General features: G+C 61.3%; 47 protein-coding genes, 1 tRNA gene and 3 pseudogenes (1 of these 51 running past the window's edge). 15 read left to right on the top strand and 36 right to left on the bottom strand.

The window, feature by feature from the left end:
• From rnk to rsfS, 8 genes are all read right to left on the bottom strand, one after another.
• On the bottom strand, positions 1-383 hold the 5' portion of the coding sequence (rnk, locus tag NP945_RS19810) for a nucleoside diphosphate kinase regulator (RefSeq protein WP_127267089.1). It extends 40 nt beyond the left edge of the window; only the first 383 of its 423 coding nucleotides appear in the window; it begins with the start codon at positions 381-383; the stop codon falls past the left edge of the window.
• 274 nt (positions 384-657) lie between these two features.
• Entirely contained in the window at positions 658-1,797 is a 1,140-nt protein-coding gene (gene alr, locus NP945_RS19805) for an alanine racemase (RefSeq protein WP_256747312.1), read from the bottom strand.
• Between the two features lie 77 nt (positions 1,798-1,874).
• A complete protein-coding gene (locus NP945_RS19800) occupies positions 1,875-2,396 on the bottom strand; it encodes an RNA pyrophosphohydrolase (protein WP_127267091.1) in 522 nt (173 codons plus the stop codon).
• Between the two features lie 30 nt (positions 2,397-2,426).
• Positions 2,427-3,596, bottom strand: coding sequence for a divergent polysaccharide deacetylase family protein (locus tag NP945_RS19795; RefSeq protein WP_256747311.1), 1,170 nt, complete (start codon positions 3,594-3,596; stop codon positions 2,427-2,429).
• 212 nt (positions 3,597-3,808) lie between these two features.
• The gene (locus tag NP945_RS19790; protein ID WP_024502881.1) at positions 3,809-5,140 is read right to left on the bottom strand and encodes a S41 family peptidase; all 1,332 of its coding nucleotides are present in this window, start codon (positions 5,138-5,140) and stop codon (positions 3,809-3,811) included.
• Positions 5,141-6,478 (bottom strand): murein hydrolase activator EnvC, encoded by a 1,338-nt coding sequence (locus NP945_RS19785; RefSeq protein ID WP_256747310.1) that lies wholly within the window; start codon positions 6,476-6,478, stop codon positions 5,141-5,143.
• A gap of 124 nt (positions 6,479-6,602) precedes the next feature.
• Positions 6,603-7,085, bottom strand: a complete 483-nt coding sequence (gene rlmH / locus NP945_RS19780) for a 23S rRNA (pseudouridine(1915)-N(3))-methyltransferase RlmH (protein ID WP_127327587.1) — start codon at positions 7,083-7,085, stop codon at positions 6,603-6,605.
• 27 nt (positions 7,086-7,112) lie between these two features.
• On the bottom strand, positions 7,113-7,490 hold the full coding sequence (rsfS, locus tag NP945_RS19775) for a ribosome silencing factor (protein ID WP_013529073.1): 378 nt from the start codon (positions 7,488-7,490) through the stop codon (positions 7,113-7,115).
• 242 nt (positions 7,491-7,732) lie between these two features.
• Here rsfS and NP945_RS19770 point away from each other — a divergent pair, with 242 nt between their 5' ends.
• Positions 7,733-8,584: a mechanosensitive ion channel family protein gene (locus NP945_RS19770; RefSeq protein ID WP_256747309.1), complete on the top strand. Its 852-nt coding sequence runs from the start codon at positions 7,733-7,735 to the stop codon at positions 8,582-8,584.
• Between the two features lie 9 nt (positions 8,585-8,593).
• On the opposite strand, the gene NP945_RS19765 is transcribed toward NP945_RS19770, so the two are convergent.
• The 5 genes from NP945_RS19765 to obgE form a co-directional block, all read right to left on the bottom strand.
• A complete protein-coding gene (locus NP945_RS19765) occupies positions 8,594-9,877 on the bottom strand; it encodes an MFS transporter (RefSeq protein WP_256747308.1) in 1,284 nt (427 codons plus the stop codon).
• A gap of 68 nt (positions 9,878-9,945) precedes the next feature.
• Positions 9,946-10,533, bottom strand: a complete 588-nt coding sequence (locus NP945_RS19760) for a nicotinate-nucleotide adenylyltransferase (protein WP_127327663.1) — start codon at positions 10,531-10,533, stop codon at positions 9,946-9,948.
• 72 nt (positions 10,534-10,605) lie between these two features.
• A complete protein-coding gene (locus NP945_RS19755) occupies positions 10,606-11,892 on the bottom strand; it encodes a glutamate-5-semialdehyde dehydrogenase (protein WP_127396618.1) in 1,287 nt (428 codons plus the stop codon).
• Positions 11,893-11,895: 3 nt separating this feature from the next.
• Positions 11,896-13,071 (bottom strand): glutamate 5-kinase, encoded by a 1,176-nt coding sequence (proB, locus tag NP945_RS19750; RefSeq protein WP_256747307.1) that lies wholly within the window; start codon positions 13,069-13,071, stop codon positions 11,896-11,898.
• 4 nt (positions 13,072-13,075) lie between these two features.
• Complete coding sequence (gene obgE / locus NP945_RS19745; protein ID WP_256747306.1) at positions 13,076-14,107, bottom strand: GTPase ObgE; 1,032 nt, start codon at positions 14,105-14,107, stop codon at positions 13,076-13,078.
• Between the two features lie 134 nt (positions 14,108-14,241).
• Between obgE and NP945_RS19740 the strand changes: the two genes are divergently transcribed.
• Positions 14,242-15,111, top strand: a complete 870-nt coding sequence (locus NP945_RS19740) for an endonuclease/exonuclease/phosphatase family protein (protein ID WP_256747305.1) — start codon at positions 14,242-14,244, stop codon at positions 15,109-15,111.
• Between the two features lie 178 nt (positions 15,112-15,289).
• On the opposite strand, the gene NP945_RS19735 is transcribed toward NP945_RS19740, so the two are convergent.
• From NP945_RS19735 to NP945_RS19725, 3 genes are all read right to left on the bottom strand, one after another.
• Positions 15,290-15,877: a GNAT family N-acetyltransferase gene (locus tag NP945_RS19735; RefSeq protein WP_256747304.1), complete on the bottom strand. Its 588-nt coding sequence runs from the start codon at positions 15,875-15,877 to the stop codon at positions 15,290-15,292.
• A gap of 119 nt (positions 15,878-15,996) precedes the next feature.
• On the bottom strand, positions 15,997-16,266 hold the full coding sequence (rpmA, locus tag NP945_RS19730; RefSeq protein ID WP_013529063.1) for a 50S ribosomal protein L27: 270 nt from the start codon (positions 16,264-16,266) through the stop codon (positions 15,997-15,999).
• 97 nt (positions 16,267-16,363) lie between these two features.
• Positions 16,364-17,044: a 50S ribosomal protein L21 gene (locus NP945_RS19725; protein ID WP_256747303.1), complete on the bottom strand. Its 681-nt coding sequence runs from the start codon at positions 17,042-17,044 to the stop codon at positions 16,364-16,366.
• A 408-nt stretch (positions 17,045-17,452) separates the two neighbouring features.
• On the opposite strand from NP945_RS19725, the gene NP945_RS19720 reads away from it, so the two are divergent.
• Together NP945_RS19720 and NP945_RS19715 are read left to right on the top strand one after the other, a co-directional pair.
• Positions 17,453-17,542 (top strand) — tRNA-Ser (locus NP945_RS19720).
• Positions 17,543-17,656: 114 nt separating this feature from the next.
• Entirely contained in the window at positions 17,657-18,979 is a 1,323-nt protein-coding gene (locus NP945_RS19715) for an integrase (protein WP_256747302.1), read from the top strand.
• 1,453 nt (positions 18,980-20,432) lie between these two features.
• Here the strand turns inward: NP945_RS19715 and NP945_RS19710 are convergent.
• The 12 genes and pseudogenes from NP945_RS19710 to NP945_RS19655 all read right to left on the bottom strand — a co-directional run.
• A complete protein-coding gene (locus tag NP945_RS19710) occupies positions 20,433-22,334 on the bottom strand; it encodes a bifunctional diguanylate cyclase/phosphodiesterase (RefSeq protein ID WP_256747301.1) in 1,902 nt (633 codons plus the stop codon).
• A gap of 175 nt (positions 22,335-22,509) precedes the next feature.
• On the bottom strand, positions 22,510-23,688 hold the full coding sequence (gene ubiM, locus NP945_RS19705) for a 5-demethoxyubiquinol-8 5-hydroxylase UbiM (RefSeq protein ID WP_032899078.1): 1,179 nt from the start codon (positions 23,686-23,688) through the stop codon (positions 22,510-22,512).
• 283 nt (positions 23,689-23,971) lie between these two features.
• A complete protein-coding gene (locus NP945_RS19700; protein WP_127247245.1) occupies positions 23,972-24,589 on the bottom strand; it encodes a hypothetical protein in 618 nt (205 codons plus the stop codon).
• A gap of 721 nt (positions 24,590-25,310) precedes the next feature.
• The gene (gene ccoS, locus NP945_RS19695; RefSeq protein WP_081714250.1) at positions 25,311-25,466 is read right to left on the bottom strand and encodes a cbb3-type cytochrome oxidase assembly protein CcoS; all 156 of its coding nucleotides are present in this window, start codon (positions 25,464-25,466) and stop codon (positions 25,311-25,313) included.
• Positions 25,467-25,471: 5 nt separating this feature from the next.
• Positions 25,472-27,751, bottom strand: a complete 2,280-nt coding sequence (locus tag NP945_RS19690) for a cation-translocating P-type ATPase (protein ID WP_256747300.1) — start codon at positions 27,749-27,751, stop codon at positions 25,472-25,474.
• A complete protein-coding gene (locus NP945_RS19685) occupies positions 27,748-28,245 on the bottom strand; it encodes a FixH family protein (RefSeq protein WP_256747299.1) in 498 nt (165 codons plus the stop codon). Before NP945_RS19685 ends, NP945_RS19690 begins: the two co-directional genes overlap by 4 nt.
• Positions 28,242-29,801, bottom strand: a complete 1,560-nt coding sequence (gene ccoG / locus NP945_RS19680) for a cytochrome c oxidase accessory protein CcoG (RefSeq protein WP_256747298.1) — start codon at positions 29,799-29,801, stop codon at positions 28,242-28,244. The genes NP945_RS19685 and ccoG overlap by 4 nt, the downstream gene beginning before the upstream one ends.
• A 166-nt stretch (positions 29,802-29,967) precedes the next feature.
• The gene (ccoP, locus tag NP945_RS19675; protein ID WP_063169223.1) at positions 29,968-30,831 is read right to left on the bottom strand and encodes a cytochrome-c oxidase, cbb3-type subunit III; all 864 of its coding nucleotides are present in this window, start codon (positions 30,829-30,831) and stop codon (positions 29,968-29,970) included.
• A 2-nt stretch (positions 30,832-30,833) separates the two neighbouring features.
• Entirely contained in the window at positions 30,834-30,983 is a 150-nt protein-coding gene (locus NP945_RS19670) for a cbb3-type cytochrome c oxidase subunit 3 (protein WP_024502864.1), read from the bottom strand.
• An 11-nt stretch (positions 30,984-30,994) separates the two neighbouring features.
• Positions 30,995-31,726, bottom strand: a complete 732-nt coding sequence (gene ccoO / locus NP945_RS19665; protein WP_256747297.1) for a cytochrome-c oxidase, cbb3-type subunit II — start codon at positions 31,724-31,726, stop codon at positions 30,995-30,997.
• Positions 31,726-32,691: pseudogene (locus NP945_RS19660) on the bottom strand (cbb3-type cytochrome c oxidase subunit I); the annotation flags it as partial. The pseudogene NP945_RS19660 and the gene ccoO, both read right to left, overlap by 1 nt.
• A 39-nt stretch (positions 32,692-32,730) precedes the next feature.
• Positions 32,731-33,236 (bottom strand): annotated as a pseudogene (locus NP945_RS19655) (3-methyl-2-oxobutanoate hydroxymethyltransferase); the annotation flags it as partial.
• A 195-nt stretch (positions 33,237-33,431) separates the two neighbouring features.
• Between NP945_RS19655 and NP945_RS19650 the strand changes: the two are divergent.
• From NP945_RS19650 to NP945_RS19605, 10 genes are all read left to right on the top strand, one after another.
• Entirely contained in the window at positions 33,432-34,394 is a 963-nt protein-coding gene (locus NP945_RS19650; protein WP_024505567.1) for a membrane protein, read from the top strand.
• Between the two features lie 62 nt (positions 34,395-34,456).
• Complete coding sequence (nadA, locus tag NP945_RS19645; protein ID WP_095486074.1) at positions 34,457-35,431, top strand: quinolinate synthase NadA; 975 nt, start codon at positions 34,457-34,459, stop codon at positions 35,429-35,431.
• Complete coding sequence (locus tag NP945_RS19640; protein ID WP_024505569.1) at positions 35,428-36,969, top strand: L-aspartate oxidase; 1,542 nt, start codon at positions 35,428-35,430, stop codon at positions 36,967-36,969. Before nadA ends, NP945_RS19640 begins: the two co-directional genes overlap by 4 nt.
• A gap of 1 nt (position 36,970) precedes the next feature.
• A complete protein-coding gene (gene nadC / locus NP945_RS19635; RefSeq protein WP_127269492.1) occupies positions 36,971-37,852 on the top strand; it encodes a carboxylating nicotinate-nucleotide diphosphorylase in 882 nt (293 codons plus the stop codon).
• A 174-nt stretch (positions 37,853-38,026) separates the two neighbouring features.
• Positions 38,027-38,995, top strand: a complete 969-nt coding sequence (gene bioB, locus NP945_RS19630) for a biotin synthase BioB (RefSeq protein WP_236383478.1) — start codon at positions 38,027-38,029, stop codon at positions 38,993-38,995.
• Positions 38,992-40,131: an 8-amino-7-oxononanoate synthase gene (locus NP945_RS19625; protein WP_024505572.1), complete on the top strand. Its 1,140-nt coding sequence runs from the start codon at positions 38,992-38,994 to the stop codon at positions 40,129-40,131. Before bioB ends, NP945_RS19625 begins: the two co-directional genes overlap by 4 nt.
• Positions 40,128-40,763: a dethiobiotin synthase gene (bioD, locus tag NP945_RS19620; protein WP_024505573.1), complete on the top strand. Its 636-nt coding sequence runs from the start codon at positions 40,128-40,130 to the stop codon at positions 40,761-40,763. Before NP945_RS19625 ends, bioD begins: the two co-directional genes overlap by 4 nt.
• Complete coding sequence (locus NP945_RS19615; RefSeq protein WP_024505574.1) at positions 40,763-42,028, top strand: adenosylmethionine--8-amino-7-oxononanoate transaminase; 1,266 nt, start codon at positions 40,763-40,765, stop codon at positions 42,026-42,028. Before bioD ends, NP945_RS19615 begins: the two co-directional genes overlap by 1 nt.
• Entirely contained in the window at positions 42,025-43,008 is a 984-nt protein-coding gene (locus NP945_RS19610) for a beta-ketoacyl-ACP synthase III (protein WP_126063924.1), read from the top strand. The genes NP945_RS19615 and NP945_RS19610 overlap by 4 nt, the downstream gene beginning before the upstream one ends.
• A 173-nt stretch (positions 43,009-43,181) precedes the next feature.
• A complete protein-coding gene (locus tag NP945_RS19605; protein ID WP_256747296.1) occupies positions 43,182-44,825 on the top strand; it encodes an MFS transporter in 1,644 nt (547 codons plus the stop codon).
• Between the two features lie 234 nt (positions 44,826-45,059).
• Here NP945_RS19605 and hemN read toward each other — a convergent pair.
• Positions 45,060-46,386 (bottom strand): annotated as a pseudogene (gene hemN, locus NP945_RS19600) (oxygen-independent coproporphyrinogen III oxidase).
• A 467-nt stretch (positions 46,387-46,853) separates the two neighbouring features.
• Positions 46,854-47,267 (bottom strand): hypothetical protein, encoded by a 414-nt coding sequence (locus tag NP945_RS19595; RefSeq protein WP_372337984.1) that lies wholly within the window; start codon positions 47,265-47,267, stop codon positions 46,854-46,856.
• A 625-nt stretch (positions 47,268-47,892) separates the two neighbouring features.
• Between NP945_RS19595 and NP945_RS19590 the strand changes: the two genes are divergently transcribed.
• Complete coding sequence (locus tag NP945_RS19590; protein ID WP_256747295.1) at positions 47,893-49,032, top strand: porin; 1,140 nt, start codon at positions 47,893-47,895, stop codon at positions 49,030-49,032.
• 482 nt (positions 49,033-49,514) lie between these two features.
• On the opposite strand, the gene NP945_RS32015 is transcribed toward NP945_RS19590, so the two are convergent.
• The 6 genes from NP945_RS32015 to NP945_RS19560 form a co-directional block, all read right to left on the bottom strand.
• A complete protein-coding gene (locus NP945_RS32015; protein ID WP_126080682.1) occupies positions 49,515-51,386 on the bottom strand; it encodes an acyltransferase family protein in 1,872 nt (623 codons plus the stop codon).
• Positions 51,387-51,468: 82 nt separating this feature from the next.
• Positions 51,469-52,029, bottom strand: a complete 561-nt coding sequence (locus tag NP945_RS19580) for a CpaD family pilus assembly lipoprotein (RefSeq protein ID WP_127248566.1) — start codon at positions 52,027-52,029, stop codon at positions 51,469-51,471.
• 12 nt (positions 52,030-52,041) lie between these two features.
• Positions 52,042-53,508 carry a type II and III secretion system protein family protein gene (locus tag NP945_RS19575; RefSeq protein WP_372337983.1) on the bottom strand — a complete coding sequence of 489 codons (1,467 nt, stop codon included), beginning with the start codon at positions 53,506-53,508 and terminating at the stop codon, positions 52,042-52,044.
• Between the two features lie 26 nt (positions 53,509-53,534).
• On the bottom strand, positions 53,535-54,221 hold the full coding sequence (locus NP945_RS19570) for a response regulator transcription factor (protein WP_024505585.1): 687 nt from the start codon (positions 54,219-54,221) through the stop codon (positions 53,535-53,537).
• 1,683 nt (positions 54,222-55,904) lie between these two features.
• The gene (gene tdh / locus NP945_RS19565; RefSeq protein ID WP_063169264.1) at positions 55,905-56,939 is read right to left on the bottom strand and encodes an L-threonine 3-dehydrogenase; all 1,035 of its coding nucleotides are present in this window, start codon (positions 56,937-56,939) and stop codon (positions 55,905-55,907) included.
• Positions 56,940-57,004: 65 nt separating this feature from the next.
• A partial coding sequence (locus NP945_RS19560; RefSeq protein WP_256747294.1) for an adenosine kinase occupies positions 57,005-57,671 on the bottom strand: 667 nt, incomplete at its 5' end.

Here is a 57,671-nt window from a genome sequence, read left to right as displayed (position 1 = left end):
TCGATGGTCGCCGACAGTTCCCGGCCGCCACGGCTGCTCCAGCACACTGTCTGCCCGATCGACGCGCCGATAAGCGCCGTCCCCATCGGCGTCAGCACCGAGATCCTGTTTTCACTGATGTCTGCTTCGCCGGGATAGACCAGCGTGATGCGCTGGGTGTGGCCGCCATCGTTGCGGATTGTCACCGTCGAACCCATCCGCACCACGTTGGCCGGCATGGAAGCCGCTGCCGTCACGAAGGCACGGTCCATCTCCGAAAGCAGTTCTTCGGCCGTCTCGGGCACGCGGTCGAGCGACGCCCGCGCTAGGCCCGTCAGCCGGTGGTGGTCGGCATCGCTGACCAGAAGCCGGCTCGGTGGACGCAATCCTGTTGCATGTTGCATGGCAAACCTCATGACTTGGCGCATCCAACAGACGCGCGCCTGCCCCCGCACAAGCGGTGGCTTGATGAAAAGCCGGCAGCCGCGAAGCTGTCTGGCTCGGGAATGATGATGTCAGGTAGAAATGCCCCGGTTCGGACGAACGCCAAAAGGCGACCGCGCCGGGGCTACGATCCCGCGATCGGGCAGACCCTGAACAAGGTTCTGATATAAGCTAGGTTGCTCATGCAAGGAGCCTTGCCGACAGGCGTCCGCTTGTCAAGCGCGGCCAAACCGCTCAACTGCCGACATAGCGCCGATGGAAGCGCGGGCCGAGGCTGGTCAGGATCTCGTAGCCGATGGTGCCGGCATGGCCGGCAGCGTCATCGACACTTTGCGAGGGACCGAGCAGTTCGACGAGATCACCCTCGCGCAACCTGCCGGCCGGCAGGGCGGAAATGTCGAGAATGATCGAATCCATCGACACCCGCCCGAGGAAAGGCAGGCGCGTGCCCTCGAACCACGCAGCCGACACGGCCCGGCGCTGCCAGCCATCCGCGTAGCCGAACGAAATTGTCGCCAGCCTGAGCGGGCCTTGCGCTTGATAGGTGTGGCCATAGCCGACGCCGGCGCCTTTTTCGATGCTGCGCGTCTGTGCCACCTTTGCCTGCAACCGCACCACCGGCAGCATCGGATTGGGCTTTGCCGGCGTCGGATTGATGCCGTAGAGCGCGGCACCGGGGCGGGCGAGATCGTAGTGAAAGCGCTCCCCAAGAAAGATGCCGGAGGAATTGGTCAGCGAGGCCGGTGCCGCCGGCAGCATCTTGCGCAGCTGCTCGAATGCCAATCGCTGCCGCTCATTGGCCGGGTGCTCCGGCTCGTCGGCGCAGGCCAGATGACTCATCACGAACCGGATGTCGATGCCGTCGAAGGCCTGCGGATCGGCGGCAACGCGCTCTACATCCCGGGGCGCCATGCCGAGCCGCGACATGCCGCTGTCGACCTGGATGGCGGCCGGCAGTTTTCGGCCGGCGCGGCGAGCCGACACACGCCAAGCCGCCAGTTGCTCGGGGCTGTTGATGACAGCGCAAACGTCCGCTGCCACGGCGTCCGTCTCGGCACCGGACGGAATGCCGTTCAACACGAAAATGGCAGGGCCCGCACCAAGCGAGCGGCGCAGGGCGACGCCTTCGCCCAGAAGCGCAACGAAGAAGACATCGCAGCCTTCGCGCAGCAGCGCCGCCCCGACCTGGCCGGCGCCAACGCCGTAGCCGTCCGCCTTGAGCACACCAGCGCAGGCAACATCGCCCAACCGCGCCTTCAGCCGCCGGTAGTTTTCACGGATTGCACCGAGATCGATGGTGAGGATGGCCCCAGCCGCCACTTCGCTTGTGGCGGTGACCTCTTCTGGCGGCGACTTTTGGGGGGCGTCGTTCATGGCGACCCTTCGCGTGCTAGTGGATACATCAATAGGACCGCCGGGCCGGCGCGGCAACCGCGGTTGTTGTATAGCGGCTATTGCACCAGATGCCGGAATGCCGTCACCACATCCTCATAGACATGGCGCTTGAACGGCACGATCAGGTCGGGAAGGTCCTGCATAGGCCGCCATGCCCATTTGTCGAACTCTGCGGTGTGGCCACCCGGCGGCGGGTTGATCTGGATCTCGCTGACATCGCCGTGGAAGCGAAAGGCGAACCATTTCTGCGTCTGGCCGCGATACCGGCCCTTGAAGGCGATGCCGACGAGATGGTCCGGCAAATCATAGTTGATCCAGTCCGGCGCCTCGGCCAGCAGCGAGACGCCTCGCATGCCGGTCTCCTCATAGAGCTCACGCTCGGCCGCCTGCAATGGCTCCTCGCCCTCGTCGATGCCGCCCTGCGGCATCTGCCAGAGCTGCGTCGTGCCGGCAAATTCGCTGTCCGGTTCGGCAATCCGGTGCCCGACCCAGACAAGGCCCTCGGCATTGAGGATCATCAGCCCGACACATGGACGGTAAGGCAGCGTTTCGCGGTCGATCTTGTTCGTCTTTGGCATCAGTCAGTCTTTCCAGCCGTCTTACGATGGCTAGCCTTTTTGCGGATCTATAGCCACCGCTGAAATCGGCACGATCTCTATGCCGCGCTTCTTGGCCTCGACCACCCAGGACGACACGGTATCGACCGTCAAGTCGAAGGCCGAACCGATGCCGACGGCAGTGCCTTTGGCCCGCGCGGTCGCCTCCAGGCTGTCGAGCTTCTTCAGGATTTCGCCGCGATCCTGCACGGCATCGATCGCCATGTCGCCGGCGACGAAGGGCACGCCGTCCTTCAGCGCCAGGTCCGGCGCCAGGCTGCGAGCCGACGAGCCGTCATCGATATAGGCAAGGCCGCGTTTGCCGAGTTCGGCCATGAACGGCTCCATCGCCGCCGCGTCGGCGGAAAAGCGGGCGCCCATATAGTTCATGACGCCGGTATAGTTGGTCGTCCGCGACAGTGCCCAGTGCAGGCTTTTCAGATTCTCATCCGCGCTCGCCGCCACCGTCAGCGTGTTGCGGCCCGGATTTACCTTCGGATAATCGAACGGTTCGAGCGGCACCTGCATGACGATCTCGTGGCCACTCTGCCTGGCTGCCTGCATCCACCGGCCGATGCTGTTGCCTTGCGGCGCGAAAGCCAGCGTCACCTCCGCCGGCAGCTTGGCGATGGCCGCCTGGGTGCCGGTCTGCGAAACCGAAAGCCCGCCGATGACGATCGCCACCCGTGCGCCGCGCCCGCCCGACCAGGGCCGCGCATAGACGTCGAACGGCCGCCTGCCATCCGTGGCGCGCACCGGCAACGGCCCGGTCTCGCTGGTCTCGATCAGCGCCTTGTCTGGAATATGCGCGATCTTCAGGTTCTGGCCGATAGTCGACGGATCGCGAATGACGATCGCTGCCTTGGGCGGCCCATCGCCCTCCTCCGTCTGCACATGGATGATCTGCGGCCCGCCTGATTTGACCGGCGCCTCCGGCTTCGGGGTCGATGCGGGCGGCGCAGGGGCAGGCTCGGCCGCCGCGGTCACTTTCGGCGTTGAAACGGCAACCTCTTGCGGCTTTCTAAACGGCTTTTCCCTGAGCGCGATCGCGCCGGAGACGCCGGCCACCGCCAGCACGGCCACTGTCGCCATGATCGCACCGCCGCTGAGCTTGCCGGCGGCGCGCGGCGACCGGACTGCCTGTCCGAGCGGGCGTTCGATGTCCTTGCCGATATCAGCCAAGCCTAATCCCCGGGCGCATGGCTCCGAAGACGAAGCCGCTTCGAAAAGACATGCGCGAATTCATCAATCCCGGCGCACCCCGCGCCATGTCTCGGGAGCTTTGCCTCGCCCCCCGAATCAAACTGCCGGAACCTCTCGGTCCCGGCAGCATCGCATTGCTTCCATCTGGCTCAAACAGAAAGATGGGGCGGCGCGTGCGCCACTCCAGATCCTTACTGGTTGAGAACCGCCTTTTGCGGATTGGGCGGGAAGGACGGATCGGTCTTCTGGCCACGCAGCAGCTGCTCGGCATAGATGAGCTGCAGATCGTCTTTCGGATCCGGCGGCACATAGGCCGCCGAGCCCGAACCCGTCGTGCTCTCGTCGGCGCCCTTGATGTGGCCCTTGAGATCGGATTCGCCACGTGTCAGATCCCTGCCCTGCAGTTCCGGCGGCAGTGGCTGTTCGACCTTGATGTCCGGCGTGATGCCCTTGCCCTGGATCGACTTGCCGGACGGCGTGTAATAGAGCGCCGTCGTCAGCCGCAGCGCACCATTCTCGCCGAGCGGAATGATGGTCTGCACCGAACCCTTGCCGAAGGACTGCGTGCCGACCACCGTGACACGGCGCAGGTCCTGCAGCGCGCCGGCGACGATTTCCGACGCACTGGCCGAACCGCCATTGACCAGGACGATCATCGGCTTGCCGTTGATGTCGTCGACCTGCTTGGGCTTGGCGTCGAAGCGGGTGACGTCCTTGGGGTCGCGGCCGCGCGTCGAGACGATCTCGCCGCGGTTGAGGAAGGCATCGGACACGCTCACCGCCTGGTCGAGCAGGCCACCTGGATTGAGGCGGAGATCCAGAACGTAGCCCTTCAGCTTGTCGTCGGGAATCTGCTTCTTGATGGTGTCGATGGCGTTCTCGAGGTCGTCATAGGTCTTTTCGGTGAAGGAGGTGATCTTCATGTAGCCGATGTCGTTCTCGACCCGGAACTTGACCGCCTTGACCTTGATGATGTCGCGCACGACCGTCAGTTCGATCGGCTTGTCGGCGCCCTGGCGCAGGATGGTCAGCTTGATCGGCGTGTTGACCAGGCCGCGCATCTTGTCGACCGCATCGTTGAGGGTCAGGCCGCGAACCTCTTCGCCGTCGATCTTGGCGATGTAGTCGCCGGCCAGCACGCCTGCCTTGGCGGCCGGCGTGTCGTCGATCGGCGTGATCACCTTGACCAGATCGTTCTCCATGGTGACCTCGATGCCGAGGCCGCCGAACTCGCCCTTGGTCTGGACGCGCATATCCTGCGCCTGCTCGGCATTCATGTAGGAGGAGTGCGGGTCAAGCGAGGCCAGCATGCCGTTGATGGCATTCTCGACCAGCGACTTGTCGTCGGGCGGTGTCACATACTGTGCCCGCACCCGCTCGAAGATATCGCCGAAGATCGCCAGTTGCTTGTAGGTCTCCGACCCTGCAGCGTTCGCCGCCGAGCCGGGCGCGCCATAGACCAGGCTCATGGCGGACGCGCCCATCAGCGCACCGGCAAACAGAAGCGACAGTTTCCGCATTATTCACGTCCTTCCAGAAAAACGGTCCGCCCACCATGGGGCCGGATCGACGGGTTTTCCATCCTTGCGGAACTCGACATAGAGTTCCGGCGTGGCATTTCCATTCTTCGAAACCGAGGTGCTCGCCACCCGGGCCTCTCCCATCGCACCGATCGGCTCTCCTGCAAGCACTGATTGACCGGTCGCAACGCTGATTCTGCTCATCCCCGCCAAAACGACATGATAGCCGTCGCCTGCGTTCAGGATCAAGAGTTGACCATAAGAGCGAAACGGCCCCGCATAAAGCACATTTCCATCCGCCGGCGCGGTAACGATGGCTCCCGATTGTGTCGCAACCATGTCGCCAAGCATCACCGCGCCGTTACCGTCATCGGCGCCGAATCGCCGCTTGATACGGCCGGTCACCGGCAGCGCGATCTGTCCCTGAAGGGCCGAAAAGGGCACCGCGGCGGCAAGTTGGTTGCTTTCCGGAACGGGCAGCGACGCCAGTTCCGTCGGCGCCGATGTGTTGTCGCCATCCGGTGTCTTCGGCTCCGCGGCCTTGGCAGCATCGGCAGCCTTGCGGCTCTTGTCGGCCTGCGCTTCGAGCGACGCGATCAACTCCTTCAGGCTGCCGGCCTTGGCCGCCAGCGCTTCGGATCGCTGCTTTTCGGCGGCCATTTGCGTCTGCGTGTCGGCTTCGAGCTTCTGCTTGGCCTCCAGCAGCATGCCGAGCCGCTTCTTTTCCGCCGTCTGGTCGCCGACCGCCGCCGTCAGCCGCGCCCGTTCGGCCTCGATCGACGCCGTGAGCCTGGTCTGTTCCTTGAGATCGGCAAGCAGGCTATCGGTCTGCTGGCGCAGTTCCGGCACCACCGCGCCGAGCAGGATGGCGCTGCGCACCGACGACAGCGCGTCCTCGGGCTTGACCAGGATCGCCGGCGGCGGGTTGAGGCCCATGCGCTGCAACGCGCCCAGCACTTCGGCCAGAACGTCGCGCCGCGCCATCAGCGAGGCGCGGATCTTCTGTTCCTGGCCCTTCAGTCCTTCCAGCCGGGCGCCGATGTCCTCGATGTCCTGGCCGAGCTTCTGCTCGGTCATCGCCGACTGGATCAATGCGGCGGTGATCGAGGCGTGATCCTTCTTGATCGTCGCGATATCGGCGGAGAGTTTGGCCAATCGTTCCGACGACAGCGTGATCTCCTTCGAGACCCGTTCGTATTCGGCCCGGCTCTGATCCGGATCGGGAGCCATGTCGAGCGTGTTTTCCGCCCGCCCCGCATGCAGCGACAGCACAAGCACCGCCACCGCGATGCCGCAGCGCGCGCGCCATGAGCCCGTTCTTGATTTTCTGTCTTCAGACATTGAAGCCCGACTCTATGCGTGGCTTCGTTAACGAACAATCAACCATGTTCGAAACCGCCCACTCGATGCAATCTTGCCTCGGCATTGGGGCGGAAATCCGGGTGTACTGCACCAATTCACCGGTTTACGAGCGATGATAAGGATGTCCCGAAAGGATGGTGGCCGCCCGATAAAGCTGCTCTCCCAGCATCACGCGCACCAGCTGATGCGGCCATGTCAACAATCCGAACGACATCACCAGTTCGGCCTGGTCGCGCAGCGACTGGTCGTGACCGTCGGCGCCGCCGATGGCGATGACCAGTCCCTTGCGGCCACCGTCACGCAACAGGCCGAGGCGCCCGGCGAAATCTTCCGAAGAAAAGCTTTTGCCGCGTTCGTCCAGCAGGATCAAAGCGGTGCCGGGCTGCAACTGCGTCTGCAGTTTCTGGCCTTCCTCACGCCGGCGCTCGTTGGCGGTCTGGCTGCGCCCCTCGGCAATCTCGGCAATGCCGCCAAATTCAAGCCCCACGGCCGGGCCGCTCTTGGCGAAGCGCTCGAAATAGCGGTCGGCAAGCAGCTTTTCGGGGCCGGCTTTCATCCGGCCCACGGCATGAACTGATATCTTCATCCTCGCCTTGTAAGCCGCGCGAACGACTTAGTGGAGCGTTTCTTCCTCGAGGTCCGGCGCCTGCCACATCTTTTCGAGATTGTAGAATTCGCGGACTTCGGGGCGGAAGACATGGACGATGATGTCGCCAGAATCGATCAGGACCCAGTCGGCGCCGGACAGCCCCTCAACGCGCGCGGTGCCGAGACCGGCATCCTTGATCGCTTTGAGAAGATGATCGGCGACAGCCGCGACATGACGGTGCGATCGGCCCGAAGCGACGACCATGTAGTCGCCGAGGCTCGATTTCCCCTGGATGTCGATGGAGACAATGTTTTCGGCCTTGGAGTCTTCCAGACTGGCAAGGACTGTCTTGATGGCGCGGGACACGGCGTCGTCTACGCTGATCCTGGCCGGCGAAGGCATGATATCGGCCTTCTTCCGCAGTGCTGTTCTCAGTGTATTTCCTTTCGCAGCAAGAACAACCAAATCACCCCTTGAAGCAGGTGACACCACTTAGATAGGCAGAGTTCCCTGACAGTTTCAAGACGGGACCCTGCCTCGCACGAACGTATTGTCGCTCTTGTGGTTCCGCTGCACGCCGGAAAAGATCGGAACCCTCACCGCCCGCATGGGTTATCGGCTCACCGACCAACCGGATTCCCCCCATGCCGATCGACCCGCAAAACGCCTTTCTCAGCGTCCAGGCTGGCCTTGCCCAACTGAGCACGCTGATTGTTTCGTACTCCTTCTCGGCCATCGGTGCCGTCATCCTCTTGATTGTCGGCTATATCGTCGCCGGTCTTGCCGAACGTTCGATCTTCGCCGGTCTCGGCCATATCCATGGTTTCGATGCCACGTTGCGGCATTTCTTCTCCAAGATCGTCCGCTACGCCATCCTGATCCTCGTCACCATCATGGTGCTCGGCCAGTTCGGCGTGCAGACGGCCTCGATCATTGCCGCGATCGGTGCCATTGGCCTCGCCATCGGCCTGGCGTTGCAAGGCACGCTGCAGAACATCGCCGCCGGCATCATGCTTCTGGCGCTGCGGCCGTTCCGCATCGGCGAATCCGTCGAGGTCGGTTCGATCGCCGGCACGATCGAGGAAATCGGTCTGTTCGCGACCAAGCTCAGGACCGCCGACGGCGTCTACATCCTGGCGCCCAACTCGACGTTGTGGAACCAGCCGGTGCGCAACTTCTCGCGCAACGGCGTGCGCCGCAGCGATATCACGCTCAGCATCGGCTCCTGGAACGACATCGACAGGGCGCAGAAAACCTTGCTTGCCATTGCCGCGGCCGAGCGGAGGATCAAGCGTGAGCCGGCACCGATCGCTTTCGTCTCGACATTGGGCGACAGCACTGTTTCGATTGCCTTGCGCTATTGGACGTCGGCGTCGGACTTCTTCGCCACCCAGACCGATCTCACCAAGCGCGCCAAACAGGAATTCGATAGCGAAGGCATATCGATCCCGCTGCCGCCGCCGGAAGCGCCCCAACCGCAAGCCCGCCGGCAATAATCGGTTGGCTCAGTGCCGGCCCTCATCGTCCGGTGCGAAGGCAAGTTCGACCGGCAAAGGCGCCTGCGCCGTCATCGGTGCGAAACTGCCGGTTTCACCGACCGGGACCGCACGCGTCGTGAACACGCGCAAAAGCACGAACAGGCAGAAGGCTGCGGCGATGAGAACAGCCACATAGATGAAAGCCTGCGTGCCGAAGACGGCCGACAGCGCCGTCACAATGCCGGGCACGACGAAACCCGACAGCGACCAGGCAAACAGAAGCGAACTGGACAGCGCCACCATGTCGTCCTTGCCGGCGCGGTCGGCGGCATGTGCGCTGGCCAGCGAATAGATCGATTCCGAGGCGCCGTCCCACACGATATAGATCACAACCAACGCGGCCAACGCGCCGCCATCGAACCCGAGCGCAAACAGGCCGGCGACCATGGCGAGCGCGGATGCGGCGATCAGCACATAGCGGCGGTCGGTTCGGTCGGAAATCCAGCCAAGCGGGATCTGCAGGATCAGAGTGCCGAGAGGCATCGCCGAAAGCAGCAGCGCCACATCGGCCTGGCTGTAGCCCTTGGCCGTGGCGTGGATCGGCGCGAAGCCCGCAATCGACATTGACAGGCCGCCGACCGCAAGCATGCCGGCGACGCCGACCGGTGAAACCCGCCAGGCGCGGCGCAGCGCCACCGAGGCCGCCTGCGGTGCCGGCGGCTGGGCAAGTCGGGTCATCCCGACGGGAAGGATCGATAGCGCCGTGAAGGCGATGCCGATCAGCGGCGCATCCGCTGTCCTGATATCCACCAGCGCCAGCGTCGCGTAGCCGACGCCAAGCCCGGCGACATAGGCAACGTAGAAGAAAGCCATGACCCGGCCACGGATGGCGTTGGCAACGGCGTCGTTCAGCCAGCTCTGCGCGACGATGAACAGGCCGCAGATGGCAAAGCCGTAGAGCGCGCGGGCGGCTATCCACAGCAGCGGATGGACCCCGGCGCCGACGGCGGCGTTGGCCAGTGCGATCAGCGCCGACAACACCATGAAGGCACGGGCATGGCCGACCCTTCGCACCAGCGGTCCGGTCAGGATGCAGCCCGCCAGCCCACCGGCCGAAAGTCCGGTGATGATAAGTCCGGCCCAGGTCGGATCGAAACCCTCGGCGCCGAGCCGAACCGGGATATAGGCAAACATCAGCCCGTTGCCGACGGCTATCAGTGCCATCGACACGATGACGCTGGCAATCGCGATCAGCGGTGTGGGCTCAGCGCCCTGCTCGGCTTCGCTACGGGTTTTCCTGGGAATCGACATGCCAGCTCAGGATTGCCCATGAAACGGGCAAAGGGAGCGATAAAAGCGACATGGGCGGGCGGTCGGGCTCACCCCTTCGCCAGCTTGCGGATCGCGCTCGATGACAGCGACGAGCGCGGGCCGTGGATGAAAGTCCAGGCCGGTGCCTTCATGCGGGCAAGCCGCGGCGCATCGCCCTCGTCGATGCGGGCATAGTCGAAGGTCTTGGCGACGACGGAGGACAGGAACGACAGCGTCGCGCCCGGACGGTCGATGACGGCGATCGGGAAGGTCATGACGATCTCGCGCCAGCGCTGCCAGCGGTGGAAATCGCGCAAACTATCCGCCCCCATGATCCAGACGTAGTCGACCCCGGGATTGCGCGCCTTGACCAGCGCCAGCGTGTCGGCGGTGTAGCGGACGTGATGGGCGGCTTCGAACGCGGTGACCTTGATCTTCGGGTTCTTGGCGATCTGCTCCGACAGCTGCAGCCGTTCGCCGAGCGGCGCCAATTCCCTGGTGTTCTTCAGCGGATTGCCCGGCGTGACCATCCACCACAATTGGTCGAGCGCCAGGCGTCTGAGCGCGATCTCGGCGACCAGCGCATGGCCGGCATGCGGCGGATTGAACGAGCCGCCGAACAGGCCGACGGCGAGGCCTTTCTCGGCATGCGGCATCTTCAGGTAACGGGAGGGTACCGCCGGTTCGGAAGATGCCAGCATTGCCTCAGGCTCTGACAACGAAAAGATTCAAGGCCTCACCTGTCCCGACCCGCGCACGCGGTATTTGAATGAGGTCAGTTGCTCGACGCCGACCGGTCCGCGCGCATGCATCTTGCCGGTGGCTATGCCGATCTCGGCGCCCATGCCGAACTCACCGCCATCGGCGAACTGCGTCGATGCGTTGTGCAGCAGGATCGCCGAATCGATCTCGTTGAAGAATCTTTCGACGGCTTGCGCGTCCTCGGCGACGATCGCCTCGGTGTGATGCGAGGAAAACGTCTCGATATGCTCGATGGCACCGGCAACGCCGTCGACCAGCTTCACCGCGATGATGGCGTCGAGATATTCGGTCACCCAGTCGGCATCGATCGCCGGCTTGGCATCGAAAAACACTTTCAGCACGTCGGCATCGGCATGGATTTCGCAACCCGCCGCGCGCAGTGCGTCGAGGATCGGCACCAGATGGGTGGAGGCGACCGCCTGGTCGACCAGCAGCGTCTCGGCGGCACCGCAGACGCCGGTGCGCCGCATCTTGGCGTTGACGGCTATCCGCACCGCCATGTCGAGATCGGCCGAGCGGTCGATGTAGAGATGGCAGATGCCTTCGAGATGCGCGAAAACCGGCACCCGTGCCTCAGCCTGCACGCGCCCGACGAGGCTTTTGCCGCCGCGCGGGATGATGACATCCAGCGTGCCGCCGAGGCCCTTCAGCATCTCGCCAACGGCGGCGCGATCGGTGGTCGGCACCAGCTGGATGGCGTCTTCCGGCAGGCCGGCTTCCTTCAGCCCTTCGACCAGGCAGGCATGGATGGCGGCTGATGAATTGAGCGAATCCGAGCCGCCACGCAGGATCACCGGATTGCCGGCCTTGAGGCACAGCGCACCGGCATCGGCGGTGACGTTCGGGCGGCTCTCATAGATGACGCCGACGACGCCGAGCGGCGTGCGCACACGCTCGATATGCAGGTCGTTCGGCCTGTCCCATTGCGCCATCACATCGCCGACCGGATCGCGCAGCGCGGCGATTTCCCTGATGCCGTCGGCCATGGCGCGAATGCGCGCCGGATCGAGCTTCAGCCGATCCATGAAGGAGGCGGAAAGCCCGGATTCCTGGCCGTTCGAGACATCGATGGCGTTGGCGTCGAGAATGTCCTGCTCACGAGCGACGATCGCCTCTGCCATGGCGAGGAGTGCGGCGTTCTTGGCGGCGGTCGTGGCAATGGCCAGCGGTCGGGCGGCAGCGCGGGCACGACGGCCGATATCGGCCATCGTTGCTACGGTGTCATCCCCGGATTTTTCATGCAGTTTCAGCATGGCTCATCCTCCGCTGGTTACCTGGTCACTGGCCAGTACTTGGTCGCCGGCCCGTACTTGGTCACCCGAATGGCTCACCACAAGGTCGTCGCGGTGGATCATCGCCGAACGCGCCTCGTAGCCGAGCACGGTTTCGATCTCGGTCGTCTTCAGGCCCGCGATCCTGACGGCATCGGCTGCATCGTAGGCAACCAGCCCGCGCGCGATCTCGCGGCCCTCGGGCGACAGGATCGCCACCGTGTCGCCGCGCGAGAAATTGCCGCTGACCAGCTTGACGCCGGCCGGCAGCAACGACTTGCCCGACAGCAGCGCACCGATGGCGCCGGCATCGACCGTAAGCCGGCCGGCCGGTTCGAGCTGACCGGCGATCCAGGTCTTGTAGCCCTTGACCGGGTTGCTGCTCGGCCGAAAGAAAGTAGCGCGCTCGCCGCGTTCGATCGCCATCAGCGGCGACAACCGCGTGCCCGACGTGATGATCATCGCGGTGCCGGCGGCGGTGGCGATCTTGCCGGCATCGAGCTTCGTGCGCATGCCGCCGCGCGACAGCTCGGAAGCGGCCGCACCCGCCATCGCCTCGATATCGGGCGTGATGCGGTCGACCACCGGAATGAATTTGGCCTGAGGGTCACGCGCCGGCGGCGCCGTATAGAGGCCATCGATGTCGGAGAGCAGCACCAAAAGATCAGCACCCATCATGGTGGCGACACGGGCCGCCAGCCGGTCATTGTCGCCATAGCGGATTTCGGAAGTCGCCACCGTGTCGTTCTCGTTGATGACCGGCACCGCCTTCATCTTGAGCAGCGTCGAGATCGTTGCCCGTGCGTTGAGATAGCGGCGGCGCTCCTCGGTGTCGCCGAGCGTCAGCAGGATCTGGCCCGATTTCAAGCTGCCCTTGCCGAGCGCATCCGACCACGCGCCGGCCAGCGCGATCTGCCCGACGGCTGCCGCGGCTTGGCTCTCTTCGAGCTTCAAGGCGCGCTTGCCGAGGTCAAGGATCGTGCGGCCAAGCGCGATGGCGCCGGACGAGACGACGAGGATTTCAGCGCCGCCCTGGGCCAGCACGGCAATGTCGTCGGCGAGCGAAGCCAGCCAGTCACGCTTCAGGCCCGTCGTGCGGTCGACGAGCAGCGCCGAGCCGATCTTGACGGTGATGCGCCGATATTTTCCCAGCGACTGCATCGTCCTACTTTTCCCAGCGCGTCTCGACTGGCGCAGCGATCTGCGCACGCGCCTCGGCCACCACCGACATCAACGCCCGCAGCACCGCCTCGACGCCTTCGCCGGTGACGGCCGACAACAGCATCGGCGCGCGGCCGGCGGCACGCTTCAGCGAGGCGGCTTTCTTCTTGCGCGCATCGGCGTCGAGCGTGTCGACCTGGGACAGTGCCACGATCTCGACCTTGTCGGTCAGGCCGTTGCCATAGGCCTCGAGCTCCGCGCGCACGGTCTTGTAGGCTTTGCCCGGATTTTCCTCCTGCGCCGAAACCAGATGCAACAGCACACGCGTGCGCTCGACATGGCCAAGGAAGCGGTCCCCGATGCCGACACCCTCGTGCGCGCCTTCGATGAGGCCCGGAATATCGGCGATGACGAATTCGCGCGCGTCGATGCGGGCAACGCCGAGGCCGGGATGCAGCGTCGTAAACGGATAGTCGGCGATCTTCGGCTTGGCCGCGGTGACGGCGGCCAGGAATGTCGACTTGCCGGCATTCGGCAGCCCGACCAGCCCGGCATCGGCGATCAGCTTCAGCCGCAGCCAGATGTTGAGCTCCTGCCCCGGCAGGCCGGGGTTGGCGCGGCGCGGCGCCTGGTTGGTCGAGGTCTTGAAATGCTGGTTGCCGAAGCCGCCATTGCCGCCCTTGGCGAGCAGAAAGCGCTGGCCGACCACGGTCAGGTCGCAGATCAGCGTCTCGTTGTCTTCTTCGAACACCTGCGTTCCCGCCGGCACCTTCAGCGTGACATCGGCGCCCTTGGCGCCGGTCATGTTGCGGCCCATGCCGTGGACGCCGGTCTTGGCCTTGAAATGCTGCTGGTAGCGGTAGTCTATCAGCGTGTTCAGCCCGTCGACCGCCTCCAGCCAGACATCGCCGCCACGGCCGCCATCACCGCCATCCGGCCCGCCGAACTCGATGAACTTTTCGCGCCGGAACGACACGGAACCGGCGCCACCGTCACCGGAGCGGATGTAGACCTTGGCTTGATCGAGAAATTTCATGGGATTGTACAGTTTCTACTAGTGGCCTTGCGGCATTGCTCTAAACCTTGGCCCTTGCTCTAAACCAAGGCGCGGCGAAGGGCGAGGCCGTTTTGTGACAATGGCCGCGCGGGATCGGCCGGAGAGATGCCGGAATGAAGCTTGTAACCTACAACATCCAGTACGGCATCGGCCTCGACGGGCAATACGATGTCGGGCGCATCGCCGATGCCGTGCGCAGCGCCGACGTGATCGCTTTGCAGGAGGTGACCCGCAACAATCCCCGGAATGGCGGCCGCGACATGGTCGCCGAGATCGGCGAGGCGCTGCCCGACTATTTCGCTGTCTATGGCAGCAATTTCGAGGCCAATATCGGTTCGCACATCGACAACGGCCGTGCCGTCACGAAAACCTTCCAGCTCGGCAACATGGTGCTGTCTAAGACCCCCATTCATCTGTCGCGCAACCTGCTTTTGCCGCGCAGCCGCAGCTTCGAGATGATGAACTTCCAGCGTGGCGCGCTGGAAGCGCTGATCGAGACGCCGCTTGGTTTCATCCGCTTCTATTCCATCCATCTCGATCACCGCAGCCCCGTCGAACGCGCCAGCCAGATCCAGTTCCTGCGCCAACGCATGCTGAACTACGCGCTCGAAGGCGGCGCGCTGTCCGGCGTCGCCGAGATCGGCCTGCCGGAATTGCCGCATCCCGAAGCCTTTGTCGGCATGGGTGATTTCAACATGTTGGCCGGCTCACCCGAATATATCGAACTCGCCGGCCGGCCGGATCATGAATTCGGCATGCCGCTGACCGCCGACTTCGCCGTTGATGCCGCCTTGCGCCTGAACGCCACCGGCGACGATCTCATCAGCTGGGTCGATCCCAAGCAACCCACCGATCCTAGCCGCCACAAGCGCATCGACTACATCTTCACCAGCGCGTCGCTCGCCAAATCCCTGCAGCGCCTGTGGGTCGACCGAAAGGCCGTCGGCTCGGACCACCTGCCGGTCTGGGTCGAACTGGGCTGATCCAGGTTTGCCTCCCATTGGTTTCGCGCCGTACCCGATGTGTGTCGAGATTCAGGTCAGGCCGAGCCGAGAATAGTGGCTTCCGAGAACCGGAGCGGAGCGTACTTTTCGTACGCGAGCACCGGAAGCGCAGGAAACCGCCATTCGCAGGCCGGCCTCACCTGAATATCGGCACACATCAAAAGTGGACCCAGTTCCGCAAGCTGGTCCAGGTCTTGCGATCGAGCCGGTAGCGCTCGACGGGAACCTGGCCGGCGACAATCGAATTCAGCATGCCCTGGCCGGCATACTGGAACCCGCATTTGTGGATGACGCGGCGCGAGGCCGGATTGATGACCCGCGTCGAGGCATGCAGCACCTGGATCGACGTCCTCTGGAAGGCGAGATCGACCAGCGCATGTGCCGCCTCGGTCGCATAGCCCTTCTTCCAGTACGGCTCGCCGATCCAGTAACCGAGCTCCAGCCCGCGATCGGTGGTGTTGAGACCGGCGCAGCCGACGAACGTATCGGTGCCCGCCAGCGTCAGGGCATAGGCGATGCCGGCCCGGCGCGACTTGGCCATGGCGAGGAAGGCGCGCGCCTCGGCCTCGCCATAGGGGTGCGGCATGCGGGCCAGCATTTCGGCGACATGGCGGTTGTCGGCAAGCTCGACCAGTTGCGCGACATCGCCCTCGTGTGGCGCCCGCATCACCAGCCGCTCGGTGACCAGCACCGGACAATCTATCGCGTAACTTTCGTCTTCTGAGTCTTCCGCTTCGGCAACCATTTGAAAGTCCTCCAGGCACAAGAAAAAGGGGAGATGGAAACCCATCTCCCCTGATCCTTTTCCTGGCTTTGCCAGACACCGGTCCCGAGATGGGCGCCGGTGTTCTAGTGCGGAACCGGCTACTCCGCGGCTTTGGCAATCGGGTTGACCGATACGTAGGTTCGGCCGTTGGCTTTTTTGTTGAACGTCACGGCGCCGGTCTCGAGCGCAAAAAGCGTATGGTCCGTGCCCATGCCGACATTGACGCCGGGATGCCACGTGGTGCCGCGTTGACGAATGATGATGTTGCCCGGGATGACGGCTTCGCCGCCGAACTTCTTCACGCCCAGACGCTTGGAATGCGAGTCGCGACCGTTGCGCGACGAGCCGCCAGCTTTCTTGTGTGCCATCTAACTAACTCCGTTGCGCCGCAAGGCGCCTAAAAGGCCTTATGAACGCGTTCGCGTTCCGTTTCAAGTCCGATCCGGCGACCAGGTCGCCAGAAAATTACTTCGCAGCCAATTCCTTGGCCTGCTCGCGCCAGTCCTTGATCTGGTCGGCGCTGAAGGACATGTGCTCGTCGATCTTGGCGACATCCTTGTCGGTCAGCTTGGCGAGCTGCGCGAAGGTGATGATGCCCTGCTCGTTGAGATCCTTGGCTGCGACCGGGCCGATGCCCTTGATCACGGTCAGATCGTCCGGCTCACCCTTCGGCGCCTTGAACAGCGGCGCTGCCGCGGTCTCGGCTGCCTTTGTCTCGGCTGCCTTGGCCTTGGGCTCCTTCTTCGGCGCAGCTTCCGCCTGCACCTCGGTGGCGGCCTCGGCCTTCACCTTCTTCGGCGCCTTGACCGATGCCGTCTTCGTCGGCTTGGCGCCACCCAGCAGGATCTCGGAGATCCGCACGGTGGTCAAAAGCTGGCGATGGCCGATCTTGCGGCGCGAATTCTGCCGGCGGCGCTTCTTGAAGGCGATGACGGTGCGGTTCTTGCCCTGTTCGACGACTTCGGCGGTGACCACCGCGCCGTCGACGAACGGCGCGCCGAACGTGACATTCTCGCCCTCGCCATGTGCGAGGACGTGGCCGATCTCGACCATATCGCCGACATTGGCTTCGAGTTTTTCGATCTTCAGGAGATCGTTGGCGGCAACGCGATACTGCTTGCCACCCGTTTTAATGACTGCGAACATTTTTTGCCTTTCGCTGTTCGGTCGGCCTTGATGAACCGCCTGAGGCAGTTCAGCCGTCTTTTTGTCAGTCTGCGGGTTCAAAAAACAAGCGGCGCGGAAGAACCCTCCACGCCGATTGCGCGCTGTCCCTAACCGAAGGTTGGGGGCGAGTCAAGGCAAACCAGCCGCGCCGTTTCGAGACCGTCATTGGCGGGCACGGACCGGCTGTGCCGACATGCCCACGGCGTTGCCCCCGCCTGGGCTGAGGATGGGTGACTGGTCGGCAATCTGCCTCGGGCCTCGCTGTACCCACCAGCCCGTGAATCCGCCGCTTGCCAAGCAAGCCAAATAACTGACGGATTGGCCTTGTAACCTGCCCGTTCAGCCGTTATCTAGTGCGCCGCGCCGGCAACGGCCGACCATGACCGCGGAGAGGTGGCAGAGTGGTCGAATGCACCGCACTCGAAATGCGGCATGGGTGCAAGCCCATCGGGGGTTCGAATCCCTCCCTCTCCGCCATATAGCTTCCATAAAAATCCTTTCCTTTCAAAAGCTTCCTTGTTGCGCTTGACCAGCACGAAGCGAAACATATCTTAGACTGTGTAACAAACTGTGTAACATTAGAGAAAGATAATGCGACGTTCCGCAGCGCCAAAGCCGCATAAACGTGAAGGCATCTGGTATCTCGTCCGCAGGGTGCCGAAGGAATTCGCGGCGTTTGATCGCCGCTGCCTAGTACGCATTTCCACGGGCGTCGCCGTGGCTGACGATCCCCGCGGTGTACGGGCGCGAGATGCAGTGCAAAGCCTCGGCGCGGGGCTGGAGGCGTATTGGCGTAGACTGCGGGAAGGCCAATCCGCCGAGGCGGGGCTGCGTTTCGAAGCCGCGAGGAAGCGCGCGCGGTCATTTGGATTGGCCTATCGCACTAACGAGGAACTAGCAGCGGGGCCGCTCGACGAACTCATGGCCCGTATCAAGCTGCTCCTCGACAAAAAATCGATCGAGGACGCGCAGGACGTCTCGGCCGTCATGGGTGGGGAGAAGCGGCCAGCGGTCCGCCTGAGCGGTCTTATCAAGGAATTCGAGACGATCGAGCAACAGAACTTGCTGACCATGTCGCCCAACCAAATCAAGAAATGGCGTAACCCCAAAAAGCGCGCAGTTGCCAATCTGGTTGGAGTCATTGGCGACAAGGAGATCGCAAGCCTCACTCGGGACGACGCAATCGCGTTCCGCGAGTGGTGGCAAAAGCGGATCGTTGAGGATGGACTTGATATCGGTACGGCCAACAAGGACATCGGCCATGTTTCGAAAATGCTGCGCGTCGTCGATCTGACTCACCAGCTCAAGCTGGAGCCGGTTTTTCGAAACCTGCGTCTTTCCGGCGCCGTCCCCGGGCAACGCGCTGCGTTCACAGCGGAGTTCATTCAGGAGAAGATACTCGCTGAAGGCGCGCTCGACGGACTCAATGACGAAGCCCGCCATCTAATCTATGTGATTGCCGATACCGGACTCAGGCTTTCTGAAGCGGCAAACCTCACCACCGAAACAATCCACCTCGATCGAGAAATCCCGCATGTGCGGGTGCGCCCCAATGGCCGTCGCTTGAAGACCGGTCATTCAGCCCGTGACATTCCCTTGGTTGGCGGCGCACTTGCAGCCATCAAGCTCCATCCGGACGGCTTTCCTCGTTATCGCGACAAGGCCGCGTCACTTTCAGCGCTCGTCAACAAGGTGCTCGCCAGCAAGGAACTTCTGCCGACTTCCGAGCATAGTCTTTATAGCCTGCGACACACTTTCGAGGACCGGCTGACGGCAGTTGAGGCGCCGGAGAAGGTAACTGCTTCTCTGATGGGCCACAAATGGATCCGGCCCAAATACGGCGCGGGACCTTCGTTAGCGCAAAAGCGCGAGTGGCTCCAAAAAATCGCTTTTACCCCGCCCGGGCGAATGTGATTGCGGCGCCATCCAGGCCTTGAGAACCAACCTCACGGCTCCAGCTGTCCGAGCCATTTAGGTTGAGCGTGGCCAGCACGCGCTGCGCTCGCTCGCGATTTCCGAGCTTCCGCCGCATTTGTTCGACCTCGTATTCCAGCCTTTCGAAGGTCGGTATATAGGCATCTCCATGCCGGATGACCAAGTAGGCGGCAACAGCTAGACACCATTCTAGCTCCGTGGCCGATGGATCGGAAAAAGGGGCGACGCCATACCAAGACGAGCAACGCCTCTCGAGGGCTTCCGAACTAGGCAAACGGCCAGCATGTGGCATGGGAAAGAAACCTATGCCTGATCGACGAACCTAAAGTGCTCACGAAGCTTGACCGGTACGCGGGCCATCGGAGGGTTCTGCCTAAAACCGCCAAAACTTTTGAAACACCCATTCATCCGGCTCGAATTCAAAGGGATCGGCGATTTTTGGGTTATGGCTTGCAAGCATAGTTCAGCCCAGACAAGAACGCCTGATATCTTGTCGTGCACTGTCACCCTGCCAAATATGGTGCCGGCGACAACGGCAGTTTGGCGAGCAGAAGAATTCCCGAGACTGAGACGTTCTACGGCTTGGCCCATGTTCGCGCTCCTCCTCGATTGGAGACAGGATGGGCCATATGGAAGCGAATAAAAGGAGGTTGGTGACGAGTCTCGGTAGTGGAGTAGAAACGGGTGGAAAAGCTTGCGCTATTCGCCATCGGCGCCGCTAAGCGCATTTGAGAGAAGGGGCAGCTATCGCCAAGAGATGACGTCCGATCGCAAGCCGGCTAGAAATGCGACAGTGACGCGCCTTTTTTGGCACGACCTTAGCACCCGATCGGGCCTCAGCTGGTCGTCGTTGCGCAGCCGATCGGGTGCGATTTTTATAAAGCTCTCTTGGCTTTAGCTTTGAGAGCCCGTCATCGAGACAAATGCAAGGGAACGGTCCGCCCCCTGGGGACATTCGACATGCCGTGGCAGCTTCCTATGGTGAGCCAGCGCATTCCGATACACGTTTTCCGCGCTCTACCGTTGCTCCAGCACCTGTGCTGAGGCTGAGCGCTTGATCAGGACCCGACCGCTGCTGTTGCGGGATGGTGACTGGGTTGAGGTCGCGAAGACCTTGACCGCGGGTACGTTGTTCATCCCGATGAGCGCTGAGCCGAGAAGCAGCCAAGAACGCTTCCCGTAATCGAATCCTACGGGAACCGCGAAACCAGCGTCCAAAGGACGCAATTCTCCGACGTCGTTCACTCAAGCTCATCTCGCAACTTGAACGCTTGTATGAAGCCGCTGCATGTGCGCCGGTGGACCGGATTGCTGCTATCCAAACCACGTGCTCAGTTTCGCCCCCGTAATAACTCTACCGTCCGAAACGGCTTTCGCGCGTCAGGTCCACCCCACATGAAAGTTCCGCGAGCAGCACGGACGGAGAGGCTGGTCACAACTCCTTCGCGTGCTCTTTTACTACCGAATCAAGTGCCAAATGGAGAGGCACTGCCTTAGAGAACAGGAAGCCCTGGGCGGTTCTGCAGCCAAGCTTGTACAGAGTTTGCCGATCTGCCTCTGTTTCAACGCCCTCGGCCATGACCTCGATCCCGAGCGTCCTACCAAGATCAATCACCGCTTTGACAAGCAGCCGATTCTCCCGGGACTTGGCTAAGCCGCGAACGAAGCCCTGATCTATTTTCACCTTCCTGATCCGACTGTCCTTGAGCGATGTCAGCGTCGAAAAACCGGTGCCGAAGTCATCGAGCGCGATAGAAATGCCAGCATGTGAAAGCCGGGCGAGCTTTTCATCCACTCTGTCCGGATCCACTGGGGCTTCTTCGGTAATCTCGATGTCGAACATCGTTGCAGGGAGGTCTTTTGCCGCCAGACCATTAAGAATCATCTCGTCAATATCGCCAGCTTCCAACTCGCACGGTGAAACATTCATCGCCACACGAACATCACGACGGTCAGCTTTGACCAAGCCCTCGATAAGAGCGCAACAGTCGGCGAATACCGTTTGAGTTAGCAGCTGAAGCATTCCAGTTTCGCGTGCCGCTGTCATGATCTCGGGCGGAGAAATGGGACCGTGAAGCGGGTGAGACCATCTTAGCAAGGCTTCAAAACTGACGACGGCTTCAGTTTCGAGTCTTACGATTGGCTGAAACCAAGCGACCAAGCTTCTCATCGTTATCGCCGAATGAAGATCGCGTTCGATTGACTGGCGGCGTTGCAACTCCCGGGCTAGCTCGGCATCGAACAGACAAAATTCATTCCTGCCGCGGCGCTTAGCTGTGTAAAGGGCGATGTCGGCCCGCAACAACATTTCCGTTAGTCCGGGGTTTTCAGCCAAGTAGATTCCTATAGACGCTCCAATGCGGACTGATGCGATCCCAGGATAGGGGCGAGCAAGCTTGGCTATGAGATTGGACGCGAGATTGGTGGGAGAAGGAGAATTCTTTCGCGAAGAAAAAACCAGCACGAATTCATCCCCACCGATGCGGGCGAGCGTTGAGCCCTCCGGTGCTTCTTCCTCTATTCGGCGGGCGATCCTGGCAAGCAGCTCGTCACCCGTTCTGTGACCGTAGGTATCGTTGACAGATTTGAACCCGTCCAGATCAATCAGCATGGCCACAAAGGGTCCATCGGTGTTCTCAAACTGATCGATTGCATGTTCGAGGCCCCGCCTGTTGAGGAGCGCGGTAAGATGGTCCTCCCTGGAATTGCGCTCCATTTCCGCGGCAAGCCGCTCGGCTTGATGTCTCAGGCGGCTCGCGTCACGGAAGCGCGCTTGTCCAACGAACGAGGATCGAACCAGGCCGCCCTCGAAAAGCAGGACGGCAAAAGCCAGAATGTAGTTTTCCGGGGCTCCCTTCGTCAGCAAACATGCGGCGGCAATGAGGAGTGGCGGTGTGATGAAGCATATCGCTGCCGCAGCATATGAGCTGCCGTACGTGACCGCGCCAGCTGAAATGCCCGCCAGAATTATTAGATGCAGCGATGCTTGAGACGTCGTGTATCCAGCCGTTAGGACGGCAAGGAATGACCAGGTGAATCCCGCCAGAAGAGCAAGCCTGCCAAACCAGCGAAGCCGCAGCCAAACCCGTGTCAGATCATCCTGGACTCCGGGTTCCTTCAGCTGATGACGGGCGAGTGCAAGGCGGGCGGCATTTATCGCATTAACGACCGAAAACCAGGCCGCGCCAGCAAGACCGTTCCCGGAAAGGGCCTGCACGGTCAAAATCAGCCCGGACAGCACAATGCTTATCGGCATTGAGACGAAAAGGCCTGCCCTCAGATCAGCGAGCTGGTCCTGAAGGATTCTCGCCTCCAGCGGATCTTCTTTTTCCAAGGCTGGACGGGTCAGCTTGCTTACTCCTGCTTGTCCGCAGCCTATGCAGCCCCCCTGAAGGACGGGTTAATTCTTCAATCGGAGATCAGCGTCGGGGAGCAGGATTACTCCGGCGCATCATGCACTCTCTCATCGCTCGCCCAGCACGCGCAAAAATGCGACTGCTGGTGCAGTATCACCGCTGGAGCTCCGCCGAAATCCCATGCCGGACAAGGGGAACATGTTGGGCAAAGCGAAGCCCCAGATGCCTTGCAAGCCGTGCCGCCAGGTGGTCTCTGGAGTAGAGTCCAACCAATATGTTCGTTGCATGGTAGAGCGGCGCCGCCGACAGGCGCAGCCGCCTTTCGTATATATGCAGCATGTCGGGGTCGCCAACATTGCGGCCGTCGCGGCACGCAGTCATGATTCCACGGGCGAGTTGCTTCTGGCTGCTGAGACCGATGTTGAATCCGTGAGCGGTCACCGGGTGCATGCCGATGGCAGCGTCGCCGATGAGTGCGGCGCTCGGCGCCCGGAATTTGTGCGCCCAGGTCGTGACCAGCGGATAGGTGTGGCGCTTGCTTGCCAAGGTCATTTTTCCAAGGCGCCCTCGACACCGTTTCGTCAACTCCGACAGGAACAAATCATCATCGAAGGCAAGCAGTCTATAGGCCTCGTTTGAGCGCAATGTGAGCAGCAGCGACGACATGCCCTCCGCGAGGGGCAATATCGCTATCGTCTGATGGTGATCGAACCATTCGATGGCGATCTGGTGGTGGGCGCGCTCGTGCCTCACTCGGCAAATCAGCATCGAGTGGCCAAGCCGGTTGATATCGGCGCCGATGCCTAGCAGATCACGCGTGGCGGACAAACGCGAATCCGCGGCAACAACCAGCCGAGCAGTTAAACGCGCGCCATTAGAGAGCGTTACGACTGCTCCTTCTTGGCTGTTTGTTGCATCGACGACCGAGTGGCCGCACAACAGCCGGGCGCGATCCTGCAAGCGGACGATTTTGAACAGCGCCTCGCGGATCCGGCAATTTGGAACCAAAACCCCCAGCGGTTCTCCAGAGTTGCTGGGAGGATCGAAACGAAGAGCGAATGCGCTCGAGCCGTTGAGCACGCGCGCGCCTTGAAGTGCTGATTTGTCCGAAGCCGGGATGACATCCCAGGCGCCGAGCTCGCGAAGGGTTCTGATCGAAGCGTTGGTCAGCGCGATTTCGCGACCATCGAAAGCCGGATTCGCCAGACTATCGAATGTGTTCTGTTCAACAACTGCCACCTTGAGTTCGCTTTGGGCAAGCGACGCAGCGAACGAAAGGCCGACCGGGCCGGCTCCAACGACAACGATGTCAAAATTATCGTCAGAGCCCATCAGCGTGCCGCCATCCGGTCGCCTATCCTCGTGTAACGGTGGAACTGAGCCGAGTGACATGAGCTCCGTGCCCGCCGCATTGCCTAAAGGCGCTGGGCCGGGAGATTCGCATCGATCGGCAACGAAGCACTCAAAGCGCTCAGAGGTGGATGCGGCTAACCGATCCCGCCCTTTCGCCGCGCAGCCGCGCAGATCGCCGCCAGCAAGCGAGACACTCGCGACGCTGGTCAGCGACGGCCGCGCCGCATCGATCGCCACATTCCACCTGGAACCCTTGCGCATACTACTCACGCTCCACGACGTCGAAGCGGGCTCTCTTGCGAGGGTGAGGGTATCGAACGTAGCGCTCTCTCTCGTCATCCCAGCCAAGGTAGCGGAAACTTTTATCCACGACCGCGCATATCTCATCAAGAACCTGCTGCATGGCTTCGATGTCGATGTCCTTGCAATTCAGTCGCCGATAGAGCAAAGCCCACGCGGCGACATAGTCGTCGAAATAGCGCGCGTCACTCGAACCAATGATCAACTTCGGACGGTTGATCGATTTCGAAAACGCACGTCCCAACCCCGATGATGCTCCGCAGCACGTTGACATCACGAGGATCTTCGGCGCTGGATGCGAGCCCTGGAACATTTTTACGAAGTCAGCCCAAAGAAGGCCACTTCGCCCACTGGACGAAGCGATCCCGTCACCATTGCCGTGCCCGGCGATGTGAAGCACGTCGCACTCCGCCTCCATCGCTCGTACTACAGCCTCACCAAATTTCGTTCGGTTCAACGCCATGTGGAGCTCCGCGCGGATGTTGACAGCCTTTAACAAGTGCTGCACGATCGGTCCCTCTTGCCTGTCGGCGAAGTAGTCATTTGCATTGTGGCAGTCGATGATGTGTACGGTGTTCATGGTACTCCAGCCGCTTGTTCGTTCATCGTCGTGACGAGCGGACACCACGCGCGCGGAACCGCGTGGCGTGCGCTGGGTTCCGGTACCGTCGCATAGCCTCAAGGCGCGGGCCGGGAATCGGGATGGATCGGCAACGACGCACACAACCCATCAAAGGCGAAAGCTGTTGATCGGCCCCCCTGTCCGCGCAGCCACGCGGATGGTCAGCCAGCAAGCGAGATACACACGACGCCGGTCAGCTAATGGCTGCGCCGTAAGCACAAGGCATGGCCGACCACACGACAGAAAACCCAGAACCGTGAAGGTGCTGATAATGACGACCAATCTTTCCGTAAGTCATGGATTTCTCCGTCGAAGACTGGTCAATAGACCACACCGATGAGTATGACCCTGATCTGGATCAGCCAGACATGACCAATCGGCACTGGCGGTTCACGGTCAGGTGATCGACCGTGACGTTCCACTTTGGAACCCGTGCGCACATTGCCAAGCTCTCGTCCGGCCACGCGAGGTACTCTCGTGGCATCAGCCGCCTCATACTGGGTGCAATGGGAGGCAGTCCTTCGCACGACAGAGGCTTTTCACAAATGTAGTGTGCAGCTTAGGTCAAGATGGTCATGGAGCATGGAGCATGGAGCATGGAGCATGGACAGCTTGTTCCCGACCGAGCCGGCTCGACTGACGAGCGCGATCCGCGCATCTTATGCACAGCGGATTGAAATCAGCGTTCCGGTTTGTCGTCCCGATCAATTAGTATCCGCTCGGCGGCTCCGTCGAGATCTTCGTATTGACCGCTTCGCAATGCCCAGACGAAGCCGGACACACCCAGTGCACCCAGAAAAAGGGCCACTGGTATGAGATAGAGCAACGTCGTCACGAGGATTATGCCGAATAGCTGACTGCGGAGCGTCCGACTTTTTGAATAACTTGCAGCGTCGCATTCGCCCCGAAGCCGTGCAAGCGCAATGCGTTTCCAATAACAAGCACCGATGAGGCAGACATGGCAATCGCCGCTAACAAAGGCGTGGCGTGGCCCAGGATGGCGATCGGCACGGCGACGGCATTGTAGACGATCGCGATCGCGATGTTCTGGCGGATCAGGTGTCCAGCCTTGCGCGAGACGTCCAGCGCGAGAGGCACGGCCAGAAGGCTTTCGCGCAGGAATACGAAGTCGGCCGCATTGCGGCCAATGTCGGCGGCGGTAGCCGGTGCGATCGAGACATGCGCCGCGCTCAGCGCTGGCGTATCGTTGAGGCCGTCGCCAACCATCAGAACCTTGTATCCGTCTTTCGCCATGGTCTCGATGCGCTCGACTTTGCCGGACGGCAGCAGGCACGGAACGAAGTCGTCGACACCCAGCATTTTCGAGACTTCGGCGCAGGCACCCGCAGTATCGCCCGACAGCATTTGCACCGACACCCCGACATCGTTCAATCGCTTAATCGCCGCGCTGGCGTCGGCGCGCAGCGCATCCTCGAAATCGAAGGTCGCGACAATGATCCCGTCTTTCGTCAGAACCGTTCCGCCATGGCCATGTTTGCCTTCGCCGCCGGTCCGGGCCTTCCATCCAGCCCATCCGCGTCGACCCAGCCGCCAGGTGCTTCCGGCGTCAGTGGCTTCGATGCCGAACCCTGGATGCTCGGTGACGGCATCGAATTTGTGCTGCCCGTCAAGAGCGGCAAAGCCGGCTATGGCCTTTGAAAACGGGTGACGCGAGTGCGCGGCCATGTCTGCCGCGATTGCCAGCATGGCCGGATCGATCGAGCCCGCATTGACCAGCCGGGGTTGTCCGAGCGTGAGCGTTCCGGTCTTGTCGAACACTGCGTTATCAATCGTCGCCAGGCGCTCCATGGCCGAACCATCCTTGACCATGATGCCGCTCTCGAACAGGCGCCGCGCAGCGACCACTTGAACGATCGGTACGGCGAGGCCGAGCGCGCATGGGCAGGTGATGATGAGAACCGCAATGGCGATGGTTATCGCCCGGTGCCAGTCGCCGCTTGCCGCCATCCAGCCAAGGAACGTCACGAAGGCGGTCAGATGAACCACCGGGGCATAGAGCGCCGAAACGCGGTCGGCGAGCCGGCGATAATGTGCCCGACCGCCCTCGGCGGCCTCCATCAGGCGGACCATTTCCGCCAGGAATGAATCCTTCGCGGCGGCTGTCGCCTCAATCGTCAGCGGGCCGGTTAGGTTGAGGACACCAGCCTGCACGGCTTCGCCTGCCGCAACGCTTCGGGGCGTGCTCTCGCCCGAGACAAGCGAACAGTCCAGATCGGATGCCCCTTGAAAGATTTTGCCGTCGACGGGTATCCTTTCGCCGGCGGCAATCAGCAGCTGCATCCCTGGTTCGATCTCGCCAACCGGCAGATAGTCGCGTGCGCCGTCGCCGCGCAGCACCATGGCGCCGCGTGCGGCCAACTGGGACAGGCCTTTCACGGCGGTCCGGGCACGTTCGCGCATCACGTGATCCAACGTGCGGCCGATCAACAGGAAGAACAGCAGCGACACCGATGCATCGAAATAAGCGTGGTCGCCATGGTTGATCGTCTCATAGAGGCTCATGGCGTAGGCAAGCGACACCCCGACCGCGATCGGCACGTCCATGTTCATGCGGCCGTGGCGCAACGCATTCCAGGCCGAGCGGAAGAAGATGCCGCCGGCGAAGGCGAGTGCAGGGATCGCGATCAGCGCCGAGACCCAGTGGAACAGGTCGCGGGTAGCGCCTTCGGCACCGGACCAGACAGAGACCGAAAGCAGCATGATATTGCCCGCCGCGAACCCGGCAACCGCGACGGCGCGGATCAACTCCGAAAGCGCCTTGTCCTTGTTGTCGACCTCGGGGTCGAACAGATGCGCCTCGTAACCCAGCCGTCCAAGTGCGGCGACAAACGGTGGAACCTCATCCCCATGCCATCGGACCGAGACCCGTTTCGTCGACAGGTTGACGCGGGCGCTCTCGACGCGATCAAGCTTTCCCAGCGCCGCCTCGATCGTCTGGATGCAAGCCGCGCAATGGACCGTCGGTACTGAAAGATCGGTCTGGCGGAGATCATCGCCAAGCGATCGGCTCGCCAGCCTGATCTCCTGACTAGACGGCAGGACCGACGTGGTGCTGCCCAGATCAAGCGCCATTTCGGCGCCCGGTGCACAACAACTCATTGCAGCGCTCCATGGGAAATCATGATCCTGCGGACGTCGCGATACGGTTTATCCAGACCGGCGTCGGCGTCGACTTCGACAATCCAGACGCCGTCCTTCGGCATGTGCTGGGCTGCGAATTCCTGGCCCGAGGCGGGTGCGAGGGTGACCGACTTGTCCTCCTTCTCGTACGCGGGATGGCGAAACAGCACCTTGACGCCGTGCAAGGGAACCGGCTTGCCGGCGGCGTCGGTGAGGCCGTAGCGAACTTCGCCCCATGCAATGGTCAGCTTGCCGGTCCAGCCAAGGGCTGCCTGCGCGCGCCCCTCCTCGGCCTGCTTGTTGAATTGCTGGCTCGCCACATAGGTGTTTTCGACGACGAGGCCAGTCCAGCTTGTGCTGGCGAGCGTTGCCATGGTCAGATTGACCGCGATGACCACGCCGAAAAAGGCCAGGATGATGACCAGCATGTGCCTGCCGGTGAATTCACGAGGCTTTTGTACATTGGCAGTCATCTGGGGGCCTCCGGCGCGTTGAAGGTGGCGGTGTACTCGTTCGACTCGAAGCTGGCTCTGTCCTCGACGCGGAACTTGAAGGTCTGTGCCGGAGCGCGGATCTGGTCCGCCGGCTGGCGCACGAAGACCTTCAGCATTTTCAGGCGATCGGGCTCGACCGGGATGGCGAAGGAGCGGCCTGCCTTAATGTCGTCCCCGACCACGCTCATTTCGCCGCCTTGCAAGCCCTGCATAGTGACAACAATGGTCCGCGGTTCGGGGATCATGTTGAGCAGCTTGACGGTGTAGCCGTTGCGGATCGAACCGTCGGTCAGCGTGACGAACTGGGGATTGCGGTCATGCAATACGTTGACTTCGAGCCGGTCGCGCGTCAGCAGCGAACAGAGCAGGCCGAGGCCGATCAGCGACCACAAGCCCATGTAGACGTAGGTGCGTGGCCGAAAGATCTTGCTGACATGGAAATGCGCCACCTTGTCGGAGAACAGGCCATCAGCGGTCCTGACCAGCGACGGATTGATTGAACTGAAGCCGCCCGCGGTCGCCAGCGTCATGTTGGCGTTGTAGTCGGAGAGCGTCGCGTAGGCGATCAGCCCGCGCTCCTTGCCGAGCTTGTCCATGACACCGTCGCAGGCGTCTATGCAAAGCGCGCAGGTGATGCATTCGAGCTGCTGGCCGTCGCGAATGTCGATCCCCATCGGGCAGACCGCGACACAGGCATTGCAGTCGACGCAGTCGCCGACGGACTGCCCTGCAGCTTGCACCTTCTTCGCATGACGCGAACGCGGTTCGCCGCGCCAGTCATTATAGGTGACGGTGAGCGAACTTTCGTCGAGCATCGCTGCCTGGATGCGCGGCCATGGGCACATGTAGGTGCAGACCTGCTCGCGCATCAGACCGCCGAACGTATAGGTCGTCGCCGTCAGCACGGCGACAGTGATGTAGGCGACGGGTGGCGCGGTGCCGGTGAAGAGTTCGCCAACCAGCGTCGGCGCATCGGCAAAATAGAAAATCCAGGCGCCGCCGGTTGCCGCCCCTATGACCAGCCAGACGGCGTGCTTCGATAAGCGCAGCATCAGCTTGCGGGCGGTCCAGGGGCCGGCATCGAGTTTCATGCGAGCGTTACGGTCCCCCTCGATCGCACGTTCGACGACGAGGAACAGATCGACCCACACCGTCTGAGGGCATGCATAGCCGCACCAGGCACGGCCGACAGTCGAGGTGATCAGGAAAAGACCGACGCCCGCCATGACCAGGAGGCCGGCCACATAGAAGAATTCCTGGGGCCATATCTCGATGAAGAAGAAGTAGAAGCGCCGATTCGCGAGATCGAGCAGGACTGCCTGGTCCGGGGCAAATGGACCGCGAGCCCAAGGCAGCCACGCAGCCAGGTAATAGATGCCAAGTGTGATCGTCATCACCAGCCATTTGAAGCGACGAAAGTTGCCCGAGGCGCGCTTCGGAAAGATCTTTTGACGCGCGGCATAAAGCGGCTTGCGGGTTTTGGCGGAATTGACAGTTTCTGTTTCGAGCCCTGTCAACTGCGTCTTGTCACGCATGTGCAACTCCACTTTCCCAGCCAATGTCAGGGGCACCTGTCGTAAAGCCTCGCCGTAGGATAGCCTTGCCGGGTTGTGCAGATCGCATTAGGGATGGTGTCGAGGCCCGGCTCACGCCGGGCCTCGTCCGCTTGGCAGGGGGGACCGAAGAATAGGGCTTCCATTCCTATTCTCCGCCGCCAAGCGAATGGACATAAACTGCAAGTTCCTTGACCTTGATCTCGCCGAGACGGCCAACCCAGGCCGGCATGACGCCCTGTTTTGGCGCACGGACCTGTGCGGCGATGGCTGTCTCACCGGATCCATAGAGCCAGATCGCATCGGTCAGGTCGGGGGCGCCGAATTCCCTGTTGCCTTTTGCATTGTCGCCGTGACAGGCCACGCAATTCTCGGCAAAGACCTTGGCGCCGGGTTGGATCAGACTTGCATCGCGGACCTTGCCGGAAAGGCTGGCCACGTAGGCGCTGACTTGTGCGATCTGGTCGGCGGTAATGATGTCGCCGAAGGCCGGCATTTCCGACAGGCGCGTGTCCGGATCGGATGCGAAGCGGATGCCGTGCGTAATCGTCTGCTGGATCTGCTCGGCCTTGCCGCCCCATAGCCAGTCGTCGTCGTTGAGATTGGGAAAGCCCTTGGAACCCTGGGCGCCGGAGCCGTGACATTGTACGCAATTGACCTTGAAAGCGGCGCCACCGGCGGCGATTGCGAATTCGCGCAGGCCGTCGTCCGCGGCGATTTCCGAGACGCTCTTGGACTCCACCGCCGAGATATATTTGCCCTTGGCGGCCTCAGCCGCGGTCAGCTCGTTCCTAACCTCGTTGCGGCTGGAATAGCCGAGCACACCCGTTGTCGCCGAGTGCAACAGAGGCCATGCTGGATAGGCAATGGTGTAGCCTATCGCCCAGACAATGGTGACGTAAAAAGTGATAACCCACCATCTGGGAAGCGGGTTGTTCAGCTCCCGGATACCATCCCATTCGTGGCCGGTGGTCGAGACGCCAGAGATTTCATCGATATGCTCGTCGCTCATGATCACTCGTCCTCGAGCGGAATGCGGGCCGCTTCGTCGGCCAGCCTTCGGCTGCCGGGGCGTAGGGCAAAGGCGATGCACCCCACGAAGAACAGCGCCATCGCAACCAGGCCCCAGCTGTCGGCAAACGCCCGCATCAAATTGTAGGTCATCAGCGTTCTCCTCAGCGGTAGCCGGCGGCTTCGTCGTAATTTTTGAAGTCGACCAGTGTGCCAAGCATCTGCAGGTAGGCGAGCAGGGCATCCATTTCGGTGACCTGTTGCGGGTTGCCGTCGAAGTCGCCGATCTTGGCTTTTGGGTAACGCGCCTCAAGGCCTGATGTGTCGGCATTGGGATCGGCCTGCGCCGCCAGATCCGCATTGGCGTGGGCGATCATGTCATCGGTGTAAGGGACGGCTACAAGCCTGTTGGCGACCAGATGCGTCGAGAAATCCTTCACGTCGATCGGCGTGTCTTTCAGGAACCCATAGCTCGGCATGATCGATTCCGGCACCACCGAGCGCGGGTCGGTAAGATGCGCGACATGCCATGCATTCGAGTAGCGGTCGCCAACTCTGGCGAGATCCGGCCCGGTGCGCTTCGATCCCCACTGGAAGGGGTGATCGTACATGGACTCGGCAGCCAGGCTGTAGTGGCCATAGCGCTCAACTTCGTCGCGGAACGGCCTGATCATCTGGCTATGACAGAGGTAGCAGCCCTCGCGCATATAGATGTTGCGCCCGACAAGTTCGAGCGGCGAATAGGGGCGCATGCCTTCCACCTTCTCGATCGTATTGTCGAGATAGAAGAGAGGCGCGATCTCGACGATGCCGCCGACCGTCACCACGAGCAGCGAGCCAACGAGAAGAAACGTGGCGTTCTTCTCGATGATTGCGTGTTTGTCCATCAAGCCCATTACCTGGCTCCTGATCGCGCAGGTCGGATGGCGACGGGGCTCGGCATCGGCTCCTCCTCGCGCTGGTGGCCGAGGATGGTCCTGGTGATGTTCCAGGCCATGATCAGGGCGCCGGAGAGGTACATGGCGCCGCCGATGGCGCGCATGACATAGTAGGGGTGCATGGCGGCGACGGTTTCGGCGAAGGAGTAGACCAGGAAGCCCTGCTCGCCATATTCGCGCCACATCAGGCCCTGCATGATGCCGGACACCCACATCACCGCGGCGTAGACGACGATCCCGAGTGTCGCCAGCCAGAAGTGCCAGGTGACGAGCCTCAGCGAGTAGAGCCGTTGCCGGTTCCAGAGCTTCGGGACCATGTAGTAGATCGCGCCGAACGAGATCATGCCGACCCAGCCGAGCGCACCCGAATGGACGTGCCCGATGGTCCAGTCGGTATAATGCGACAGCGAATTGACCGCCCGGATCGCCATGATGGGGCCTTCGAAGGTCGACATGCCATAGAAGGCGACGGCCATCACCATCATGCGTATGATCGGATCGGTGCGCAGCTTGTCCCAGGCGCCGGACAGCGTCATCAGGCCGTTGATCATGCCGCCCCAGGACGGCATCCACAGCATGATCGAGAACACCATGCCGAGCGTCTGCGCCCAATCGGGCAAGGCGGTGTAGTGCAGGTGATGCGGCCCGGCCCAGATGTAGAGAAAGATGATAGCCCAGAAATGGACGATCGACAGCCGATAGGAATAGACTGGCCGGTTCGCCTGCTTGGGCACGAAATAATACATCATGCCGAGGAAGCCGGCGGTGAGAAAGAAGCCGACCGCGTTGTGGCCGTACCACCATTGCGTCAAGGCGTCCTGGACCCCTGAAAAGGCGGAGTAGCTCTTGGAGCCCAGGAACGAGACTGGTATGGACAGGTTGTTGACCACATGCAGCATCGCGATGGTCACGATGAACGCAAGCTGCTCCGGTATCTTTTCCAGCACCAAGGAGAAGGCGCCCGCTTCGGTTACCGCCCTGGCGTCGCGCCTGATCCGCTCTGCATCGGCTCCCCGGCCCTGCACACGATAGCCTCCAAACGTGTTTACCGCCTGCGGCGTCAGGCCCACATGGGCCATGACAGGTACGCCGCGCGCGGTAAGGAAGCTGATGGTTTCCGCGATGGTCTCGCCGCCCTCAATCTTTACCGCTGAACAACCGGTCTCACCCATCACGCGCGCAGCGTTGCCGAAAGCGTGCTCTGGGCTTTCCTCGTAGGAACCGAAGGGCAGGTCGACGACCATCAGCGCGTGTTCAAGGCCGCGGCGAACGGCCTGTCCGTGCATGATCATCATGTCGAGCGTGACCCCAGCGTCGACGACAGGCCGTGCAGCACCATGCCGACGCTGTCGCCGACAAGAACGATGTCGCAGTGGCGATCGAGCAGCCTCGCGACCGGCGTGGTGTAGGCCGTCAAGCATACAAGTGGCGTCTGGCCTTTTCGCGATCGAATATCTGGAGGAGTCATCCCTTTTATCTCACCCGCGCTCAACCGAGGCCCCTTCCCTTACGTTACCAACAGCGGGTGTCGCGTTTGGCATATTTTTGTGCGACTGCGAAGAGCTAAAAACAGCGCTTGAGTACTCCGGTGTTGACGTGCTGGCTGCCAAGGTTACATTCAATCGATTAAGGCGCTCCGTTGGGCCAACCCGCTTTCGCAAACATGGATCCTCAGACAAGAAGAACCAAGAAAGGCAAAGCCGCCGTCAAAGCTGACGAAGCCAAAGTGGACCTGACTGCCGTCGTGGTCGCCGTAAACGACAGTGAGCCCTGTGTCCTCACAGTCGGTCATGCGGACACCCTCCCTTCTGGACCTTTTGCCCTTGAGCATCGATCACTGCAGTCGGGTTTGAGGGGGTGGGTGGAGCAGCAGACCGGCCATGCACTTGGATACATCGAGCAACTCTACACCTTCGCCGATCGCGATCGCATCGGCACTGAGCGCCACCAGCGCGTCATCTCAATCAGCTATCTCGCATTGACCAGGAAGGAACAGGCAACGAACTCGGCCGCGTGCGGCTGGCAAAGTTGGTACGAATATTTTCCCTGGGAGGACCACCGCTTCGGCACGCCGCCTGTGCTGCTCGATAGATTGCGGCCCCGCCTGATTGAGTGGGCCGGCGGCGCCAGCGAGCCGACCACTCAACGCGAGCGCCGGCAGCGCGCTGCGATAGCCTTCGGCTTCGACGACCGCCATTGGAACGAGGAACTCACGCTCCAACGCTACGAGTTGCTCTATGAAGCTGCTCTGATTGAGGAGGCCGGTGGCGGCAGGGACGCGATTGCGGCCGCGGCTGGCAAACCAATGGTCGCTGACCACCGTCGTATTCTGGCAACCGGTATCGCGCGGCTGCGTTCGAAGATCAAATACCGGCCGGTCGTGTTCGAGCTTATGCGGCCTTCCTTCACGCTGCTGCAACTGCAGCGAACCGTGGAAGCTTTGGCTGGCAGGCTGATCAACAAGCCGAACTTCCGGAGATTGGTCGAGCAGCAGGAACTTGTTGAGGAGACCGGGGAGACCTCCCTCGACACGGGCGGCCGACCGGCGAAGCTTTATCGCTTCCGGCATGCCGTCCTCGACGACAGGGCTATCGCCGGGACAAAATTACCGCTGGCGCGGGCTTGACATACTTATAGTCAAGGTAGATATATTCCCTTATTGTCAAACCGAATATAATCGAGGCGCCAATGACTGGGGCGTTACCTATGGCTGCGTCCCTGTATGAGCGTGTCCGGCGGGTGATCCCACCCGTTGAATGGCCCGCGTTCGCCGGCGATATTGAAGCCATCTTAGCGCTGAAGCGTGAGCGCAATGCGGTGGTGCTGGCGCACAATTACCAGACGCCCGAAATTTTTCATTGCGTGGCAGACATCGTCGGCGACAGCCTGGCGTTGGCCCACAAGGCGGTGACGGTCGACGCCGACATCATCGTGGTTGCCGGCGTTCATTTCATGGCCGAGACGGCAAAACTGCTCAATCCGAACAAGACCGTGCTCATCCCGGATCTCCGCGCCGGCTGCTCGCTGGCCGAATCGATCACGGCAAACGACGTGCGGCTAATGCGGCTGCGGTATCCGGGGGTCCCCGTTGTTACTTACGTCAACACTTCCGCCGCCGTAAAAGCGGAGTCCGACATCTGCTGCACGTCCGGCAACGCCAAGGCGGTGGTGGAATCGCTTGGCGTGGCGCGTGTGCTGATGCTCCCGGACGAATATCTGGCGAGGAACGTGGCAGCCGATACAGACGTCGAGATCATCGCCTGGAAAGGCCATTGCGAGGTGCATGAGCGCTTCACCGCAGCAGACATCCGGGAACTGCGCGATGCCCATCCAGGCGTCATCGTGCTGGCCCATCCAGAATGCCCACCAGACGTTGTCGCGGAGGCGGAGTTCTCCGGCTCGACCGCGGCGATGTCGGATTATGTCGAGCGTGAGAAACCGACGCGTGTCGTCCTTCTGACCGAATGTTCGATGAGCGACAACGTCGCGGTCGCGCATCCCGACGTCGAGTTCGTTCGCCCATGCAATCTGTGCCCGCACATGAAGCGCATCAACCTGGCCAACATTCGCGCCGCACTCGAGCAGAACCGGCATGAGGTCCGGATTGATCCCGAAATTGCCGGCCCCGCCCGCCGCGCGGTCGAGCGCATGCTTTCCCTATGAGTCTGGAGGTTCGCGACATCGCCGGGGCACCGGTCGTCATCGGCGGCGGCATTGCCGGCCTGATGACGGCGCTTCATCTGGCGCCGGAACCGGTCGTGCTTTTGACCAACGCGCCGCTTGGAACCGGAGCCTGCAGTGAACTTGCCCAGGGCGGTCTTGCGGCAAGTCTCGGGGGCGACGACGGCCCAGATTTTCACCTTTGCGACACGATAGCTGCCGGCGACGGACTCTGCGATGAGGCCACGGTGCGGCGAGTGGTACGAGCTGCACCCGAAGCGATTAGGACGATCCAAAGGTTCGGCGTCGACTTCGACCAGCACCCTGACCGCGCGTTGCGACTTGGGCTCGAGGCGGCACACTCGCGACGGCGGATTGTGCATGCAGCCGGCGACGCCACCGGTCGCGAGTTGGTGCGCGCGCTCGTCGCCGCGGTTCGGCGTACAGCCTCGATCACCATTATCGAAAATGTGGAGGTCCGCCGGCTGGTCGTGCAGGACGGGTCGGTCATCGCCGTGGTCGCAGCAGGACGAGCCGGCGCGCTCGCTCTGCCCACGCGTCGCGCGGTGCTGGCGACCGGCGGCGTCGGCGGGCTGTTTTGCGACACGACAAACCCCGCTGGCTCATGGGGTCACGGGCTGGCGCTCGCCGCATGGGCGGGGGCGGAACTCGCCGACTTGGAATTCATACAGTTCCATCCAACTGCGCTCGACGGTCCGCGCCGGCCGATGCCGCTGGTGAGCGAAGCCGTGCGTGGCGAAGGCGCGGTGCTCATCGATGAGCGAGGAGAGCGCTTCCTCGCCGACACACCTGGCGGTGAACTTGCGCCTCGCGACGTCGTAGCGCGCGCCATTTGGCACCAGCTTGCCGTTGGACGCCGCGTATTCCTGGACGCACGGCAAAGTCTCGGCCCGAGATTTGGCAAGCGTTTTCCAGGCATCGCCGAATTGTGCCGGAGCGCAGGAATCGACCCCGCGACCGACCTGATCCCGGTGCGCCCGGCGGCACATTATCACATGGGCGGCGTCGCCGTAGACAGCGCCGGCCGCAGCTCCATCGAGGGATTGTGGGCCTGCGGTGAGGTGGCCTGTACCGGCCTGCACGGCGCCAACCGCCTGGCCAGCAACTCGCTCACCGAAGCGGCGGTCACCGCGAGCTGGGTTGCCGAAAGCGTTGCCGGCACGTCGTATACCCGGCGACCGCGCAGATGCTCCACATTCGTCCCTCCACGACCAGACGCTTCCGTGGTCCGCCCGATTGTCTCCGCCGCCCTGGGTATCATCCGCGACGGCGAGGCAATGCGCGAAGCGGTGGCGACCCTGCTGCCGATCGCAGCCAATAGTGTCGCTGCCTCTGGTCCGGCTTTGGTCTCACTGATGATCGCCGCGGCGGCCCTGAGGCGGGAAGAGAGTCGAGGCGCGCACTGTCGGTCCGATTTCCCGCTCCACGATGCCAACGTGCGCCCATCACGGCTGACACTGCACAGCGCAATGCGGGCCGCGGCCGCACTCGATTGCCGGGCTACCATACGGAGCACTTGATATGACTTCATTCTCCCCCCTCCCCGCGACCCTGATCGAACCGATTGTGCGCATTGCGCTCCTCGAAGACCTGGGCAGATCCGGCGACCTGACCACCGATGCGGTTATCCCGTATGATTGCACTGCCACGTTGGTGCTCAAAGCGAGGCAGGCGGGCGTCGTTGCCGGGCTCGATCTGGTCTCGTATGCCTTCCTTCTCGTGGAACCGGCGATCAACATCCAGATCTGGCGCCCTGATGGCAGCGAGGTTGGGGCCGGGGAAACCATTGCAAGATTGTCCGGACCCGCACGAGGCCTGCTCACGGCCGAACGCACGGCCCTCAATTTCTTATGCCGGCTGAGCGGCATTGCCACTGCCACAGCGGCCATGGTTGAGGCCGTGCGCGGTCACAAGGCGAGGATTGTATCGACGCGAAAGACGACGCCCGGGCTGCGGGCATTGGAGAAATACGCCGTGCGCGTCGGCGGCGGTGCCAATCACCGGTTCGGCCTCGATGACGGCGTGCTCATAAAGGACAACCACATCGCGATCGCCGGCGATATCCGCACAGCAATAGAGCGGGCGCGCGCCGCAGCAGGGCATATGGTGAAGGTCGAGGTCGAGGTCGACACGCTGAAGCAGCTCGATGCAGCGCTCGCGATTGGTGTTGACGCGGTGCTGCTCGACAATATGTCGGTCGAGGATCTTGCCCGCGCGGTTTCTATAGTGGATGGCCGTACGATCACCGAGGCGTCCGGTCGGGTGATGCCGAAAACGGCGGCGGCGATTGCGGCGACCGGTGTCGATCTCATCTCCATGGGTTGGCTGACGCACAGCGCCCCGATCCTCGACATCGGCCTGGACATGCCGGACCACCAGAACATCTGCAAGCACTTGAACTGAGGATTACGGCGTGAGGAGCAACATCAGCTCGGCAGGCGTAGGAGGTGCTGGAAAGACGTGCCGCAGCTCGCCTTTAGCGAGTGCGCCCCAAAGCCAAGAAGGCGTACCGGACTAGCAAACAAAGGTTTGACGATGACGATTGGAATGAACTCGGAGTTCGACGTGAACCAGACCATGCAATTGGTCGATGGAACGCCTCCGCGATGGAACCGCAAAGAGGCCGAGGCCATCTACGGCATGCCATTCAACGATCTGCTGTTCCTAGCTCAGACGATCCACCGCCAGAACTTCGATCGAAACCGAGTGCAGCTGTCGCGGCTCCTTAGCATCAAGACCGGCGGGTGCCCTGAAGATTGCGGCTATTGCAGCCAGTCTGCGCATTACGAAACCGGTGTGAAGGCGTCGAAGCTGGTGGACGTCAAGCATGTCATCGACGAAGCGGCCAAGGCGCGTGATGGCGGCGCAACGCGCTATTGCATGGGCGCGGCGTGGCGAATTCCCAAGGAGCGCGACATGGACGTTGTGGTCGCCATGATTGAGGGCGTCAAGGCCCTCGGCATGGAGACCTGCATGACGCTCGGCATGCTCGATCTTGAGCAAGCTGCTCGCCTGAAGCAGGCCGGTCTCGACTACTATAACCACAACATCGATACCTCTGAGCGCTACTATGGCGAGGTTATTTCAACCAGGACTTTTGCCGACCGGCTGGAAACGCTTGGGCACGTGCGCGCGGTTGGGATGAAAGTCTGCTGCGGCGGCATTGTCGGGATGGGAGAAGAAAAGACCGATCGCATCGACATGCTGGTCACGCTCGCGAACCTGCCCGAGCCGCCGGAAAGCGTGCCGATCAACATGCTTATTCCCATCGAAGGCACGCCGCTTGCCGCGGCCGACGCCATCGATCCGATCGATTTCGTCCGCATCGTTGCGCTCGCGCGGGTGATGATGCCGAAATCCTATGTAAGGCTGTCCGCCGGCAGGACGGCGATGAGCGACGAAACGCAGGCGCTGTGCTTCTTTGCCGGCGCCAATTCGATCTTTGTCGGCGACACGCTGCTGACGGCGGGAAATCCCGGCGAGGACAAGGATACCCTTCTGTTCCGGCGCCTCGGCATTGAGCCTATGGAACTCGCCACGCAATGAAGGAGGCAATTCTTGCCCGCTATGACGCAACCTTGCGGGGACTGGGGCGCAAGGACCGGTTACGGACGCTCGCACCGCGCGCCGGGCTCGACTTCTCGTCGAACGACTATATCGGACTTGCCGCCTCCAAAAGACTCGGCGATGCGGTTTCGACGGCGATTGCGCGGGGCACGCCAGTGGGCGCCACCGGATCGCGGCTGTTGCGCGGCAATGCACCGGAACATGAGCAACTGGAGGCGGACGCAGCGGCATTTTTCGGAGCCGAGCGTGCACTGTTCTTCGGCAGCGGCTATATCGCCAACTTCGCTCTGCTGACGGCCCTGCCGCAGAAAGGCGACCTGCTGGTCCTCGACGAGCTCGCTCATGCCAGCATGCATGAGGGTGCCCAGGCCGGGCGCGCTGAGTTCAAGCTGGCCGCGCACAACGACGTCGACGCTGTCGAGGACGCAATCACCCGCTGGCGCGCCGAAGGCGGCATGGGGCGGGTGTGGATCGCCTTCGAAAGCCTTTACAGCATGGATGGCGACCGTGCGCCGATGGAGAGCCTGGTCGCGCTGGCTGATCGGTACCAGGCATTCATCGTCGTCGATGAAGCGCATGCCACCGGCGTCTGGGGACCGGACGGCCGGGGACTGGCCGCCGCGTATGAAGGCCGCGACAACATCGTCACGCTCCACACATGCGGCAAGGCGCTTGGCGCATCCGGCGCGCTCGTTACCGGACCGCGAACACTGTGCGACTATCTTATCAACCGGTGCCGGCCATTCATCTATGCGACCGCACCATCGCCGCTGATGGCAGTCGCGGCACGTGAGGCGCTGACTATTCTGTCTGACGAGCCTATGCGTCGTGCTCAGTTGCACGAGCGTGTCGCTTTCGCGAGCCGGCAATTGGCCGAACGCTGCGGCGTGATGCCCAGCGGTTCGCAGATCCAGCCGCTTGTGATCGGCGATAACAGCCGCACCATGGCGGTGGCGGCAGGACTGCAGGCACGCGGCTTCGACATACGCGGCATTCGCCCGCCGACAGTGCCTGAGGGTACGTCGCGCCTGCGCATTTCGCTGACTCTCAACGTCGACGAAGCCGACATTTCCGCCATGGTCGAGGCTCTCGTCGGAGTGTTGGCCACAGCATGACCAAACGCATCGTCGTCACCGGAACAGACACTGGAATTGGCAAGACAGTGTTTTCGGCCGGACTTGCCGGGCTGCTCGACGGCTTCTACTGGAAGCCGGTGCAATCGGGCCTCAACGAGGAGACCGACAGCGAGGTCGTCGCCCGGCTTTCCGGCTTGCCCGACGGACGCGTGCTGCCCGAAGTCTATCGACTGACGATGCCGCTGTCGCCGCATCGATCAGCCGAAATCGACGGCGTCGCGATCGAGGCCGACGATCTTTCATTTCCGGTCCTGCCGACACCGCTCGTCATCGAAGGCGCCGGCGGGCTGATGGTGCCGCTCAATCGACAGACAAGGTTCATTGACATATTCGAACAATGGCGGCTGCCGGTCATACTGTGCGCCCGCACCGCGCTTGGCACCATCAATCATACGCTGTTGTCGATCGAGGCCCTGAGAGCCCGCTCCATCCCGCTCATCGGCATTGCCTTCATTGGCGAAGAGGTGGCCGATACACAAAGGACAATCGTGGAATTCGGCTGCGTGCCGCAGCTGGGCAGGCTGCCGCACCTCGGTCCGCTGACGGGTGAAACGTTGAGAGATGCAATGATTTCCGGCTTCGACCTGGCCATGATTGCCGGAGGCGACTGATGGCGGAGTCTCGAGTCTGGCATCCGTTCACGCAGCACGCGCTAGAGCCCTCGGTCCCTGAAATCGTGCTGACTGAAGGCGCCTATCTCCACAAGGCCGACGGCTTCCGCATCCTCGATGCGATTTCTTCCTGGTGGGTCGTCACCCATGGCCATCGCCACCCCCGCATCATGAAGGCCATCGAGACGACCGCGTCGAGCCTCGACCAGATCATCTTCGCGGGCTTCACCCACGAGCCGGCCGAACGGCTGGCCGAGGCGCTTGTCGGCATCGCACCCGCCGGCCTCGACCGGGTGTTCTATTCCGACAGTGGCTCGACCTCAGTCGAAGTCGCGCTGAAGATGGCGCTCGGCTATTTCCGCAACATCGGCGCGCCGCGTTCGCGCATCGCCGTCATGGAGCACAGCTATCATGGCGACACGATCGGGGCGATGAGCGTCGGCGCCCGCGGCGTCTTCAACGCCGCCTATGATCCTTTGCTGTTCGAGGTCGACGCCATCCCCTTCCCGGCCGCCGGGCGCGAGCAGGAAACGCTGGATCGGTTCGAGGCCGTTAGCCGCGACCGGCGCGCAGCCGCGCTGATCGTCGAGCCGCTGGTGCTTGGCGCCGGCGGCATGCTGATGTATCCGGCCTGGGTTCTTGCCGAATTGAAGAGGATCGCCGAAGCCTCCGGCACGCTGCTGATCGCCGATGAAGTGATGACCGGCTGGGGGCGCACCGGAACCATGTTTGCCTGCGAACAGGCGTCCGTCTCGCCGGACATCTTGTGCACGTCGAAAGGTCTGACCGGTGGTACCATCCCGCTGGCCGCCACGATCGCCACCGATGCCATCTTCCACGCTCACTTTTCGGAGGATCGCAAGAAGACGTTTTTCCATTCGAGCTCCTACACCGCCAATCCGATCGCCTGCGCGGCAGCACTTGCCAATGTCGAGATCTGGCGTGACGAGCCGGTGGCCGAGCGGATCGCGGTCTTGAGCGCGAGGCAGGCCGCCGGGCTGCAACGCTTCCGGGGCAATCCATATTTCACCGACTGCCGGACAACCGGCACCATCGCGGCACTCGACCTACGCACCGGCTCAGCCGGTTATCTGGCCGAGATCGGGCCAAAACTGCGCGCTTTTTTCCTTGAGCGCGGCCTGTTGGTGCGCCCGCTCGGCAATGTCCTCTATCTTCTGCCGCCCTATTGCATCACCAGCGACGAATTGGGCGGGCTCTATGACGCGATAGAGGAGGCCGGCGAACGCTTCGGCTCGCGGCCATGAACCTATCGTCGCGCGTTCTCGGCTTCGGCCATCATGCGCCGGCGCGCAAGGTCGAGAACCCGGAAATCGAAGACCGGCTCGGGCTTGAGCCCGGCTGGATCGAGCGGCGCACCGGAATTCGCTCGCGCTTCTGGGCAACAGACGAAGACACGCTGTCGGGCCTTGCCGCCTCTGCCGGCGACATGGCGCTGACCAATGCCGGTATCGACCGCGGCGACGTCGGTCTACTCTTGCTCGCCACGTCGACGCCCGATCACCTTCTGCCGCCAAGCGCGCCGCTGGTCGCACATCGGCTGGGGCTAGGCCGCGCCGGAGCGATCGACCTGACCGGCGCCTGCGCCGGCTTCATCTATGCGCTGATGTTCGCCGACGGGTTCACCCGCCTGCACGGCAAAGCGAGCCTTGTCATCGCCGCCAACATCCTCAGCCACCGCATCAATTTGGCCGAGCGCGCCAGCGCCGTGCTGTTTGCCGATGCCGCCGGCGCCATGGTGATCAGTCCTTGCGATGACCCGGATCGAGGCATTCTCGGCGCTTCGGTGGATTCCGACGGCTCGCGCTACGGGCTAATCCAGATTCCCGCCGGGGGAAGCAACACTCCGTTCCATGCCGACCTCGACCTCGCGCAGACACGGATGACGATCACTGACGGCCGTGAAGTATTCAGCAAGGCCGTGGAGATGATGACCGCCTGCTCGAGAGATGCGCTCACTGCTGCCCGACTGAGGCCGCAAGACCTCGATCGTTTCGTGCCGCATCAGGCCAATGCGCGCATTTTCGACGCGGTCGGCAGGAACCTCGGCATCGCTGATCACTCGATCGTCAAGACGATCGCCGAATATGGCAACTCTTCCGCCGCGACGATCCCGCTCTCATTGTCGCTGGCCCATCGGGCGCAGCCGTTTCGGCCTGGCGAGAAAGTCCTCTTGGCGGCAGCGGGTGCGGGTCTCAGCGGCGGCGCGCTTGTGGTGGGAATTTAGCAAAGCAATGCTTGCGCACAGGACTGCTCATGAATGAGACTATGAGAATGGCTCAATACGTAAATAGTCGCCGGCAAGCTCCATAGAGCTGGGTTCCGTGCGGTGCTCCGCGATGTCTAAGTATCGACCCGCTTGCTCAAATCGCAGCGCTCATCGAAGGCCAGCAATACCTCATGCAGAGCGAAAATCCTCAACCGCCCGTTTCAAAGACGCTCGCCCCATTTCGAAACAAGGTGTTTCGCTCAATTTGGGCGGCCACCCAGATTTCCAGCCTCGGTTGGCTAGTGCAAACGGTCGCCATCAGTTGGCTTATGGCAACGATTTCAGCGTCCGACCTCATGGTGGCACTCGTCCAGGCCGCATCCACATTGCCGGTGTTTTTCCTCTCAGTTTTCGCCGGAGCCATTGCCGACAACTTCAGCCGCCGGTGGGTGATGTTTGCGGGACACTGCCTGATAGCATCGGCGTCGACGACGCTGATGATTTCTGTGGGTCTGGGATTTGTCAGTCCTTGGCTGATTCTCGGGTTAGGTTTCCTGGCCGGCTGCGGCTTTGCCTTGAATGATCCGGCTTGGCACGCTTCGGTCGGCGATATCCTTCACAAACGCGACATTCCGGCCGCAGTGACGCTTATGTCCGTCGGATACAACATTGTGCGCAGCGTTGGTCCGGCCTTGGGGGGCGTGATCCTGGCCGTCTTTGGGCCGCTGGCCGCTTTCGCCTTGGCTGCGGTGAGTGATCTGGCGCCCATAAGCGCGATATGGCGCACCAAATGGGAGGTCCGCTCTTCGCCTCTCCCTCGTGAGAGAATGACGACGGCAATTCATGACGGAGTGCGCTTTACTGCGATGTCTTTGGAGATCAGGGCAGCGACCGCCCGAGCCGCTCTTTTCGGATTGGCAAGCATCTCCATTCTGGCGTTGCTCCCCCTCGTCGTCCGGGATCAGTTGAAGAGTGGGCCAATTGTCTACGGTATCTTATTGGCCGGCTTCGGCATGGGTGCTTTCATCGCGGGCATGGGCAACGGCTTCTTGAGGAAGGTCACGTCTCAAAACAGGCTGGTGGCCTTCGCCTCTGTGGCTTGTGCAGTCTGTTGCCTCTCCCTTGCCCTTACATCGTCGATTCCTGTGGCGGCCATTTCGCTGGCGCTCGGCGGAGCGGGTTGGCTTATCACCTGGACGGCCATTGACGTGTCGGTGCAGTTGGCAAGCCCAAGGTGGGTTGTAGGCCGCACGCTCTCCATTTACTACGCCTTGAGCGCAGGCGGTATGGCTGCTGGCAGCTGGATCTGGGGTTCTGTCGCGCAAAACTATTCCTTGACCTTAGCATTGGAGGGCGCCGCAGGCGCTCTGTTGCTGGTTGCAGCAGCGGGGATCGTGTTGCCGGTCCGTCCCTGGGAAGAAACCGATCAAGAAAGTTCAGTTTTTCATCCGCCGGACGTGGCTCTCGATCTGAAACCCAGAAGTGGCCCTATCGTGGCCAAGGTCGAGTATTTGATATCGGAGGAAAATATCGAGGCCTTTCTGGGCTCCATGCGCACGCGGCGACACGTCCAGAGCCGTGCCGGTGCACGAAACTGGACGCTCCAGCGAAATCTGCAAACACCGTCACTTTGGACGGAGACATTCCGCACCCCCACCTGGATGGACTTTCTCCGCCTAAATCATCGACTCACCGCAGCAGATAAGGAAGTCGCCCAGCATCTCCTGTCACTGCATGAAGGAGAGGTGCCTCCGCAGACAGTGCTTTCGATTGAACGGACGACCGAGGCAATTCGTACCCGTACCTCGACAATCTTTTCTCGTCCTCCAAGATGACGCCATCAAGCTGCTGTCCAGGGACAGGGTGGATCACCGGTGCTTTGCAGAGCACAGCCTCACACCGAGAGCAGCGTGCTCCGGGTTGTGCGCTTTCGCGCGCACCCAGGCGAGATGATGGTGAACGCGGCGTCAAGTGGAAGTCCCCTGCATACGCTTGCGGAGTCTTCTGCGAGAGCCCATGCCGACGAGCGCCAAACAAGGTTTGATGCCTTTCGGAGTCGTGGCCTCAACTCATCGATTCGCGAGAAAAGCATCGAATGCAGCAGCAACGGCGCGAACAACAAAGCGGTGCTCCGGCCGCACGCGGATGAAGCCGTTTTCGACGTCCAGGATCCCCTCCTCAGCCAGCGTCACCAAACTCTCAACTGAATCGAGAAAACGAGCTGGTTCGATTTCGTGGGCGGCACAGATGGTCGGCACGTCGGCCTCCAAATCGCACATCAGTCGCTCGATGATCGCTGCGCGCACCCGGTCATCGTCGGTCAGACGGTGACCCTTTGATGTCGCCAGACGTCCACTTGCGATGTGCCGGGCGTAAGAATCCCGTGTTACTTCGTTCTGAACATACCCCTCGCGGACTCGGCCAATAGCCGACGCGCCTAAGCCGATCACGTTTTGCAAGTATCGGCCGAGTATCCCAGCGAATTACGCCGTAGGCGCGCCCGGTCTTCTGCGCTAGCGCAAGTTCGTCGTCCGGCGGAGCGAAATGATCGAGCCCGATCTCCCGGTAGCCAGCGCCAACCAGTGTCTCGGCGACAGCTGCAGCCTGTTCGGCGCGAAGATCGCCGTCCGGTAGACCTGCCTGCTCGATAGGCGCTGGTTCTTTATCACGGAAGGAATATGCGCGTATCCGAACACCGCAAGCCGGTTGGGGCGCATGGCGACCGCAGCCATCGCGGTCTGGATGCAGGACTGCACAGTCTGTTTCGGTAGACCGAAGATGAGGTCGAAGTTGATATGGCCAACGCCATGCCGGCGGAGATTTTGGACTGCAGCGGCCGTCTGCACCTTACTCTGGATCCGATTGATCGCCTTTGCACATCGGGATCAAAGCTCTGCACGCCGATGCTCGCGCGGTTGACACCGTTAGCTGCCAAGGCTTCGGCCATTTCCGGTGTGAACGTTCGGGGATCGATCTCCACGGCGATCGCAGCAGTTTTGCTGAAAGCGAAGTGGCGGCGTAGAAATTCCATCAGCGCCAAGTGCTCGGCTGGCCCGATAAGGTGAGGCGTTCCGCGCCGAAATGCACATCGCTCACCGGCAGCCCTTGCCGCACTTGCTCCGACACCAAACTGATCTCCTGACGCAGCACCGCTAAATAATTAAGGATCGGGCCGTTGCGACGGATGACCGCGGTAGGGAAGCCGCAATACCAGCACATGGATCGGCAAAACGGAATGTGGAAATAGAGCGACACCGATTCGTCGGCCGGGAGGCCCCCCAGCCATTCCTCATAATCGTCAGCACCAACTGCCGCAGAGAAGTCTGGCACAGTCGGATAGATGGTATACCAAGGCGGCCGGGGGTCCCGGTACTTTGTCAGGATTGAGGTGTGCAAGGAGCTGTCATCCCACGTCGCTGATCCATCATTCTTTCGTTGCGCGCTCGTCCTGGTCTCTGACCTAAGTCAGTGCGTCCCGCTTATGTCGCAGTCTCGTTTGGACAGGATGGGGTCAACCACGCCGGGGAGCGCGCGTGCCATGGTTGCGCCTGAGGTGATGGTGCGGTGCCGCATTCAACGTCTGAGTACGTGACGCCAGTGCAGTGTGCTTGAGGCGTCTGCGGAAGAACTTTGCAATGCGAAATTCATGTCCGACGCAACGGACCTGTCAAGCCTCGTTCAGACGCCATCCAGGTCCAGCCAGCGGCCTTCCCTGCCGGCCGAAGAACCATACCGGCTTTAGCCACCGAGACGCTCTAAAGCTGACGTCGGCTCATTTGATGAAAGGAGGACGCCGCTAGGGGGTGCACAAGGTTCCCCGGCTTGACGTCGCTTCGAGCGAAGAGCGGCGGTGTGGCTTGTCGTCAAGCGCCGGGCAGCGTGCCCCCTACCGATATCCCGAAAAGATCGACCAAGATGGCCATGCCGACGCCACACGCGGTCTGGATGAGGCCGACCATGAAAATGCGATTGGCGCGTTCGTAGATGGGGCGCCGCAAGGAACTCATGTCGAGCAGCATGGACAGCGCTCTCATCTGCAGTGCGATGCCGAGCAGGATCGGCACTACGGCGAACAGATCGTAGAGTTGCCATGGCAAGGGGTTCGCGGCCCAATGAGTGAGGAAGCCGAGCGAAAAGGCAAGCAGGATACCCACGGCAGTGATTGTGCCGTTGCGGAAAATGGTCTCGATCGGTTCTTCCTTCGGATCGTGCTCGTCCAAGCGGCTTCCTTTCGTTGCTCTTTCCGTCGAGACTAAGTTCTCGAGAATGCTGTTCATCGCCAATTACTCGAGGCGAGCCGTAGGCAGCCGTTTCAGGGTGCGCTCCCTCTCGCTTCCGGCCGCGCAATGTACCTGCACGGCGAACTTACAGCGGCGAAAAGGTGCTGCGGCCACCATGCGACGCCTCGGACGTGCACGCCCTCTGTTCCTGGCGCAGCCCTTGCGGAGCGTACGCGCAGTGATCCTTCTCGGTAGCGCATGGCGCGGCCTCCGTTGCGGTCAGACGGGAAGCCGTCGCTGTTAAACGAGACTGTCACATATCGAACATGGCGAACCGTGTCGCACATTGCTTTTCGCAGTGACCCTCAAAAAAAGTGATTCCAGCGAGACGAAGGCGCGTCGGCCCGATTTTGGTGTCGGCCGCATTTACGCTTCAGGTTGGCATGTCGCTTGCTGCTCTATTTCGGAGAGCTGCAGCGGTCCGACCGGAGTGTTTCACATGTAAACGATAATGAATCTCCTAGCAGAAAACACTATTATAAGTACATGTGGCTTTTACGCTGGCTCACCTCTCGTGTCAAGCGCTTTGGCGTCCACATATTGGAGACAACACGCACAAAATTTAGAGGAAAAGCTTGCTCTTTCGCCTCTATCCTTTTTATTCCTTCATGGAGATCTAGACATGTACATCAAGAGTCCTCTTCTCGGCTTAACTGCTCTGATGACCGTTTCCGTCGGTCGAGCAGCTGGCGCCGAGCGGGAACCGGCCGAGTACATCAAGATCTGCGACGTCCTCGGCTCGGGATATTCCTATATTCCCAACACCGAGACCTGCCTGCGCATCGGCGGCTATGTCCGTTACGATATCGGCCTGGGTGACGTCCGATCGTATGACAGCGCAAGAACCTCGGACGTGAGAACTGGCGAGGACCAAGGCACTTGGCGAAACAGCACACGCTTCACGTTCAAAACTTGGACCGGCCAGCAGACCGAGCTCGGCGCGTTGACGACCTATACCGAAACCCACGTGAATTTTGGCAACAGCGCTAACTCGCATGACAGTCCTCAGAACTATGATTTCAACAGCGGCCTCGCACTGGCTTCTGCCTGGGTCGAGCTGGGAGGCCTGCGAGTTGGCAAGGAGGGGTCGGCCTTCGATACGTTTGCAAGCTACGCTGGCAACGTTCTCGATAGTATGCTCGTTCCGTCGGCCGGCTTCGACACCAACGTGGCTCAGTACCACTTCGACGCCGGCAACGGCATTTCGACTGTGATTTCGCTCGAACAAGGATCGGGCTCAGCCGGTACTATCGACAGCTATATTCCGCACGTTGTCGCCGGCTTGAAATACACGCAAGGCTGGGGCTCGATCACCGGCGTCGCGGCTTATGACAGCAATTACGAAGCTTTTGCCGGCAAGATCCGCGTCGACGTCGCTGTCACAAACCAGCTGTCGCTGTTTGGACTCTTCGGCTACGGTTCCAATGCCAGTCTCAACGAGGACTCAAACGGCGCAATTGCCAATCATGGGCGCGGCTCGTACAAAATCTGGAACGGCCAGTGGGCTTTCTGGGCGGGCGCCACCTACGAGTTTGACGAGAAAACTTCGTTCAACCTTCAGGTCTCGGGTGATCAGCTCAAGGATGCTGGTGTGGCTGCAAACGTCGCCTACATGGTCGTTCCCGGCTTCACGGTCACAGCCGAGGTCGATTACGACCACTACGGCAACTCTGGCCTCGGCCCTGCCGAGCCTACCGCCGTCAAGGGCACGAGCAAGCCGAACAGCGTCGGCGGCATTCTCCGCTTACAAGGCTCATTTTGAAATCTCTCCAGTCGCGAGCATGGCAAAGGCACTTGCCTCGACAACGCACGCATGGAGAGCTTCGTTCGCCATCTTGAAGTCTGCATCGACCGTCCACGGCCCATCGTACCAACTAGAAACTGAAAGTTATGAGCCCTGTGTACTACACCTAGCCCTTGACCTGCCCGATGAACCGGCCAGGGGCCGTCAGTTCAAATTCGGGGCCGCTTAGAGGGCAGTGTGAGGCCGTGTTAGGTAAGCGCCACTGCAATGTCGAGGCCGCGACACGCCTGTCGCTTTGGACGGCTGGAATTGCCCTTCGCGGCGCCATTCATTCTCTCAACATTTACGTGATAATGCACGCTGAGTCCGAGCCGCGTGGCAGCACCCATCCTAGGTCACTATCGGGGGGCCTTAAACCTGAACAGCTCCATCGTCGCGGCTGCTGCGGAAGCAGGAGCTATCACTGGGACCCGTACTGGTGCTTGTCAGCCGCTGAGCCGCTACTTCGTCTTGGGAAGAGCATTGTCCTTGCCAAAAGCCGGCCAGTATTTCGAGATTGCCAGTGTGGCGCCGGCTGAAGAGAAATGACCATAGTCGAAATATAAAAACTCTCCTCTATCGGAATAGGCGCAGCGTCCTGCGCTGCACAGGAATTTCAGCGGATCGATGAATGTGGCGCCTTTGGTAAATGAGCGCACACGTTCGTTGATGTCGGGGTCCATCGCGATCGGCCAGGACGTATCGTCCAGATTTTGGCGCTTGGCGAAGAACGCAATTTTCCGGACGTCAGTTGGGAACTGCGGAGACTGGCCGATGACAAACACGCGCACGCCCAGGGCACGAAGCGTAGCGATTGTTTGCTGAAGACCGTCGAAACCTCTGACCTCATAGTCACTCCATCTACCGCTGAGGATAACCGTCTTGATGTCCGCTTCCAAGATGACGTCCAAGGCCTTGCGATTGAACCGGACACAATCAAGACGATCGTAAGGGTAGTAATAGAGTATCGGCGCGCAGCTGGCGTACGTATATTCAACGATGTTCGCCTGCAATCGATTTATGTTAGCACCCAAGCCGGAAACATAGTGCGCGGCGAAGGAGTCGCCCCACAAAAAAACCGTTGTTGGAAAACCGCTGGTGCGCGTGCAATCCTCCATATTCCAGCTTTCGATCCGGCTGGTGCCCTCGTTGAAACAGATGCCATTCCTCCAGTCCCCGACGGAAATGCGCCGCTGGACATAGTCCGGAAACCGTTGCGGAAAGCCGTTGCCGAGCGCCCCCGCCGCTCCGCCGGCACAAAGGACAACGATCGCGAGCGCTGAAAAGGCGAAGATAGGCCCCGGGGAGGTGAAGGCCCTCTTCTGTCGAAACGGCTGCTCTACAAACTTCCAGGAGAATGCAGCCAATGCGAGGCTTGCCACCAACATCGCACCGGTCATCAACGGATCGAGTTTTTGGAACGAAAGATAGTGCGCGAACGCATTGAGAGGCCAGTGAACAAGATACAACGAATACGAGATGAGCCCAATCCAGACCAGCGGCCGGACTTCGAGCATGCGGGTGGCGACCGTCGAGGGGGTATTTTGGCCAACATAGATCAGAAGGGCCGTTCCGATGCATGGATACAAGGCGTTGTAGCCTGGGAACGGATCACTCGCCGAAATCGCGAAGAACCCGATGGCGAGAAGGCCAAATCCGGCCACCCCCACCGACTCCATCAGGAATCGGTTGCCCAGCGGCGAGGGGCATTTGAGCATGAGCAGGGCGCCCAACATGAGTTCCCAGATTCGGGTCGGCAGCAGATAGAATCCGGCGGTGGGTGCCAGCGATGTCGCCATCACCGCCACTACGAAGCTGCAGAGAATTATCGGAAGAAGTGTCGTCAGCCAGCGCTTCCCGATGTAGCGATAGATTAGGAACATCAGGATTGGTGCGAAGATGTAGTACTGCTCCGCTACGGAAAGCGGCCAAGTGTGCAACAGTGGTAGAAGCGCGGCATCGATAGAGAAGTAACTTGACGTTTTCCAGAAGAAAACGTTCGACCAGAAGGTCGAGGTAGCTATGATGCTAAGACTGAATCCGCGCAGATCCGGTGGCAGAAGAATGAACAATGCCGCAATGCAGGTGAGAAGCATCACAAAGACGAGCGCCGGCAGAATGCGCCGGGCACGGCGCCAGTAGAAGTTGACGATGGAAAATTGGCCGCGTTCAAGGTCATCCAGGAGGCTTCCGCTGGTTAGGTAGCCGGAGATGACGAAGAAGATATCGACCCCGCTAAAGCCACCCGGGATCGCCGAAATTCCGAAATGAAAGAGTACGACCGGAAGTACAGCAACGGCCCTAAGGCCCTCGATATAGCGCCTATATTGCACCCAGCGGTTCCTTTTATTTTAATCAGGACGCGATTGGAAGCTTTCAATCTCCGGTAGGAGTGCTGCCGAGATAAGGGCGGTATCAGCCACCTTTATCCGTCCCGAATGCTCTGTAAGTTGCAACTGGTACAGAAGCACGATCGCCATCGCCGGCCTTGACGGCCTGATTGTCGAGCAGATCGCGCGGATCGTTGACCATCACGGCCAGGTTATGTCCTGTCGAACAACCAAGCGGCTGTTTGAAGGATTCTTCATTGGGTAAGGCACCATATGAGGGACAGACCGGCGGACGGGCGTGATAGACAATCGCCTCAATTCGCACTGAGCCGGCGTCGTGTTGATCGCGCAATTGAATGTTGTCTTCTTCGATTGCCAACTGCCTGGCCTGATGGGCTACCCCTGTGCTGAGCTGGGGCGAACCGCTGATGAGGAGGTGGATGGCATCGAACCGGCCGCGACTGGCCTTGTCTAGGAAAACACGCAAACGCTGCCGTTCGGAAGCGCGCAGGCTTTGCAACGTCAGGACGGTGGTCTCCTCTCGGACAAGCATTGGTGCCGATGGTTCGACATCAACTGGCGTAGTGCTTGTGCAGCCACTTACGCTTGGTGCCAGAGCGACAAAGAGGATTATAAAACGCAACATCTTTGGATGACACTATTCGATGATGAAGCCGAGACCGCCCTGGGCGCTTGGCGCGCCCGCACGGATAGCAGCGCGGTCTCGCGGGGGACTTGTCACGGAATTCGTCGGAGCGCCCCCTCCGTTCAAAGCCGGTGCCGCCCGCTCGGTCGGTGCGCTCATCTGGTTTGGGTTGGAGCCTGGTCTTACAATGTAAGGCGTAACTAGAATGACCAGTTCTGACTCCTCTTTTTGAAACGAGGTCGAGCGAAAAAGCGGTCCCAGGATCGGCAGTTCTCCGAGCCAGGGAAAGGCCCTGACATCATTGTTGACGTTCCGCCTGATTAGACCGCCGATTGCGAAGCTCTGGCCGCTGGCGAGTTCGACGACCGTATCGGCTCGGCGCGTGGAAACTGCCGGCACGGAAATTCCGTTGATTTGCACGGCACCTTGCGTCGACAGTTCACTGACTTCGGGCGTTACGTGAATGTTGATTTGATTGTTGCTGAGAACTGTCGGCACAAATTCCAGACTGACGCCGAAGTGACGGAATTCAACCGATACCTGCCTGTTTTCCTGCAGGACAGGAATGGGAAATTCGCCGCCCGCGAGAAAGCTGGCCTTTTCACCCGACATAGCGGTGAGGTTCGGCTCAGCCAGGACGGAAGCTATATGCTCCTTGGCGAGCGCGTCGAGAACCGCGCTGACGTTGACGGCACCGTTGTCGAATCCGATTTCTGCTGTGCCGCCACCCTGGGTTGAACCAGACCCAGCGCTTGCAGCGCTTCCGCTTAGAACGCCCACTTTGAAATTGCCGATTTGACCGAAGGCGGACAAGTTGACGCCGAGTGACTTCATGGCGCTGCGTGAGACTTCGGCTACGCGCACGCTGAGGTTAACTTGCAGGGATCCAGCGACCTTGATGTTGTTGACGACTTGCGCTCCGTCGCCCAGATATTGCTCAGTGACTCTTTTTGCGGTGTCGGCGACCTCTGCGTCGGGCGCCGTCCCGCTAAGGATTGCGCCGCGCGGCGTATAGTTGACGCGGATGGGATAGTCGCCGACCTGCTCCCGCAACATGGCGCGTAAATCCCCGATCGGTTGCGTGACAACGATACGCAATTCGGCGAGAGGCTCGCCATTGCCATCCAAGGCGAATAGGCTGGTCCGCCCCGATTTCTTGCCAAAGACGAAGATTGTTTTGCTCGATGGCGCCTGAAAATCCGCGATCGTGGGGTCAGCAACAAAGATGGTCGTGGCTGGCGCGGGCAGATGAACGGTCTCCCCGAGCGAAGAGGAAAGGGTCAGCGTGGCGTTGATGCTATTCGAAGCCGCATGCGGCGGGCCTTTGTCCTGCTTGTTTTGCGCCGCGACACCAAGTGGGAAAGTCACAATAAGCGCGCAGAGGAGATGGCCCAGGTAACGGGGCACTGCAGGTCTTGTAACCTTGTTGGCGATCGCCCGCCAATTGAGCGCAGGGCAAGGATGTTTAAGGATCAGCAAAATAGATCTTCTTTCGATTCGACAAACTATGCGGACGAGGCGTCAGTCAATTCTAGGATGTAACCAATGCCTCGGATGGTCTTGATCCGTGGCGTTGCACCTGATCTGGTCAGATGTCCCCGTAAACGATAAATTCCGACTTCAAGCGCGTTGGCAGACACGTCGTCGTTGAATGAATAGAGGTGATCTTCCAATTGCGCACGGGGCACGATGCGGCCTGCCCGGTTAAGCAGGTGCTCTAGAATACAGAGTTCGCGACGTGCGATCATCATTGGGTGCCCATCAACGAAAACCTGGCGGGCGACCGGATCAAAGTCGAGATTGCCAAATACGAGCCTCAGGTCGGTCATCTGTGTCGCCCGGCGCAGAATGGCTCTCATTCTGGCAATAAGCTCATCGGTAGAGATGGGTTTGAGCAGAAAGTCGTCCGCACCACCGTTGAAGATCGCAATTCGCTTATCGAGATCGTTAAGGCTGCTCATAATGACGGCAGGAACTGAATGCCCGTGGGTCCTCAACTGCCTCAGCCAACCCAAGCCATCGCCATCTGGCAGAGCCAATTCCAGCAGGAGAATTTCATAGCTGGCGCAAGAAAATGCACTCGAAGCCAGTTCCAGAGTACCAACGACATCAACGACGAAGCCGCCATCCCCGAGCGCAAGTCGCATGGCGCGCGCAAGATCCGCATGATGATCCACGAGCAGCGTTCGCATTTCATCTCCTCTCGAAGAGGGACGGGCTATCGAACGCGTCACCGGCGGCCATCTGATCGGAGCACACGGCGCGCAACTCGTCGCAGCTCTCGGAACTGGTCCGAGTCGGAGGGACATGCAAGTCGCTCGGTGGCAATAGGCGCGGGTGAGGACCAACTGACGGGCTCAAATACGCCGGTCGGCGAACCCACGAGGCCAGCAACCCGCGTGCGATTTCTCGTTGCATCATCTCTCCAACGTGCAGCCCCTGCGCTCGCAAGGCAGCGTCGCGGCTCAGAGCCCGATTCCCACAGAGGGTAGGGTTAGCTTTCGAGAAACTGATTGAACAAATCGATTATTTGGATCGAATGCATCCACGGTATGGATGCAGCGCCCCATCTTCAACGACTGCGGCGTCCTGATGCACTGTTGTGTCTGTCGTGCTCTGCTTTTTCGCTGTCCTTCAAGGCTGGCGAGCCTGGTGGAACCTGCGCGTCATTGGCTTGGTAGCTTGAATGCTCAACAACGGAGCGCCCTGCGCAAAGCCGCTCTCATTTCCAAAAAGCCTTGCAATCTGGTTGGAGCACTTCCGCTCGACACCAAAATAGGCGAGGAAAACTGACGTCTGACAGGGATGTACATGCAACAGCCGATTTGCGGCACCAGCAAACGACCGCGTTCAGGCTGAAGATCGACGACCAACGGCTCCTCGATTTCCGCACCGACCGCTTTTACAAGCTCTTCCTGTGCGGGCGGATGCCGGCAAACAGCAGCACAGGGTCAGCGAAACCGGGAGCGGGCCTGCTTGATCGCCATGATCACATTGCCGCTGTCGCGCGTGCGGAGCCGGTCCAGCCGGCGGCAATCCGGTCAGCACCATCGTCTGCACGAAGCTCCCTGACGAAGACGTGCCCGAATGCGCTCAACAAAGCCGGGCGGCGGATCTTTCCAATCGCCGAAGGTGCGGGCTGGCACCGAGCGGCGAACTGCGAACTCATTCCTGCCCGGCGGCGCTGGCCGCCGCGAGCGTCGATGCGGACCCAGCCGCTCCGAATCCTCCCACAACACGATGAGCGCGTCGCGGACATCGCTGCCGTAACAGCGGCTGCGGCTCTTGCCCGCAGACGGCCTCTGCTCACGACGGTTCATAAGACGGATCGCGCGCTTGCGAATAATAGCCGGTTACCGCCTCGAACTCATCCAGAATGCGCCGCTTGTCAACGCCGCAATAAAGCTCCACGATCGCCGCTTCACCGTGTCGCCATGCTGAGCCGCGCCATCCTTCCCCCGAACCGGAATGGCACGACCTGTCCATCCCCTTTGGAACAGGACACTATTGGTAACATTTTGCTTGAGGCAATGCGGCTCGTTGCCTTCCTTTTCGCTGACCGGAAGGGTACCGGAAGTCGTCTATCGCATCTTACCCGCTGAAAGCGGCAACACCTCGACCTCAATCGCAGATCATAGGAAATAGACGATCGCGTCGGGGCCTCAGCATCGGTTCACCGGGTTTCCGTCATCGACTGAAGCGAATTGCCCCATCGACCGTCACCGGGTGGGCCGCGATACGTCGCCGTGTATGATTAGCGAGCGCACGTAGCGTAGCCATAGCTCTCCACCCAGCCATGTTCCCCTAGTTGGAAAATGTCCGGCGGACCAGAGGTGCTGTCGTCAGCTTTTCCTGAATAGCGGCCAAGGCAATCCCTACCAGTCCATCACCACCTTGCCGGAACTGCCGCTCTTCATCGCATCGAAACCGATCTGAAAATCGTCGATGCCGATGCGGTGGGTGATCAGGCCGGAGACATCCAGCGGACCCTGCACAAGCGCGATCATCTTGTACCAGGTTTCGAACATCTCGCGGCCGTAGATGCCTTTGAGATGCAGCATCTTGAAGATGACCTTGTTCCAGTCGATCTCGAAGCCGGTCGGCGCGATGCCCAGAATGGCGATCTTGCCGCCATTGTTCATGGTGTCGATCATGTCGCGGAAAGCGGGGGCGGCGCCCGACATTTCGAGGCCGACGTCGAACCCCTCGGTCATGCCGAGCACCGGCATGACGTCGCGCAGCTTTTCCTTCGAGGCGTCAACGACATGCTGGACGCCGAGTTTCTTGGCCAGCGCCAGCCGCACCGGGTTGATGTCGGTGATCACCACTTTGCGCGCGCCGACGCATTGGGCGACGAGCGCGCCCATGATGCCGATCGGCCCGGCGCCAGTCACCAGCACGTCCTCGCCGACCAGATCGAAGGACAATGCGGTGTGGACGGCATTGCCCAAGGGATCGAAGATCGCGGCAATCTCATCGGGCACATCGTCGGGGATCGGCACGACATTGTGCTGCGGGATCGCCAGATACTCGCCGAAGGCGCCCGGACGGTTGACGCCGACGCCGAGTGTGTTGCGGCACAGATGCCCTCGCCCGGCGCGACAGTTGCGGCAATGGCCGCAGACGATGTGGCCTTCGCCCGATACACGCTGGCCGACCTTGTACTCGGTGACCGCTGCGCCGAAATCGGCAACGGTGCCGACGAATTCATGGCCCGTCACCATCGGCACCGGCACCGTCTTCTGCGCCCACTGGTCCCAATTGTAGATGTGCACGTCGGTGCCGCAGATCGCCGTCTTCTTGATCTTGATCAGCACGTCGTTGGGGCCGATTTCCGGCACCGGCACCTCTTCCATCCAGATGCCCGGTTCGGCCTTGGCCTTCACAAGCGCCTTCATCATGTTCGACATCAGGATTTCCCTATTCCGTGATTGCGCTTCTGGCGAGATAGCCTGCACAACGGGAAGGTAGGCCACTAACTCGTTTGAACGTCCGGAATGGTCAGCCCCGCCTGCTCGGCCTCGCGGCGCAAATTCTGACGGGGCCTGGGGCCGATCTGCTGGATCACCAATCCGGCTGCCAGTGAGCCAAGGTCGCCGCAAGTCTGCAGGTCGCGGCCTTGCGTGTAGCCATGCAGGAAGCCGGCAGCATAGAGATCGCCGGCGCCCGTCGTGTCGACCAGTTCCTTGATGGCGGTCGCCTTGATCACCACGGTCTCGTCGCCGCGCACGATCACCGAGCCTTTTTCCGAGCGGGTGACGGCGGCGATCCGGCAATCCTTGCGGATCTGCGCCAGCGCCTCGTCGAACGACGATGTCTGGTAGAGCGACCTGATCTCGTGGCTGTTGGCAAAGACGATGTCGACCGTGCCCGAGCGCATCAGGTCGAGGAATTCGTCGCGGTAGCGGTCGACGCAGAACGAATCCGACAGTGTCATCGACACTTCCCGGCCTGCCGCGTGCGCCAGCTTCGCCGTCTGGCGGATTGCCTCCTTGGCGCGCGGCGGGTCCCACAGATAGCCTTCGAAATACGTGACCTTGGCGCCAGACGCCTTGTCGGCTTCGACATCCTCAGGGCCAAGCTCGACGCAGGCGCCGAGATAGGTGTTCATCGAGCGCTCGCCGTCGGGCGTGACGAAGATC

Source organism: Mesorhizobium sp. LMG17149 (assembly GCF_024518695.1).
In the GTDB taxonomy this organism is placed as follows: domain Bacteria; phylum Pseudomonadota; class Alphaproteobacteria; order Rhizobiales; family Rhizobiaceae; genus Mesorhizobium.
This window is presented reverse-complemented; position numbering and strand designations above follow the sequence as displayed.

Excerpts from the sequence above, each read along its gene's own strand:
- ccoP (WP_063169223.1), bottom strand. The coding sequence starts at position 30,831 with ATGAGCGACGAGCATATCGATGAAATCTCTGGCGTCTCGACCACCGGC.
- NP945_RS19605 (WP_256747296.1), top strand. The coding sequence starts at position 43,182 with ATGCAGAGCGAAAATCCTCAACCGCCCGTTTCAAAGACGCTCGCCCCA.
- NP945_RS19690 (WP_256747300.1), bottom strand. The coding sequence starts at position 27,751 with ATGAGTTGTTGTGCACCGGGCGCCGAAATGGCGCTTGATCTGGGCAGC.
- nadC (WP_127269492.1), top strand. The coding sequence starts at position 36,971 with ATGACTTCATTCTCCCCCCTCCCCGCGACCCTGATCGAACCGATTGTG.
- NP945_RS19760 (WP_127327663.1), bottom strand. The coding sequence starts at position 10,533 with ATGCCGCATGCCGAGAAAGGCCTCGCCGTCGGCCTGTTCGGCGGCTCG.
- NP945_RS19570 (WP_024505585.1), bottom strand. The coding sequence starts at position 54,221 with ATGCGAACGCTGCTCGTGGATCATCATGCGGATCTTGCGCGCGCCATG.
- NP945_RS19755 (WP_127396618.1), bottom strand. The coding sequence starts at position 11,892 with ATGCTGAAACTGCATGAAAAATCCGGGGATGACACCGTAGCAACGATG.
- tdh (WP_063169264.1), bottom strand. The coding sequence starts at position 56,939 with ATGTCGAACATGATGAAGGCGCTTGTGAAGGCCAAGGCCGAACCGGGC.
- NP945_RS19590 (WP_256747295.1), top strand. The coding sequence starts at position 47,893 with ATGTACATCAAGAGTCCTCTTCTCGGCTTAACTGCTCTGATGACCGTT.
- NP945_RS19650 (WP_024505567.1), top strand. The coding sequence starts at position 33,432 with ATGGATCCTCAGACAAGAAGAACCAAGAAAGGCAAAGCCGCCGTCAAA.
- NP945_RS19770 (WP_256747309.1), top strand. The coding sequence starts at position 7,733 with ATGCCGATCGACCCGCAAAACGCCTTTCTCAGCGTCCAGGCTGGCCTT.
- NP945_RS19640 (WP_024505569.1), top strand. The coding sequence starts at position 35,428 with ATGAGTCTGGAGGTTCGCGACATCGCCGGGGCACCGGTCGTCATCGGC.
- rsfS (WP_013529073.1), bottom strand. The coding sequence starts at position 7,490 with ATGCCTTCGCCGGCCAGGATCAGCGTAGACGACGCCGTGTCCCGCGCC.
- ccoG (WP_256747298.1), bottom strand. The coding sequence starts at position 29,801 with ATGCGTGACAAGACGCAGTTGACAGGGCTCGAAACAGAAACTGTCAAT.
- bioB (WP_236383478.1), top strand. The coding sequence starts at position 38,027 with ATGCAATTGGTCGATGGAACGCCTCCGCGATGGAACCGCAAAGAGGCC.
- NP945_RS19785 (WP_256747310.1), bottom strand. The coding sequence starts at position 6,478 with ATGTCTGAAGACAGAAAATCAAGAACGGGCTCATGGCGCGCGCGCTGC.
- NP945_RS19700 (WP_127247245.1), bottom strand. The coding sequence starts at position 24,589 with ATGAACACCGTACACATCATCGACTGCCACAATGCAAATGACTACTTC.
- NP945_RS19595 (WP_372337984.1), bottom strand. The coding sequence starts at position 47,267 with ATGAACAGCATTCTCGAGAACTTAGTCTCGACGGAAAGAGCAACGAAA.
- rpmA (WP_013529063.1), bottom strand. The coding sequence starts at position 16,266 with ATGGCACACAAGAAAGCTGGCGGCTCGTCGCGCAACGGTCGCGACTCG.
- NP945_RS19725 (WP_256747303.1), bottom strand. The coding sequence starts at position 17,044 with ATGTTCGCAGTCATTAAAACGGGTGGCAAGCAGTATCGCGTTGCCGCC.
- NP945_RS19800 (WP_127267091.1), bottom strand. The coding sequence starts at position 2,396 with ATGCCAAAGACGAACAAGATCGACCGCGAAACGCTGCCTTACCGTCCA.
- nadA (WP_095486074.1), top strand. The coding sequence starts at position 34,457 with ATGACTGGGGCGTTACCTATGGCTGCGTCCCTGTATGAGCGTGTCCGG.
- NP945_RS19685 (WP_256747299.1), bottom strand. The coding sequence starts at position 28,245 with ATGACTGCCAATGTACAAAAGCCTCGTGAATTCACCGGCAGGCACATG.
- ubiM (WP_032899078.1), bottom strand. The coding sequence starts at position 23,688 with ATGGGCTCTGACGATAATTTTGACATCGTTGTCGTTGGAGCCGGCCCG.
- NP945_RS19625 (WP_024505572.1), top strand. The coding sequence starts at position 38,992 with ATGAAGGAGGCAATTCTTGCCCGCTATGACGCAACCTTGCGGGGACTG.
- NP945_RS19615 (WP_024505574.1), top strand. The coding sequence starts at position 40,763 with ATGGCGGAGTCTCGAGTCTGGCATCCGTTCACGCAGCACGCGCTAGAG.
- rlmH (WP_127327587.1), bottom strand. The coding sequence starts at position 7,085 with ATGAAGATATCAGTTCATGCCGTGGGCCGGATGAAAGCCGGCCCCGAA.
- NP945_RS19610 (WP_126063924.1), top strand. The coding sequence starts at position 42,025 with ATGAACCTATCGTCGCGCGTTCTCGGCTTCGGCCATCATGCGCCGGCG.
- obgE (WP_256747306.1), bottom strand. The coding sequence starts at position 14,107 with ATGAAATTTCTCGATCAAGCCAAGGTCTACATCCGCTCCGGTGACGGT.
- proB (WP_256747307.1), bottom strand. The coding sequence starts at position 13,071 with ATGCAGTCGCTGGGAAAATATCGGCGCATCACCGTCAAGATCGGCTCG.
- bioD (WP_024505573.1), top strand. The coding sequence starts at position 40,128 with ATGACCAAACGCATCGTCGTCACCGGAACAGACACTGGAATTGGCAAG.
- alr (WP_256747312.1), bottom strand. The coding sequence starts at position 1,797 with ATGAACGACGCCCCCCAAAAGTCGCCGCCAGAAGAGGTCACCGCCACA.
- NP945_RS19715 (WP_256747302.1), top strand. The coding sequence starts at position 17,657 with ATGCGACGTTCCGCAGCGCCAAAGCCGCATAAACGTGAAGGCATCTGG.
- NP945_RS19735 (WP_256747304.1), bottom strand. The coding sequence starts at position 15,877 with ATGGTTGCCGAAGCGGAAGACTCAGAAGACGAAAGTTACGCGATAGAT.
- ccoO (WP_256747297.1), bottom strand. The coding sequence starts at position 31,726 with ATGGGCTTGATGGACAAACACGCAATCATCGAGAAGAACGCCACGTTT.
- NP945_RS19740 (WP_256747305.1), top strand. The coding sequence starts at position 14,242 with ATGAAGCTTGTAACCTACAACATCCAGTACGGCATCGGCCTCGACGGG.
- NP945_RS19765 (WP_256747308.1), bottom strand. The coding sequence starts at position 9,877 with ATGTCGATTCCCAGGAAAACCCGTAGCGAAGCCGAGCAGGGCGCTGAG.
- NP945_RS19580 (WP_127248566.1), bottom strand. The coding sequence starts at position 52,029 with ATGTTGCGTTTTATAATCCTCTTTGTCGCTCTGGCACCAAGCGTAAGT.
- NP945_RS19670 (WP_024502864.1), bottom strand. The coding sequence starts at position 30,983 with ATGACCTACAATTTGATGCGGGCGTTTGCCGACAGCTGGGGCCTGGTT.